58 protein-coding genes and 1 pseudogene (2 of these 59 cut by a window edge) are annotated in these 57,671 nt (G+C 37.2%); 32 read left to right on the forward strand and 27 right to left on the reverse strand.

All coding sequences use genetic code 11. The features are described 5' to 3' along the window. The 5 genes from PRO_RS02440 to PRO_RS02460 all read left to right on the forward strand — a co-directional run. Window positions 1-1,061, forward strand: the 3' portion of a protein-coding gene (locus PRO_RS02440; protein WP_036891726.1) for a phosphotransacetylase family protein. 25 nt of this gene lie to the left of the window's left edge; 1,061 of the gene's 1,086 nt are visible here — the last part of the coding sequence; the start codon falls outside the window, past its left edge; the stop codon is at window positions 1,059-1,061. A 51-nt stretch (window positions 1,062-1,112) separates the two neighbouring features. Then, on the forward strand, window positions 1,113-1,631 hold the full coding sequence (locus PRO_RS02445) for a hypothetical protein (RefSeq protein ID WP_011124632.1): 519 nt from the start codon (window positions 1,113-1,115) through the stop codon (window positions 1,629-1,631). Window positions 1,632-1,749: 118 nt separating this feature from the next. Beyond that, on the forward strand, window positions 1,750-2,247 hold the full coding sequence (locus PRO_RS02450) for a YajQ family cyclic di-GMP-binding protein (RefSeq protein WP_011124633.1): 498 nt from the start codon (window positions 1,750-1,752) through the stop codon (window positions 2,245-2,247). Window positions 2,248-2,304: 57 nt separating this feature from the next. Then, complete coding sequence (locus PRO_RS02455) at window positions 2,305-2,517, forward strand: hypothetical protein (protein ID WP_011124634.1); 213 nt, start codon at window positions 2,305-2,307, stop codon at window positions 2,515-2,517. A gap of 86 nt (window positions 2,518-2,603) precedes the next feature. Further along, window positions 2,604-3,413 (forward strand): prohibitin family protein, encoded by an 810-nt coding sequence (locus tag PRO_RS02460; RefSeq protein ID WP_011124635.1) that lies wholly within the window; start codon window positions 2,604-2,606, stop codon window positions 3,411-3,413. A gap of 103 nt (window positions 3,414-3,516) precedes the next feature. Here PRO_RS02460 and hemL read toward each other — a convergent pair whose 3' ends face one another. Together hemL and xth are read right to left on the reverse strand one after the other, a co-directional pair. Next, the gene (hemL, locus tag PRO_RS02465) at window positions 3,517-4,818 is read right to left on the reverse strand and encodes a glutamate-1-semialdehyde 2,1-aminomutase (RefSeq protein ID WP_011124636.1); all 1,302 of its coding nucleotides are present in this window, start codon (window positions 4,816-4,818) and stop codon (window positions 3,517-3,519) included. Window positions 4,819-5,136: 318 nt separating this feature from the next. After that, window positions 5,137-5,967: an exodeoxyribonuclease III gene (gene xth, locus PRO_RS02470; RefSeq protein ID WP_011124637.1), complete on the reverse strand. Its 831-nt coding sequence runs from the start codon at window positions 5,965-5,967 to the stop codon at window positions 5,137-5,139. A gap of 143 nt (window positions 5,968-6,110) precedes the next feature. On the opposite strand from xth, the gene PRO_RS02475 reads away from it, so the two are divergent. The 4 genes from PRO_RS02475 to PRO_RS02490 all read left to right on the forward strand — a co-directional run bounded on the left by PRO_RS02475 (window position 6,111) and on the right by PRO_RS02490 (window position 9,364). Next, entirely contained in the window at window positions 6,111-6,356 is a 246-nt protein-coding gene (locus PRO_RS02475; protein ID WP_052040941.1) for a hypothetical protein, read from the forward strand. A gap of 56 nt (window positions 6,357-6,412) precedes the next feature. After that, on the forward strand, window positions 6,413-7,036 hold the full coding sequence (locus PRO_RS02480) for a hypothetical protein (RefSeq protein ID WP_011124639.1): 624 nt from the start codon (window positions 6,413-6,415) through the stop codon (window positions 7,034-7,036). Between the two features lie 124 nt (window positions 7,037-7,160). Further along, the gene (gene larC, locus PRO_RS02485) at window positions 7,161-8,387 is read left to right on the forward strand and encodes a nickel pincer cofactor biosynthesis protein LarC (RefSeq protein ID WP_011124640.1); all 1,227 of its coding nucleotides are present in this window, start codon (window positions 7,161-7,163) and stop codon (window positions 8,385-8,387) included. A gap of 275 nt (window positions 8,388-8,662) precedes the next feature. Continuing rightward, a complete protein-coding gene (locus PRO_RS02490; RefSeq protein WP_164923206.1) occupies window positions 8,663-9,364 on the forward strand; it encodes a hypothetical protein in 702 nt (233 codons plus the stop codon). A gap of 60 nt (window positions 9,365-9,424) precedes the next feature. On the opposite strand, the gene PRO_RS02495 is transcribed toward PRO_RS02490, so the two are convergent. From PRO_RS02495 to PRO_RS02510, 4 genes are read right to left on the reverse strand one after another with little or no spacing between them, the layout of a single operon-like run. Next, window positions 9,425-11,005, reverse strand: coding sequence for an ABC transporter permease (locus tag PRO_RS02495; protein WP_164923207.1), 1,581 nt, complete (start codon window positions 11,003-11,005; stop codon window positions 9,425-9,427). After that, window positions 10,950-12,026: a CobW family GTP-binding protein gene (locus PRO_RS02500; protein WP_011124643.1), complete on the reverse strand. Its 1,077-nt coding sequence runs from the start codon at window positions 12,024-12,026 to the stop codon at window positions 10,950-10,952. Before PRO_RS02500 ends, PRO_RS02495 begins: the two co-directional genes overlap by 56 nt. A gap of 36 nt (window positions 12,027-12,062) precedes the next feature. Continuing rightward, window positions 12,063-12,353, reverse strand: coding sequence for a 4a-hydroxytetrahydrobiopterin dehydratase (locus PRO_RS02505; RefSeq protein ID WP_011124644.1), 291 nt, complete (start codon window positions 12,351-12,353; stop codon window positions 12,063-12,065). A gap of 57 nt (window positions 12,354-12,410) precedes the next feature. Further along, a complete protein-coding gene (locus PRO_RS02510; protein WP_011124645.1) occupies window positions 12,411-12,971 on the reverse strand; it encodes a secondary thiamine-phosphate synthase enzyme YjbQ in 561 nt (186 codons plus the stop codon). A gap of 363 nt (window positions 12,972-13,334) precedes the next feature. Between PRO_RS02510 and PRO_RS02515 the strand changes: the two genes are divergently transcribed. Continuing rightward, window positions 13,335-14,876, forward strand: coding sequence for a carboxypeptidase M32 (locus PRO_RS02515; RefSeq protein ID WP_011124646.1), 1,542 nt, complete (start codon window positions 13,335-13,337; stop codon window positions 14,874-14,876). A 26-nt stretch (window positions 14,877-14,902) separates the two neighbouring features. Then, a complete protein-coding gene (locus tag PRO_RS02520; protein WP_011124647.1) occupies window positions 14,903-15,490 on the forward strand; it encodes an inorganic diphosphatase in 588 nt (195 codons plus the stop codon). Between the two features lie 22 nt (window positions 15,491-15,512). Here PRO_RS02520 and hemC read toward each other — a convergent pair whose 3' ends face one another. Together hemC and rpoD are read right to left on the reverse strand one after the other, a co-directional pair. Continuing rightward, on the reverse strand, window positions 15,513-16,460 hold the full coding sequence (gene hemC, locus PRO_RS02525) for a hydroxymethylbilane synthase (RefSeq protein ID WP_011124648.1): 948 nt from the start codon (window positions 16,458-16,460) through the stop codon (window positions 15,513-15,515). Window positions 16,461-16,613: 153 nt separating this feature from the next. Then, the gene (gene rpoD / locus PRO_RS02530; protein ID WP_011124649.1) at window positions 16,614-17,930 is read right to left on the reverse strand and encodes an RNA polymerase sigma factor RpoD; all 1,317 of its coding nucleotides are present in this window, start codon (window positions 17,928-17,930) and stop codon (window positions 16,614-16,616) included. Between the two features lie 364 nt (window positions 17,931-18,294). Here rpoD and priA point away from each other — a divergent pair, with 364 nt between their 5' ends. Next, window positions 18,295-20,553, forward strand: coding sequence for a replication restart helicase PriA (gene priA, locus PRO_RS02535; protein WP_011124651.1), 2,259 nt, complete (start codon window positions 18,295-18,297; stop codon window positions 20,551-20,553). Window positions 20,554-20,577: 24 nt separating this feature from the next. Here priA and PRO_RS02540 read toward each other — a convergent pair whose 3' ends face one another. From PRO_RS02540 to PRO_RS02550, 3 genes are read right to left on the reverse strand one after another with little or no spacing between them, the layout of a single operon-like run. After that, the gene (locus PRO_RS02540) at window positions 20,578-21,678 is read right to left on the reverse strand and encodes a DUF3153 domain-containing protein (protein WP_011124652.1); all 1,101 of its coding nucleotides are present in this window, start codon (window positions 21,676-21,678) and stop codon (window positions 20,578-20,580) included. Between the two features lie 3 nt (window positions 21,679-21,681). Then, window positions 21,682-22,596 (reverse strand): acetylglutamate kinase, encoded by a 915-nt coding sequence (gene argB, locus PRO_RS02545; RefSeq protein WP_011124653.1) that lies wholly within the window; start codon window positions 22,594-22,596, stop codon window positions 21,682-21,684. A 3-nt stretch (window positions 22,597-22,599) separates the two neighbouring features. Beyond that, window positions 22,600-23,151 (reverse strand): DUF2854 domain-containing protein, encoded by a 552-nt coding sequence (locus tag PRO_RS02550; protein ID WP_011124654.1) that lies wholly within the window; start codon window positions 23,149-23,151, stop codon window positions 22,600-22,602. A 51-nt stretch (window positions 23,152-23,202) separates the two neighbouring features. Between PRO_RS02550 and PRO_RS02555 the strand changes: the two genes are divergently transcribed. After that, a complete protein-coding gene (locus PRO_RS02555; RefSeq protein WP_011124655.1) occupies window positions 23,203-23,388 on the forward strand; it encodes a hypothetical protein in 186 nt (61 codons plus the stop codon). Window positions 23,389-23,406: 18 nt separating this feature from the next. Here the strand turns inward: PRO_RS02555 and PRO_RS02560 are convergent, their stop codons facing one another. Continuing rightward, window positions 23,407-23,865 carry a single-stranded DNA-binding protein gene (locus tag PRO_RS02560; protein ID WP_011124656.1) on the reverse strand — a complete coding sequence of 153 codons (459 nt, stop codon included), beginning with the start codon at window positions 23,863-23,865 and terminating at the stop codon, window positions 23,407-23,409. A 34-nt stretch (window positions 23,866-23,899) separates the two neighbouring features. On the opposite strand from PRO_RS02560, the gene PRO_RS02565 reads away from it, so the two are divergent. Together PRO_RS02565 and cutA are read left to right on the forward strand one after the other, a co-directional pair. Beyond that, window positions 23,900-24,688: a precorrin-6A/cobalt-precorrin-6A reductase gene (locus PRO_RS02565; protein WP_164923208.1), complete on the forward strand. Its 789-nt coding sequence runs from the start codon at window positions 23,900-23,902 to the stop codon at window positions 24,686-24,688. A 47-nt stretch (window positions 24,689-24,735) separates the two neighbouring features. Next, window positions 24,736-25,065: a divalent-cation tolerance protein CutA gene (gene cutA, locus PRO_RS02570; RefSeq protein WP_011124658.1), complete on the forward strand. Its 330-nt coding sequence runs from the start codon at window positions 24,736-24,738 to the stop codon at window positions 25,063-25,065. Here cutA and PRO_RS02575 read toward each other — a convergent pair. The 4 genes from PRO_RS02575 to PRO_RS02590 form a co-directional block, all read right to left on the reverse strand. Then, window positions 25,062-26,063 (reverse strand): adenosine kinase, encoded by a 1,002-nt coding sequence (locus PRO_RS02575; protein WP_011124659.1) that lies wholly within the window; start codon window positions 26,061-26,063, stop codon window positions 25,062-25,064. The two genes, cutA and PRO_RS02575, sit on opposite strands and share 4 nt — an antisense overlap. A gap of 10 nt (window positions 26,064-26,073) precedes the next feature. After that, complete coding sequence (locus PRO_RS02580) at window positions 26,074-27,387, reverse strand: adenylosuccinate synthase (RefSeq protein ID WP_011124660.1); 1,314 nt, start codon at window positions 27,385-27,387, stop codon at window positions 26,074-26,076. A gap of 89 nt (window positions 27,388-27,476) precedes the next feature. Beyond that, complete coding sequence (psb27, locus tag PRO_RS02585; protein ID WP_011124661.1) at window positions 27,477-27,911, reverse strand: photosystem II protein Psb27; 435 nt, start codon at window positions 27,909-27,911, stop codon at window positions 27,477-27,479. Between the two features lie 24 nt (window positions 27,912-27,935). After that, a complete protein-coding gene (locus PRO_RS02590) occupies window positions 27,936-29,747 on the reverse strand; it encodes a proline--tRNA ligase (RefSeq protein ID WP_011124662.1) in 1,812 nt (603 codons plus the stop codon). A gap of 200 nt (window positions 29,748-29,947) precedes the next feature. Between PRO_RS02590 and PRO_RS02595 the strand changes: the two genes are divergently transcribed. From PRO_RS02595 to PRO_RS02605, 3 genes are all read left to right on the forward strand, one after another. Further along, window positions 29,948-30,316 carry a resolvase gene (locus tag PRO_RS02595; protein ID WP_225866414.1) on the forward strand — a complete coding sequence of 123 codons (369 nt, stop codon included), beginning with the start codon at window positions 29,948-29,950 and terminating at the stop codon, window positions 30,314-30,316. 341 nt (window positions 30,317-30,657) lie between these two features. Continuing rightward, window positions 30,658-31,188: an inorganic diphosphatase gene (locus PRO_RS02600; protein ID WP_011124664.1), complete on the forward strand. Its 531-nt coding sequence runs from the start codon at window positions 30,658-30,660 to the stop codon at window positions 31,186-31,188. Window positions 31,189-31,236: 48 nt separating this feature from the next. Further along, window positions 31,237-31,605 (forward strand): arsenate reductase family protein, encoded by a 369-nt coding sequence (locus tag PRO_RS02605; protein ID WP_011124665.1) that lies wholly within the window; start codon window positions 31,237-31,239, stop codon window positions 31,603-31,605. On the opposite strand, the gene PRO_RS02610 is transcribed toward PRO_RS02605, so the two are convergent. Continuing rightward, window positions 31,571-33,064, reverse strand: a complete 1,494-nt coding sequence (locus PRO_RS02610) for a hypothetical protein (RefSeq protein ID WP_011124666.1) — start codon at window positions 33,062-33,064, stop codon at window positions 31,571-31,573. The genes PRO_RS02605 and PRO_RS02610 overlap by 35 nt on opposite strands. A 136-nt stretch (window positions 33,065-33,200) precedes the next feature. Here PRO_RS02610 and lepB point away from each other — a divergent pair, with 136 nt between their 5' ends. Continuing rightward, window positions 33,201-33,869 carry a signal peptidase I gene (gene lepB, locus PRO_RS02615; protein WP_011124667.1) on the forward strand — a complete coding sequence of 223 codons (669 nt, stop codon included), beginning with the start codon at window positions 33,201-33,203 and terminating at the stop codon, window positions 33,867-33,869. On the opposite strand, the gene PRO_RS02620 is transcribed toward lepB, so the two are convergent. Then, window positions 33,862-35,121, reverse strand: coding sequence for a dihydroorotase (locus PRO_RS02620; protein WP_011124668.1), 1,260 nt, complete (start codon window positions 35,119-35,121; stop codon window positions 33,862-33,864). The two genes, lepB and PRO_RS02620, sit on opposite strands and share 8 nt — an antisense overlap. A gap of 5 nt (window positions 35,122-35,126) precedes the next feature. Further along, window positions 35,127-36,455: a histidine phosphatase family protein gene (locus tag PRO_RS02625; RefSeq protein WP_011124669.1), complete on the reverse strand. Its 1,329-nt coding sequence runs from the start codon at window positions 36,453-36,455 to the stop codon at window positions 35,127-35,129. A gap of 106 nt (window positions 36,456-36,561) precedes the next feature. Between PRO_RS02625 and PRO_RS02630 the strand changes: the two genes are divergently transcribed. The 4 genes from PRO_RS02630 to PRO_RS02645 all read left to right on the forward strand — a co-directional run bounded on the left by PRO_RS02630 (window position 36,562) and on the right by PRO_RS02645 (window position 41,367). After that, entirely contained in the window at window positions 36,562-37,920 is a 1,359-nt protein-coding gene (locus PRO_RS02630; protein WP_011124670.1) for a CPBP family intramembrane glutamic endopeptidase, read from the forward strand. Between the two features lie 117 nt (window positions 37,921-38,037). After that, window positions 38,038-38,472, forward strand: coding sequence for a hypothetical protein (locus tag PRO_RS02635; protein ID WP_036891783.1), 435 nt, complete (start codon window positions 38,038-38,040; stop codon window positions 38,470-38,472). A gap of 5 nt (window positions 38,473-38,477) precedes the next feature. Further along, window positions 38,478-40,280, forward strand: coding sequence for a peptidoglycan D,D-transpeptidase FtsI family protein (locus PRO_RS02640; protein ID WP_011124672.1), 1,803 nt, complete (start codon window positions 38,478-38,480; stop codon window positions 40,278-40,280). 79 nt (window positions 40,281-40,359) lie between these two features. Further along, on the forward strand, window positions 40,360-41,367 hold the full coding sequence (locus PRO_RS02645; RefSeq protein ID WP_011124673.1) for a transaldolase: 1,008 nt from the start codon (window positions 40,360-40,362) through the stop codon (window positions 41,365-41,367). Window positions 41,368-41,435: 68 nt separating this feature from the next. Here PRO_RS02645 and PRO_RS02650 read toward each other — a convergent pair whose 3' ends face one another. From PRO_RS02650 to PRO_RS02670, 5 genes are all read right to left on the reverse strand, one after another. After that, window positions 41,436-42,563 (reverse strand): NAD(P)/FAD-dependent oxidoreductase, encoded by a 1,128-nt coding sequence (locus PRO_RS02650; RefSeq protein ID WP_011124674.1) that lies wholly within the window; start codon window positions 42,561-42,563, stop codon window positions 41,436-41,438. Continuing rightward, window positions 42,560-43,108, reverse strand: a complete 549-nt coding sequence (gene frr / locus PRO_RS02655; protein WP_011124675.1) for a ribosome recycling factor — start codon at window positions 43,106-43,108, stop codon at window positions 42,560-42,562. Before frr ends, PRO_RS02650 begins: the two co-directional genes overlap by 4 nt. Before the next feature lie 50 nt (window positions 43,109-43,158). Next, the gene (pyrH, locus tag PRO_RS02660) at window positions 43,159-43,872 is read right to left on the reverse strand and encodes a UMP kinase (RefSeq protein ID WP_011124676.1); all 714 of its coding nucleotides are present in this window, start codon (window positions 43,870-43,872) and stop codon (window positions 43,159-43,161) included. A gap of 224 nt (window positions 43,873-44,096) precedes the next feature. Continuing rightward, window positions 44,097-44,789 carry a cob(I)yrinic acid a,c-diamide adenosyltransferase gene (cobO, locus tag PRO_RS02665; RefSeq protein ID WP_011124677.1) on the reverse strand — a complete coding sequence of 231 codons (693 nt, stop codon included), beginning with the start codon at window positions 44,787-44,789 and terminating at the stop codon, window positions 44,097-44,099. A 69-nt stretch (window positions 44,790-44,858) separates the two neighbouring features. Continuing rightward, a complete protein-coding gene (locus PRO_RS02670; protein ID WP_011124678.1) occupies window positions 44,859-46,019 on the reverse strand; it encodes a site-specific integrase in 1,161 nt (386 codons plus the stop codon). A 70-nt stretch (window positions 46,020-46,089) separates the two neighbouring features. Between PRO_RS02670 and hemH the strand changes: the two genes are divergently transcribed. The 3 genes from hemH (at window position 46,090) to PRO_RS02685 (ending at window position 49,563) form a co-directional block, all read left to right on the forward strand. Beyond that, entirely contained in the window at window positions 46,090-47,265 is a 1,176-nt protein-coding gene (gene hemH / locus PRO_RS02675) for a ferrochelatase (RefSeq protein ID WP_011124679.1), read from the forward strand. Window positions 47,266-47,402: 137 nt separating this feature from the next. Then, window positions 47,403-49,157 carry a biosynthetic-type acetolactate synthase large subunit gene (ilvB, locus tag PRO_RS02680; RefSeq protein ID WP_011124680.1) on the forward strand — a complete coding sequence of 585 codons (1,755 nt, stop codon included), beginning with the start codon at window positions 47,403-47,405 and terminating at the stop codon, window positions 49,155-49,157. A gap of 40 nt (window positions 49,158-49,197) precedes the next feature. Next, window positions 49,198-49,563, forward strand: coding sequence for a thermonuclease-like protein (locus PRO_RS02685; protein WP_011124681.1), 366 nt, complete (start codon window positions 49,198-49,200; stop codon window positions 49,561-49,563). 23 nt (window positions 49,564-49,586) lie between these two features. Here the strand turns inward: PRO_RS02685 and pgeF are convergent, their stop codons facing one another. Genes pgeF through PRO_RS02700 form a run of 3 tightly spaced genes read right to left on the reverse strand, consistent with a single transcriptional unit; the run spans window position 49,587 to window position 52,536 of the window. Further along, window positions 49,587-50,375, reverse strand: coding sequence for a peptidoglycan editing factor PgeF (pgeF, locus tag PRO_RS02690; protein ID WP_011124682.1), 789 nt, complete (start codon window positions 50,373-50,375; stop codon window positions 49,587-49,589). Between the two features lie 14 nt (window positions 50,376-50,389). Continuing rightward, complete coding sequence (locus PRO_RS02695; RefSeq protein ID WP_011124683.1) at window positions 50,390-51,283, reverse strand: Tab2/Atab2 family RNA-binding protein; 894 nt, start codon at window positions 51,281-51,283, stop codon at window positions 50,390-50,392. After that, entirely contained in the window at window positions 51,283-52,536 is a 1,254-nt protein-coding gene (locus PRO_RS02700; RefSeq protein WP_011124684.1) for a S1 RNA-binding domain-containing protein, read from the reverse strand. The genes PRO_RS02695 and PRO_RS02700 overlap by 1 nt, the downstream gene beginning before the upstream one ends. 61 nt (window positions 52,537-52,597) lie before the next feature. Here PRO_RS02700 and PRO_RS02705 point away from each other — a divergent pair, with 61 nt between their 5' ends. From PRO_RS02705 to folE, 6 genes and pseudogenes are all read left to right on the forward strand, one after another. Continuing rightward, on the forward strand, window positions 52,598-53,431 hold the full coding sequence (locus tag PRO_RS02705; protein WP_011124685.1) for a creatininase family protein: 834 nt from the start codon (window positions 52,598-52,600) through the stop codon (window positions 53,429-53,431). An 87-nt stretch (window positions 53,432-53,518) separates the two neighbouring features. Next, window positions 53,519-54,232: an aldehyde oxygenase (deformylating) gene (locus PRO_RS02710; protein WP_011124686.1), complete on the forward strand. Its 714-nt coding sequence runs from the start codon at window positions 53,519-53,521 to the stop codon at window positions 54,230-54,232. A gap of 144 nt (window positions 54,233-54,376) precedes the next feature. Beyond that, on the forward strand, window positions 54,377-55,420 hold the full coding sequence (locus tag PRO_RS02715; RefSeq protein ID WP_011124687.1) for a long-chain acyl-[acyl-carrier-protein] reductase: 1,044 nt from the start codon (window positions 54,377-54,379) through the stop codon (window positions 55,418-55,420). A gap of 31 nt (window positions 55,421-55,451) precedes the next feature. Beyond that, entirely contained in the window at window positions 55,452-56,441 is a 990-nt protein-coding gene (locus tag PRO_RS02720) for an acetyl-CoA carboxylase carboxyltransferase subunit alpha (protein WP_011124688.1), read from the forward strand. Between the two features lie 26 nt (window positions 56,442-56,467). Continuing rightward, the gene (locus PRO_RS02725) at window positions 56,468-57,175 is read left to right on the forward strand and encodes an SDR family oxidoreductase (protein ID WP_011124689.1); all 708 of its coding nucleotides are present in this window, start codon (window positions 56,468-56,470) and stop codon (window positions 57,173-57,175) included. Window positions 57,176-57,234: 59 nt separating this feature from the next. Further along, window positions 57,235-57,671, forward strand: a pseudogene (folE, locus tag PRO_RS02730) (GTP cyclohydrolase I); it runs 268 nt beyond the window's last position.

Here is a 57,671-nt window from a genome sequence, read left to right on the forward strand (position 1 = left end):
CTTGTGAGCCTTTTAGTGGGAAGTCAGCTTTAGTATTAGGAATTGCTCGATACCTTAGGGCCATAAATGTATCAGTACGTATTGGTAAGCCTCTTGCTACTAGTATTGAGTTAGTTGATGGTGAAAGGGCATCACAGTCTCATTTAATTGACGATGATGTTAAATTCATTGGCTCAATTATCGGTTTATCGGAAGAGTTGTTAATCCCTTCAGTAGATCTCTTGGCATCAGATACTGCAGAGAAGCGTTTACTTGAATCGGTTCTTGAACCAGGAGAAGGTTTCGAAGGATTAAAAGAAAAATTAGATGATTCTTTTGAGGGCTTAAATCTTCTTGAGGCTGCAGGGAGTATTCACGAAGGATTGCTTTATGGTTTAAGCCTGGAAAAATTGGCTAAGAATTTTGGCTCGAAAGTTTTGTTGGTTCATTTATGGAAGGATAGTCGAAGCATCGATGAGTTGTTAGCAGCAAAGGAGCAGCTTGGGGATAGTCTTTTAGGAGTCGTTTTGAATGCTGTTACACCTGATGAGCTAAAGGAACTTAAAGATAATGTGGTTCCTGCTTTGAAAAAGCTTGAAATTGATGTTTTTGGTGTAATGCCACGTTCACCTCTTCTTAGAAGTGTCACTGTTGAAGAATTAGTTAGACGACTTAAAGCTCGGGTTATATGTTGCTCAGACAAGCTTGAATTAATGGTTGAGACATTAAGTATTGGAGCAATGAATGTCAATTCAGCGATGGAATTTTTTCGTAAGCGAAGGAATATGGCAGTAGTTACTGGTGCTGATAGGACGGATATTCAGTTAGCTGCCCTAGAAGCTTCTACTCAATGCTTGATTCTTACAGGTGCTGGAGAACCATTGCCGCAACTAATCAATAGAGCTGAGGAATTGGAAGTACCGTTGTTAAAAGTTGATAAGGATACTCTCTCCACAGTCGAAGTTATAGAACAAGCTTTTGGACATGTTCGATTACATGAAGCTGTAAAGGCAACTTATGCATTCCGGTTGGTTGAGGAACATTGTGATCTGCAAAGATTATTTAGGTTTCTAGGCATGTAGCCCAATTCCCATGATCATTGCTAGTTTCAAATTAATAACAAGAGAGTATCTTTGAGCCGTAGTCAGTCGCTAGATCTACCCCAAGTCGGTCGTATTGATACTTTGGCCCAAGAATTGGCCTTGTTACAAGATAAGGGTAAGAGGAGAATAGCTTTTTTAGGTAGTAGGCATGTTCCTGTAGTGACAATACACCTCATTGAATTGATTGCGCGTTCATTAGCCCAAGAAGGGCATTCAATCATTACTTCAGGGTCACAGGGGGTTAATGCTGCTGTTATTAGAGGAGTTTTAGAAGTAGAACCTTCCCTGTTAACAGTGTTACTTCCCCAGAGCTTAAATCGTCAACCATTAGAGATTTGCAATTTGCTTGATCAGGTATTGCATTTGATAGAAAAGCCAGATAATGATGATCTTTCTTTGCCCATGGCTAGTAGTTTATGTAATCAAGAAATAATCAGTCGTTGTGATCAACTTATTTGCTTTGCATTTCACGATAGTGAGACTTTGTTAAGCAGTTGCCATAGTGCAGAAGATATGGGCAAGGTTGTAAGCTTATTGTTTTTTGATTAGTTGATCTTTTGCTTAAGATGATTTTTTATAAATACAAGTGGCGTCTTTTACTAGGCTGATCAATTAAATATTGTCGAAATGTTTTCTAGAATTATTATGTGCTTCTTTGGTAATTTTTATGCCAGCTTCTTATTCATTTGACGTAGTTTCTGATTTTGACCGTCAGGAGCTTGTTAATACGATTGATCAAGTACAAAGAGAAGTTTCTCAACGCTATGACCTTAAAGATTCAAATACAGAGCTTAATCTTGTAGACGAAGAGATTATTATTCACACTGCCAGTGATATGACTTTGAAAGCTGTTGTAGACATTGTTTTGCAAAAGGCTACTAAGAGGAATCTTTCTCTAAAGATTTTTGACTTTCAAGATCCTGAAGCCTCATCTGGTAACAGATTGAAGCAAGTTGTTCTTTTAAAGAAAGGTCTTGCTCAAGATGTTGCAAAGAAGCTAAGTAAATCAATTAGGGATCAACTAAAGAAAGTAAATGTCGCAATTCAAGGAAATAGTTTAAGAGTTACAGGAAAGAGTAAAGATGACTTGCAGCTTGCAATAGAAATACTCAGGAAACAAGAGGATGGCCTTGAAATCCCATTGCAGTTTGAGAATTACAGGTGAATATCTGTATCTAATCTCTTATTACTTCTTATGTTTAATTGATAAATTTAAATAAAAATGGATTCTAGCGATTCTGTCTTAATTAATATGTTGGCCTCAAAGTCGTTTGAGATTTTAGATAAATCTAATGAAGACGTAGAAAAGGTTTGTTGGATGGTCGTGCATGAACACCATCATGGCCTAAAGCCTTTTGAATATGACATCAGGGAGATAGATGAGACTCTTTATCTTGAAGTTCTTAAAACAACTAAAGAGAGAATGAAGCAATAATTTTATTTTGATTACATAATTAAAATAATTGAATTAATCACAAAACCAACTATATAAAGATATGCTTTATGAGTTAAGAGAATTCTATGACTAATCCAATTCGCAATGTAACCCCTGGAGGATCAGGTGGTGGTGCTGCAACTTTAGCTCTAATAGTGTCATTTACAGGGATATTATTACTTACACAAGCTTTGTTTATTGTTCCTGCTGGTCAAGTGGCCGTTGTGACTACCTTGGGAAAAGTAAGTGGAGGTGCTAGGCGACCAGGCTTGAACTTTAAAGTTCCTTTTGTACAATCTACTTTTCCGTTCAACGTACAAACTCAAGTTAGGCCAGAGGAATTTGAGTCTTTAACTAAAGATTTGCAGGTAATATCAGCTACCGCAACAGTCAAATATGCTCTTAAGCCAAGTGAGGCTGGGCGGGTTTTTAGAACTATCTCTTACAACGATAGAGAAATCTATAATCGGATAATTAAACCTTCTTTACTAAAGGCACTTAAATCTGTTTTCTCTAAATATGAATTGGTAACTATTGCAAGTTCATGGAGTGATATTTCTTCAATAGTTGAGAAAACTGTTGCAGAAGAAATAAGCCAGTTTGATTATGTAGACATACAAGGGCTTGATCTTACAGGATTAGAAATAGCAGAGGAATATAGAGCAGCGATTGAGCAAAAACAGATTGCTGAGCAGCAACTTTTAAGAGCACAAACTGAAGTTAAAATTGCTGAGCAGGAGGCAATACGTTATGACACACTTAATAGAAGTCTTGATGATCAGGTTTTGTTTAAATTATTCTTAGATAAGTGGGATGGCAAAACCCAGGTTGTTCCTGCATTGCCAGGAACAAATGGTTCGAATACTCCTGTAATAGTGGGCGGTAGAAGAAATTAGATTGATGATTTTAAAATATAAGAAAAGATTTAATTTTTAGATTTATATTATTTTTAATCGATAACAGTCTCTTACTGTTTATAAACTAAGTATTGTATTTGATCTATTGACTTAGTTCGTTAAAACACTCGTTAAATGCCTTTAAAGTTGAGTCAATATCTTCTTCTGAGTGTGCTAATGATGTAAAGCCCGCTTCAAATGCACTTGGAGCAAGATAAACTCCTTTTGCAAGCATTGCTCTATGAAGCTTTCCAAAATAATCAGAGTTTGTTTGTTTAGCTTCTTCAAAATTCCTCACAGGGCCTTCACATAAATAGAAGCCAAACATCCCACTAATACTGCTTCCAGTGATTGGTATGCCAGCTTGTTTAGCAGATTCACATATTCCATTTATGAGCCTGTTCGTAATACTTGCTAAGCGTTCATAGGTACCTTCTTGTTGAAGAATTTCCAATGTTTTAATTCCTGCTGTCATAGCAAGTGGATTTCCACTCAATGTCCCTGCTTGATACATAGGCCCAGCTGGAGCGACCATAGACATGATGTCTTTTCTTCCTCCATAAGCACCCACTGGAAGGCCTCCTCCAATGACTTTCCCCATAGTCGTAAGATCAGGGGTTACTCCAAAGCGGCCTTGAGCTCCTCCATAGCTGATTCTGAATCCAGTCATTACTTCATCAAATACAAGCAGTGAGCCATTTTCTTTTGTTAGTTCTCTGAGTCCTTCTAAGAAACCTGGTTCGGGTTGGATGAAACCTGCATTCCCAACGATTGGCTCCAGAATCACTCCAGCAATTGCATCAGGGTTTTCTGCGAAGAGGTTTTTAACAGCTTCTAGATCGTTATAGGGCGCAGTTAGAGTATTGGAAGTTGTACTTCTTGGAACGCCAGGAGAATCTGGCAGCCCAAGCGTTGCTACCCCTGAGCCTGCTTTGACCAGGAACATATCAGCATGCCCGTGATAGCACCCTTCAAATTTAATTAGCTTATCTCTTCCTGTAAAAGCTCTCATAAGGCGAAGTACCGCCATACAGGCTTCTGTGCCGCTATTAACGAAACGAACCATCTCAACACTAGGAACAGCTTCAATAACCATTTCCGCAAGCTTGTTTTCAAGCTCACAAGGCGCTCCAAAACTTGTTCCTTTTTCTAACGCTTCTTGCAGTGACGCAATAACCTCAGGGTGAGAATGCCCACATATTGCAGGCCCCCAACTTCCTACATAGTCGATAAAGCGATTCCCATCTAAATCCCACGCATATGCTCCCTTAACCCGATCAAAGACGATTGGATCACCATTGACAGACTTAAAAGCACGAACGGGAGAGCTCACGCCGCCAGGCATCAACTCTTGAGCCGCATGAAATACGGCTTGGGAATTACTTGTGTTGAAGGCGTTTGTCACGGCACCTATTTAAATCAGCTGATGACACAGTTGGCCATAATGGCCTAAAAGAGTCGATTAAGTCTAAAACTTCTGTTTTTTTCTTTACTTCAATTGTGGATCTAGGGAGGCTTCCTGGGGAATTATTTTCTGAGCCTTAAAGCCCAAAGGACTTGTAAATAAAGGCTTTTGTGAGTTGAGGCTCATCAAAATTTGCTAGGATTAACACCCTAAAAACCAGTGTGAAATACTGTGATGATTTGATAATAGATCTTAATAATTGCTTTGAAAAACTGATTGGAGAGGTGATTTTTTTTCTCTTAGAGAAATGTTCAAATTTTAATAGAACAGAGAATTTTCGTTATCCTCTTGCGGCGGCCAATTGATATCTACCAAGACAGGCGCATGGTCACTTGGTTGAATGTTTCCACGTGCTTTTTTATGTATTACGCAGCTTCTTGCATTATTAATCAACTCTTCACTTAGATAAATGTGGTCTATCCTCCAACCTTGGTCTTTTTGCCAAGCTCCACTTCGATAGTCCCACCAGCTCCAATGGCCAGTATCTGCCTCGAAAAGTCTGAACACGTCTTCTAGTCGAGTACCTAATACATTTTGGAGAGCCTCTCGCTCGGAAAGACTAGCCATAATGCCATTGTTAAATCGTTTTGGATTATGAATATCCTTTTCTTCAAGAACAATATTAAAATCTCCCATGAGACATAAAGGCTCAGATCTTTCTTCTTGAGATTCAAAGTATTTCTTTAAATGATCTAACCACTTAAGCTTGTATATATATTTTTCAGAATCCAAGGAAGACCCGTTGGGAACATATACATTTACAACTCTTATTCCATTAATCAAAGCACTTATAATTCTTTTTTGTTCATCTAAAAAAGTAGATACTTGATTATTAACAAGCTCGCCGCTTATCCCTAGCCTAATATCATCTAACTTTTGATTGCTAATTAAGGCAACCCCATTATAGGCTTTTTGTCCATAAAAACTAACTTGATAGCCTCTTTTTTCTATGCTTTCCCGTGGAAATAACTTGTCTTCCACTTTTGTCTCTTGAAGGCATAACAAGTCTGGCTGTGTTTCGTCTAGAAATTCTTCTACTTGGCTAAGCCTAGTGCGAATTGAGTTTACATTCCAAGTTGCAAATAACACAGTTCTATCTTTTAGGTTGTTGTTGGTCTAGAATAGGGTTGATTTAATCTTTAGCATAGACGATGAATCGATGTTTTACCTCCGTAAAATATATATTTTGCATAATACTTTTTAGTCCAATTTTCTTTTTCATTGAATATTCTTTGCTTAAAAGAGATAGTTTCCTTATTGCAGGTACAAATGACCTACAACAAGAAAAAGATATCCATTCTTCTTTTGAAGAGTCCAATGATTTATATTTCCCTTCTAATCCCATGGAGTTAATGAATGTTTTAAGGAGCATGGAATCGATGAAAGATGGAACTTCTCCCTCAGATGCAATTGATGATGCCTTAAAGGCTTTTGAAGATGAAAACAAAGAAGATTCTTCTCTTGATATTGATTTTTAATGAGTATTACCAAAAAAAGGGCTAGATTTTATTCTTATTAGGAGTGTCTTTTCTAAATGCGAGACCATCCAATCCCTCCAGTTACCGAACTATTGCAATACAGAGCAATAGGAGTTGTTAGAGGTAGGTATTTACCTGAGGCACCTGAGTGTTTTTCTCGTGGATTGATAGTGGATGAGAATGGCGAAGAAATAGAGGCTGTTGTACTTGGGAGGGCGATTAGTCTCATAAAAAGGCGCTTAAAAGCAGATGCCCCACATTTGTGGGTTGTTTACCCTAGATGCAGAGATGAGGAACATTTACATTTGCAAATTAGTGGCATTTGGGAACCAAGTACGCTTACCAATGTAAGCAATACGAAAAAAACTAATAAGAAAGCTGATGAGAATGAAGACAAATTAATTGAGAGTGTTTCAGATCAAGTTAAAGAAGGCGATGATTATTTTTCTATTCGTGGTGAATTGATATATACGAAGCCAGAAACTAAAGATTTAGTTTTAAGGATTCGACAGAAGCCAAAGAAAAATGGTAAAAAAACTTTTCCATTTAAACTCCATTTGAAAGGTGAATTATCACTTGACTTCCTAAGACATTTTGTAAGCTTAGATGTAAGGAGAATGGGACAAAAGCTATATTTAGAAGATAATGAAGTAATTGGCCCTGTAAAAGCTAAAAAGTAATTAATATGTTTTGAGCTTTAGAAATATGAATACTCACAAACTGTAAAAACACTTTTTAACTCATAATTATAAAAGTCCCAATAAAATTTTAATTGCCAGCCTCTTTTTCCTTCTTTCCAATTAGATGAAATCTCTTTTTATTGATTCCTCGACTGGAATTTCAGGAGATATGCTATTGGCTGCCTTCCTTGACTTGGGCGTGCCTTTTGATGCCATAAATGCCCCTTTAAAATTGTTGGGACTTGATCATTCCTATTCTCTGCGAGCTGAAGAAGCAAAAAGTTTTGATTTAAGAGGCTTGAAGGTTTTTGTAGAAGATAAAGAGTTAAACCACCCCAATCGTCATTGGGTGGACATTCGTACATTGATTGAAAGCTCTTCCTTAAAAAAACTACTTAAAGAAAAAGTTTTAAAAGTTTTTAAACTTTTAGCAGAAGCAGAAGCTTCTGTTCATGGGATTGATGCTGACCAAGTTCATTTTCATGAACTCGGTTCTATCGATTCATTGGTAGACATAATAGGAGTATGTGCAGCAGTAGACTATTTAGAACCCAGGAATATTTTTTGTTCTTTTCCACCAGCTGGTTCAGGTTTAGTTCAGGCTGCTCATGGTTACTTACCAGTACCAGTTCCGGCAGTTTTACAACTTGCCAAGGCTCATAAGATTAAACTTGTCTCTGATGAAGCCTCTTGCGGTGAAGTAACTACTCCTACAGGACTTGCTTTGTTGATTGTTTTAGCAGATTCATTTTTAAGACCTAAAGTTTTGAATATTAATTCCATTGGAATTGGATTAGGTCATAGGAAGCTGCAGAGGCCAAATCTACTAAGAATTTGTTTATTAGAAAGTGATAGTTTTACTTCTTCTAGACTTATTGAAGAAGAGCTTTGCTGGGAAGAAGTAATAATTCAAGAGACATGGATAGACGACTCTTCTCCAGAAGACGTGTCGCTTCTTATTGATGATTTAAAGAGAGCTGGTGCGATTGATGTGAGCTCTCAATCAATACAAATGAAGAAAGGGAGGACAGGAGTATGTCTCACTGCAATTGTTAAACCGGAACTTGCAGCAAAAGTCCGATTGATTTGGTTTTCTTTTGGTACAACAATAGGATTGAGAGAAAAAACTGAAGGACGATGGGTTGCAAAAAGGCGAGCGGGCACTTGTGAAACTGTTTTTGGGAAGGTATTAGTTAAGCAAGTTCGTCGCCCTCATGGGAAAGTAACTATAAAGGTTGAGCATGATGAGTTGATACGAATAAGTACTGAAAAAAAACTGCATATCGATGAGATTAGAAAGGAAGTTTTATTATCTTTAGATACTTTCTCACCACTAGAAGACTGGAGGTGAGGAGTATTCTTTTTAAGAAACTTTTGCTAACGATATTTTCGATTTTTAGAAGTACAACCTTTAAAGGTTGGATCAAGTTGCTTTTAACCTCTTTAAGCTTTGGTTTTGTGGCGATTACAATTTTTAAGAACTTTGAAAAAATAACCCAAGAGTCATTACCTAAAGAATCAATTGTGCTTTTAATAATAGGATTTTCTTTTAGTGTACTGAGCTTGATTGTTAATAGCTTGGCTTGGAGCTCCCTTCTCACCTGGTTAGGCTTCAATCAGAAGAATATGAAAATCGAAAAATTATTTTTGAAAACAAATTTGCTTAAGTATTTGCCTGGTGGAATATGGCATTTTTTAGAGAGATTTCGTGTCTTAACTACTTATATTTCGCCAACGCAAGCTTTTTCTTCTGTATTGCTTGAACCTTTTTTAATGTTATCTGCATCATTATTTTTAGTCCCTATTGCTGGTCTGAAAAATATTATGTATGTGGCATTCTTCATTCCTTCATTTTTATTGGCTAGAAGATGGAGAGGGTCTTTGCTTATGCAATTGGGTGCATCTAAGCTCCTTGATTTTAAAAAGCTTGGAGCGAAATTCTCTTTTAATAGAAATGAAATTCAATCTTCCGAACCTATTTCCCCTTATCCCATTTTGGCATTTCTAATAGAAATATTGTTTGTTTTTCTACGATTTGCTTCTTTTTGGCTTTGTCTTAAAGCATTCTCAATTGAAACCTATCTTCCTATTGTGAATTGGATATCTTTATTTTCTTTTGCATGGTCTGTTGGCCTAATAGTTCCATCTGCTCCTGGCGGAGCAGGCATATTTGAATCCTTTATTTTGTTGTTTGCAAGAGAACCAATACCACAAGAATCCCTTATACTCGTATTATTGTCTTATAGGCTTTTGGTTAGTTTGGCAGATATATTAATAGCTTTAATTTTTTCATTTAAGAAGCTAAAAAAACTAAGACTTATTGTATGAAAAGTATTGATTTCTATTAAATATATCTTGTGATTTCTCGTTTATTTAGAATAAGCTAGTTTAGATAGATTTGTTTTTATAATCTAGGCTAGGCATCAATGCAATAGATGCAAGCAAACCTAATAAAAGTACAATTAGTCCCGGGATAATTGATTCTCCCATTCTTTCATCCCCTGCATATTGAAATATTCTGACGGAAAGAGTATCAAAGTCAAACGGTCTTAGGATAAACGTTAGAGGTAGTTCTTTAATTGTATCGACAAAAACTAAGAGAGAACCTACTACTAAAGGACCTTTAAGTAGAGGTAAATGTATGGTTTTTAAAACCCCTGTCCAATTTGCACCAAGGCTCATTGCTGCTTCATCAATATTAGGATTAATTCTTTCGAAAGCTGAATCTATACCACCTTTAGCTACAGCAAGAAATCTATCTGAATACCCCCAAAGAAGAAGTATTAAAGCAGGTAGGTTCCATACAGAGCCTGAGAATGAAAGAAGTGCAAGAGCTATCACTGCTCCTGGTATTGCATATCCAAGACCTGAAAGAAAAGAAATACTTTTCATCCACTTACTCTTATTCCATCGTGAACAAATGCTGAGAAAGATTGCGCCTAAAACTGTTAAGCCAGAAGCTATCAGCCCGAGCATTAAACTTCGAAATGTTAATTGAACAAGTTCTATATCAAACCCTTGTAAGAGTTGATCTGAATTGATAATTGCCCAATAAAAAGGTACCCCTAGAGTAAATAAAGGAGGCATGACAGAAAGTGCCTGAGCAATAGTGGCTCTAAAGCCTTTTAATACCCATGCAGGAGATTCTGCTCCAGTAATTCCTTCGGTCCACCTACGACTTCTTTTTCTTAGCCATTTTTCGTAAGCTACAAGGACAAGAACAACAAGTAATGCAATAAAAGCAAGTGCTATGGCTCCTGAGGGATTTCCTTTAATGATCCAGTTTTCAACAATTCCTGCAGAGAGACTTGGGATGTTGAGTAATTGAACAGCTCCAAGCTCATTTATTACTTCCATTCCCATAAGTGCTATTCCTGCACCTATCGCAGGTGTGGCCATGGGGAGAGCAATTCGACGAAAGCTATTCCATGGACCTATACCTAGGCTGCGACATGCTTCAAGTTGACGTTGCCCACATTTTGCAAAACTTTCTGCGCTTAAAAGAAAAACATAAGGATATGTAGTTAAAGACATAATTAAAATCCCCCAAAACATTCCATGAATCCTTATTCCATGAATGCTTCCAATATCTATTAATATTGCTGATAGAAGATATGCAGGTGTGGCTAATGGTAAAAGTTGAGCAAGCCTTAAGTATTTGCGTCCTTTGAATCGACAATTTGCTAAAAGCCATCCATTAACTGTTCCCAATGTTCCTCCAAACAATGAACTAAAAAGAACCAAAAAGAAAGTACCTTCTATTTGCTTCAATCCATCTGGGCCAAGTCCTATATCTCCTCCTCCTAAGCTGGTCAATCCTTCCCTGATTAAATTGATAATAGGCAACAAAAAAATAACACATAGAAGGATTGAAAAGATTTCTAGGAATATTCTTCTTTGTTGGGGAAATGTTTTAGACAATATTACTTTCTCCAAAACCTTGTCCTGAATCTTTGGAGACGCAGGCATTTAGTTGATGGTTTATTTTTTCATGATCGAGATCTTTACCAATGAGAACTAATTTGTTTGTTTTTTCACCATTCCATTCAGAATCATCAATTGAGAACCTTTTACCTGCAAGATGAAATATATAACGCTTATCACTCTCTGTAAACCAAAGTATTCCTTTTGCTCGAAAAACGGATGATGGTAATTGATTGTCTAGAAAATTTTGAAATTTTCTAAGAGAAAATGGCGCTTTTTCTTTAAATGAAAGTGATGTATAGCCTTCAATATTGCTTTGCTCTGAGGTTGTGTGATTATGCTCTTGATGAAGATCATCATGTTTACATAGTCCATGTTCATGGTCACATTTACTGTGATCTTCCATTGGCTCATTATGTAGTTTGTCTGACTCAAAAAGGCCTACACTTAGCAAGAGAGCAAGAGGAGCTTCTGCTTGTTTCGTTTTTAAGATTCTAGGATCATTTTTTATAGTAAAAAGTTCTTTTTCTATGTAAGATAATTTTTCTTCATTTACAAGATCACATTTATTTATAAGTAAGATGTCTCCATGGATTAGTTGGGATCTTGCAATTTCACTTCCTAATAGGCCATCATTGAAGTTTTCTGCATCTATAAGTGTAATAATTGAATCAAGACGAGTGGCTTCTCTTAATTCATTCCCAAGAAATGTCATAGCAACTGGCAGAGGATCTGCAAGCCCAGTTGTCTCAACAATAATGTAATCTATTGATTTATCTTGTGTAATTATTTTTTCAACTGCATTAACTAATTCTCCATTTATAGAGCAACAAATACAGCCATTGCTTAATTCAATCATTTCTTCACCAGTGCGTATAATAAGATCATTATCTATCCCTATTTCGCCAAACTCATTTACTAATACGGCTGTTTTTAGACCTTCCTGATTTTGTAAAATGTGGTTAAGTAGAGTTGTTTTGCCGGACCCTAGAAAACCCGTTAGAATTGTAACAGGTACAGTTGATGCTTCTTTGGAAATTTGAGTAACTTCTGAATCAATAGTCATTGTCTTAGATTTGTTTTTGGGTTAGTAGAATCAATCTTACTCATATTTAATGGCATCAATTGCTTTTGCAAGTTTATAATCAAGCATGGTTATACCTCCCATATCATGGGTACTTAAGCGTATGATTACTTCAGAATAAATATTAGTCCATTCTGGATGATGAGATAGAGACTCAGAAATAATTGCGATTTTAGTCATGAAGCCAAATGCTTCAATGAAATTTGTAAATTTGAATCTCTTGACTAGTTTACCTTCAGCTTCTTCCCAAGTAGGTAATGATTTTCTTAACTCTTGGATCTCCTGAGATGATAAAAGTTTGTTTTCCATGTAATTTGGTTGTAGGTTTCGTTACTGTTTTATTAAATAGTTAATTTGATCAAATAATTAATTGATTGAACTATAATTATTTAATGCAATTTTATTAATTTTGGAAGAGTGAGTATTAATTGAAGTTGTGTTTAAAGTTACATGAGAATCTGGTGGCTTGGGTTTAAGTGTCTCACATATTGAATGCAGGTTTATATTCCTAATATTGTCTGAATATCTATGCTCCCAGAGGTATACTGCTTGCCATACTCCAAGATCTAGCTTTGATTCGTTAATGCTAAGAGTTAGAGAGCTTGATGTAAGAGTTGTTCGAATATGAGCTGGCATATCATCAACTCCTTCTTCCGAATGAAGATACTTTTCTATTTTCCCATTATCAAGAATAGATTTGAATCCTATTTCCGGAACAATTGCTTTCATATAAGCTGAAAGATCTTCCAATACTCTTGGATCAGCATTCTCATTAATTATCAAGCTGCAACTAGTGTGCTTTGAAGTAATAATCAAAATTCCTTTTCTAATTTTCTTTTTTTTAATCCAGCTATTAATATCATTAGTAATGTCTGTAAACCCTTCACCATGGGTTTTAAGCGAAAGCTCTGATAGAAATTGTTCCACTTATACAATTTAAGAACTTATGGAACTAGAGATAGTACTCAATGACTCTAGTTCTTTAACGATAGCTATCAATTGTTTTAATTAATGAAATGCAGTGATTTCCTTAAACTACAAATTCAAAACAATCTTTACAGTTGCTTCAACGCAAGTTTCGTAAGCTTGTAAAACCTTTTATCTTTTGGGTTGAAAATGCATTAAGTAGAATTCAATCATCTTGAAGTGGATAGTCTTTGCTTTCAAGTTTGTTAAAAGTGATGATTCCAAATTAATTAGTTAATGGTAATCACTAATAAACTCTCATAGATACACCTTTTATTTTAAGATGACATTACCCTTACTAAAAATCAATAATCATCGAAATCATTGACTAATAACGCGTTAAACAAGCTGGGGAGATATCTTCGAGAGACTCAATTGCTTGGTTCTATTCACAGCACCCTTTATTGGGACCAAAACACAACTATGCCAGCTGGAGCGGCCTCATGGAGGGGAGAGCAATTAGGTTTGTTAGCCAAGGTTTTGCATGCTCGGCAAAGTAGTGATGAATTTGACGATTTAATTAAAGAAGCTAAAGAGGAATTGCAAATACAATCTGTGATTGATCAAAAAGATGCTCTCCAGAAAGGAAGGAATATAGAACTGTTAGAGATAGAGCTTAGTCGTCAGAAAAAGCTTGATTCTAAATTAGTTGTTGAAATAGCCACTGCCCAAACAGATGGATACGCTCTTTGGCAGGAAGCTAAAACTAAAAATGATTACAAAAGATTCGCGCCCGCGCTTAAAAAATTAATTACCTTGAGGCAGGAACAAGCTAAACAGCTTGATGAACCTCGAAGTTGTTGGGAAACTCTTGCTCAACCTTATGAGCCTGATTTAACAATTAAACGATTGAATGAATTGTTTGACCCACTTAGGACACGTTTGCCGGAATTAGTAAATAAAGCAAAGACTGCTTCTTCTAAAAATACAATTAATTGGGACTTAACTGAGAGATCCCAGCTTAAATTGTGCGAACGTTTGCTTAATAAATGGGGGCGGGATAAACATATTACTTGCCTGGGGAGATCTCCTCATCCTTTTTCAATCACACTTGGTCCGCAAGATTTTAGATTAACAACTCGTGTTGTACCAGAGCAACCTTTTTCTTGTTTTCTGGCTACTGCTCATGAGTGGGGGCATTCACTTTATGAACAGGGTCTCCCTTCTCAGAGTCATCAGTGGTTTGCATGGCCATTAGGACAAGCCACCTCTATGGCGGTTCATGAGAGCCAATCCCTTTTTTGGGAAAATAGAGTTGCTCGAAGTAGAGCTTTCTCAGATAGTTTTTGGGTCAATTTCTCTAATGAAGGAGCTCCTGTGCAAAGTGGCTTAGATCTATGGAGATCAATTAATCCATTAGTCCCAGGTTTAAATCGTGTTGAAGCCGATGAAGTTAGTTATGGGATCCATATCCTTATTCGTACTGATCTGGAAATTGCATTACTTCAAGATGGATTAGAAGTTTGGGATCTTCCTAATGAATGGAATAAGCGATATAAGGAATTACTAGGGGTTATCCCTAAAAATGATTCTGAAGGATGTTTACAAGATGTTCATTGGAGCGAAGGCGCTTTTGGATATTTTCCGTCTTATCTTCTTGGTCATTTGATTAGCGCTCAGCTCTCAGAAGCTATGTCGATTGCTCTTAAAGAAGAAGGTTATCGAAGCGACGATCCTCTGGGCGAATGCATCTTAGAGGGATCTGAACACAAGCTTCTCAATTGGTTGAGAAAAGAAGTTCATCATCATGGCCGTCAGGTGAATGCTGAACAATTGGTTGAGAAGGTCACCGGAAGAAGATTAGCTAGTAATGCATTTTTGAATTATTTAGAGAATAAGTTAGAGATGCTTACTAGTAGCTCTTAAGATGCTTGTTATAAATATTGTTATCTATGGCCAATCTTGACAAAGCACCTAGTCGAAGCATGCCAAATTTGCTGCATGTTCTACCTGCTTTTGCTGATGAAGGAAGCTTGCGAGTTAACACTATTGTTGAGCTGAACTCCAATACAATCAACAAATACGAATTAATTACTGAAACTGGGCACTTGAAGCTTGATCGAGTTGGATATTCTTCATTGGCTTATCCATTTGCGTATGGATGCATTCCTCGTACTTGGGATGAGGATGGAGATCCTTTAGATATTGAGATTGTTGGAGTTACTGAACCTTTGATACCAGGATCAATTGTTGAAGCACGAATAATTGGTATTATGACCTTTGATGATGGAGGGGAAGTTGACGATAAGGTTATTGCAGTGATTGCAGATGATAAACGATTAGATCATATAACTAGTTATGAATTGCTAGGGGAGCACTGGATTAATGAGACTACTTATTATTGGGAGCATTATAAAGATTTAAAAAAGCCAGGAACTTGTACCGTCAATGGTTTTTTTGGAATTGAAAAAGCCGTGGAAATCATAAAAACTTGTGAGAGACGTTATCTTTCTGAAATTGAGCCACAGTTAGTTGATTGAGAATGGTTTTATTAGGTTGAATTCACGCTCGTGCTTCTTTGAAAATCACTTCTAGTATTTCCATTGCTCCTTGCGATTTAAGAGTATTTGCTAGCTCTATCCCTATTGTTTCCGGGTGCATACTAGAACCTGTTTTTGTATCTCTTATTAGCTGTTTACCATCAAGGCTTGCAACCATGCCAGTAAGGATGAGCTCTTGTCCCTGAATTTTACTGTTGACTCCAATAGGGACTTGACACCCCCCTTCTAGTTCCTTTAGAAATGCTCTCTCTGCAAGGCATCTTAAAGAAGATTCTTTATGTTCTAGAACTTTTATGATTTGGAGTATTTCTTCTTTGTCTTTTACGCACTCTATTCCTAAAGCTCCTTGCCCTACGGCATGAAGTGATATTTCACTAGGAATTAGTTGATGAATTCTGTTACCAAAACCAAGTCTTGTTAACCCTGCAGCTGCCAAAATTAAACAATCGTATTCGCCTGAATCTAGCTTCTCTAAGCGTGTAATTACATTTCCACGGACATCTTTGAAAATAAGGCCTGGATAATGGTGTCGGAGTTGTGCTAAGCGTCTTAAAGAACTTGTCCCAACAACGGATCCTTCAGGAAGATCGTTGAGTTGGTAATTCTTATATTTTTTATTTACAACTAGAGCATCTGCAGGATCTTCCCTTTTAGTTATGCACCCAAGCATTAACCCTTCAGGAAGGTTGGTTGGAAGATCTTTTAAAGAATGAACTGCGATATCTGCACGACCAATCAGCATTTGAGCCTCAAGCTCTTTGGTGAAAAGACCTTTGTCTCCAATTTTGGCAAGTGCTACATCAAGAATTTTGTCTCCTTGAGTTGCCATCGCTTCTATGGAAATGTCAATGCTGGGGCAGGCTTTTTCAAGCTCTTCCTTTACCCAGTTTGTCTGAACCATGGCTAGTTGGCTGCGTCGTGAAGCAATACGCACTTGGTCTAGAGCCATTAGCAATTCTTGTTACTTGATTACCTTACTCAAGTGGCCTGACCTTATGTAATGGTCTTAGACATACGTTTACTTTATCTGATCCTTTTAAAAAGATTTTTGTGGATTTCTTTTAATGTTTATTTTGAATAGGGTTTATAAAAAACAGAAGCTTTACTTAATGTATTCCTTAAGTACACCATTGCGGTTGGGATGACGCAGTTTCCTCAGTGCCTTTGCCTCAATTTGACGAATTCGTTCTCTAGTGACATCAAAGATTTGACCTATTTCTTCGAGGGTTTTCATTCGACCATCATCAAGGCCATATCGCAATCTGAGCACATCTCTTTCTCGAGGGCTAAGAGTAGCAAGTACCCCTTCCAGGTCTTCTCTTAGAAGTGTTTTGGCAACGTCTAATTCAGGATTTTCCGAATCTGATTCGATGAAATCACCTAAACGAGAATCTTCTTCTTTCCCTATAGGCGTCTCTAATGAGATGGGCAATTGAGCACTTTTGGCGATAAAACGTAATTTTTCAATGGTCATCTCCATGCTTTCGGCAATTTCTTCTTCACTTGGTTTCCTGCCAAATTCTTGACTTAGAACTTTTGTTGTTTTTTTGATTCTTGAAATAGTTTCATAGAGATGAACAGGGAGCCTAATCGTACGACTTTGGTCTGCAATTGCTCTGGTGATTGCCTGCCTGATCCACCAAGTTGCATAGGTTGAAAACTTATAACCTTTCTCATGATCAAATTTCTCTGCAGCGCGAATTAATCCAAGACTCCCTTCTTGAATTAGATCTTGGAAAGAAAGTCCTCTGTTCATATATTTCTTTGCAATTGAAACTACTAATCGAAGGTTTGATTGGACCATCTTTTCTTTTGCGCGTCTGGCAAGCATTAACCTGCGGCGGAATCTTGCCATTGGCATGTTTACTAAGGCAGCCCATTCTTTTTTAGTTGGGTAATTGCCATGCTCACTTTCAAATTGAATAGCAAGTTCTTCTAAATGAAGGAGGTCTGCAATCTTTCTTGCAAGCTCTATCTCTTCATCAGGCCTAAGGAGCCTTATTCGACCAATCTCTTGTAAATAAACCCTTATTGAGTCTTCTGTATAAACTCCTTTTGGGCCAAGTTTGATGCTTGCAAGAGCTTTTTCTCTTGCTTCTGCGTCTGTCAAATCACCAATAAGTGAATCATTGTTTTGTATATCTAAAGACGCACTCTCTTCATTTTTCATTTCAGTTGCATTTAGTAGTTGATCAGCTGCAATTTCAAGGTTTTCATCTGAAAGAATTGGCTCGGTAGGATTATTTTTTTTAGTGATTGAAGTAACAGCTTTTTTCTTGGAAGTTGATTTCTTTTCAGACAAGTTCTTGCTGTGTTGATTTTTCTGACTACCTTCTTTCAGTAAAGATTTAGTTTTTTTAGATTTAGTTACATTGGATTTCTGCTTTGTAACAGATTTTGAGGAGGTAGCAGAGGTCATTTTAAAAAAAACTCAAAAAGGACAATAGATATTTTGAAAATATGTTTATTAATTAGTTTCAATCACAGCCTAATAAAGGTTGACGTTCGTTCATTCCACAAAGAAAAATCAAATAACCTCTAATTGGTAAATGGTTTTATTGGGAATAAAAAAATTGAACCTTTATGAGATTGAAAAAGGGTTGGTGCTTACGACAGAACTGTTAGGGGCTTTCTCAGGCAGGCTAGGCTTTTGCGGGGACTACCTCGCTGGCCGAGCTTCTTGCCTTCCCTCTGAACAGAATTCTGTATTGTTCAGATAACAGCGTTATGCTGCAACTCTTTAAGTTTATGAAAATTTGCTGAAGTAGGCAACTGTTTTTTTTATGAGCACTCGCGAAATAGATGTATGGCTTGATGTAGGGAGGGAAGGACGTTGTTTTACTTATAAAGATGGGAAGCATTTAGGAGTTGCAGCTGGCGATATCGTTCTTGTGCGATTGAAGGGGAGATCTATGCATGGACTTGTTGTTACAATTAATGAGAGACGGTCGTTCCAAGAAAACAGTATTGATAGTGATAATAAAAAGATTATTCTGACGAATATTGAGGCTGTTTTGCAAAAGGCAGCAGTTGAACCTACTTGGAAAGAATGGCTAGATGCAACAGCTGCCAAGTGTCATATTAGTTCTTTTAAAATGTTAAAAACTGCTTTGCCTCCAGGTTGGCTTGGCCAAAAGAAAAATAGTAATGCTGTTCAAAAAAACTTATGGTGGATTACTTTAAAAAATTTAGACTCTCCAGTAAATGTTCTCTCAACTAGACAACAAGATTTGCAATCAGCTCTTCTGAAATATGGAGGAGGAGCTTGGCAGAAGACTCTTCTATTGGATGGATTCTCATTAGGATTCATAAAAGGTTGTCTTCAAAATGGTCTTATAACACGACAGAAGCGTCTTGCGACTCTTGACAAGAATAAAGATTCCATAAAAGTCTCCAAGTCTTTTGTTGAAAAAGAATCAGTAGGTTGCCTTACTGATGAACAAGAAAAAGCATTAAAGTTATTTGGTGAAATACCTCCAGGTTCAGCTTTACTTTTGTGGGGAGTAACTGGGTCAGGGAAAACAGAGGTCTATTTGCAGATGGCAGCAAATGTGTTGTCTGAGGGTAGGCATTGTTTAATCCTTGCTCCTGAAATTGGTTTGATACCACAACTTGTAGATCGTTGTTCAAGACGCTTTGGCGCAAATGTCTTGGAATATCATAGTGGCTGTTCTGAAAAGCAAAGAGTTAGTGTTTGGCGAGATTCTTTGATGGCTGATAAGCCAGTTGTTGTTGTTGGGACACGCTCATCTATCTTTTTACCTTTGTTCCCTTTGGGCTTAATTGTTCTCGATGAAGAACATGATAGCTCCTATAAGCAAGAATCACCTATGCCTTGTTATCACACAAAAGATTTGGCTTTAGATCGTGCACGAAGAACAGGGGCGAAAGTTGTGTTAGGCAGTGCAACACCAGCATTATCTACTTGGAAGGATCTAAAGCCTGAAGGCCCTATTCACTTGGCAAGATTAACAAGCCGTATAGCACATAAACCTTTGCCTGCAGTAGTCGTTGTCGATATGCGTCAAGAGTTGGCTGATGGACATAGGCAACTTTTAAGTAGGCCATTGATTGATCGGCTTGCTTTGTTGCCAGAAAAAAATGAACAAGCAGTTATTTTGGTCCCTCGAAGAGGATACAGCAGTTTTTTAAGTTGTCGTAGTTGTGGAGATGTAGTGCAATGTCCAAATTGTGATGTTTCTTTAACGGTTCATCAAGGACGTGATGGACAGAAATGGCTGCGTTGTCATTGGTGTGATTATCGAGCAAGTGTTCAAATGAGATGCAAAGAATGTGGTTCAGATGCTTTTAAACCATTTGGTGCTGGGACTCAACGTGTGATGGAGAATTTGGAGGCTGAGCTCAAAGGACTTAGATTATTGCGATTTGATAGAGATACGACGCGCGGGCGTGACGGTCACCGTCGTCTTCTTGAAAAATTTGCAGCTGGCGAGGCAGATGTTCTCATCGGAACTCAAATGCTTGCTAAAGGTATGGACTTGCCAAAAGTGACTCTGGCAGTAGTTCTTGCTGCTGATGGCTTATTGCATCGACCTGATTTGTTTGCTGAAGAGCAATCTTTGCAGCTTTTTATGCAATTGGCAGGTCGTGCTGGACGAGGAGAAAAACCCGGAAAAGTTCTTATACAGACTTATTCCCCAGAACATCCAGTGATTCTTCATCTTGTTGATGGAAGTTATGAAAGCTTCCTCAAAAAAGAATCTGACTTGAGAAAAGATGCAGGCTTAGTCCCTTATAGCAGAGCATGCCTGCTGCGTTTGTCTGGGGAATCCGCTGCCTTGACAGCGACTTCCGCTACTGCAGTAGCGGAAATTATAAGACCTTTATGTGAAAAGACTGGATGGTCCCTTTTAGGCCCTTCCCCTGCATTGATAGAGAAAGTTGCTGGCAAAAGTCGTTGGCAACTTTTGCTTCATGGTCCAGCCTTAAGTCCGTTGCCATTACCTAGTGGTAATCAACTGTGGAGGTGTATACCAAAAGATGTCAACTTGTCGATTGATCCCGACCCTATTCAGCTTTGAAAATCAGATATTTCTCTTCACTTTTTATGGAGGCAATTCAGGAAACCCAAAACCCATTTTGAGCTTTAGGGTTTGTAAAATCATGCTAAACCCCATGATTAATATGATTAGAAGGGTTCCTAGCCCTAGACGACTCCATTGCCATCTGTGGAGGAACAATTTATTTATTTCTCCATTTTGGAGTTCCCATTTTAAATTATTGTCTAATAAAATTGGCTTGACAGGATTACCTTTTGGATTATTTTTACTAGAGGCAGGATCTAGGAATATTGCAAGATTTAAATTTGGTATATCAGGAAAATCTCTAAGATCAATGTTTAAGTCAAGTTGTTGATCTATACCAATTAATAAATTCCTTTCTGTTAAATGAATGCTAGAAGATGGTGCTTCAAAACCAGCGGCATTGGCAGCAATTGAAATTATATTTTGTAGGAGAATATCTGCATCATTAGAACTTAGAGAAGGTACTTCAAATAATTGCTTCCCGTTTTTATTAGATGATATATTTGCCTGAGGTGATATACCTCTAAAGCCTTCTTGTAACTTTTCTTGCCATGGTAATAACTGATTTGAATTACTCGATATCTCCCATGATAGTTTTATACGGTCTGGACCTATTATCTTTATATTAGTCTTAAATTGAACACATCCACTCAGGAGAATAGTTAACAGGAAAAGAATAATTGTCGTGAAGAATGTGAACCCTAGTCCTGGGTTTTTAGTTATACCCGTTGCTGGAATGTCAGGATGTTTTTGATGGTCAATATTTTTATTATTACTTTTTATAGATTTTGTAATTTCATTATCTAAATCTAAGACTGGTATATTTATTGACCACTCTGAAGGCCTCTCTAGCTTCGGTGAATTTAATATAGAGATAAGGTACTTAGCATGTTGACGAATTGAATCATCTTTATGTTTTAAAAGAGTTTCACAGATAGAAATGGCTTTTTGACTGTCTCCTTGACCAATAAATGCTGTAGTCATTAATATCCCAATCTGCCCACCTTTCTTACTGGTCAAAGGATCATCTTTCAAACACGACTCTAGAATTAACAAGCATTCTCTATATTGACCACTGGCTAAAGCATCTTCAGCCGTTTTTAGAGTCGCTTTCCGACTCATCCTTTAACTCCGACTAACAATCATTGTCCCTATCCCTTTGTCAGTAAATACTTCTAGGAGAAGAGCATGTGGGATGCGACCATCAATGATATGTGCTGCATTAACACCTTGTGCCAAAGCTCTTATACAGCATTCAGCCTTTGGTGTCATGCCACCGTTAACCACTTCTTTGTCAATGAGTTCACGCATATCTGATAGGCGTATATTCTGGATTAGCGATAAAGGATCGCTTTTATTTTTTAAGATGCCGGAAGTATCGGTTAATAAAATCAGTTTTTCTGCTCCTATGGCTGCTGCAATCTCTCCAGCTACTGTATCTGCATTGATGTTGTAATTAATTCCCTCAACTGAAGAAGCAACGCTAGAGATAACAGGTATATAACCATTTGCGATCAGAGGTTCAATCACATCAGCATTAACACGAGCAACTTCTCCAACAAGGCCATAGCTACCATCACCCCATGGACGGGCTTCTATAAGCTTGCCATCAATTCCACATAAGCCGACAGCAGAGGCTCCCACTTTATTAATCCCATTGACGATTTGCTTGTTAACTCTTCCTATTAGGACCATTTCCACTATATCCATTGTGTTTGAATCAGTGATTCTTAAGCCATCACGGAATTCACTTTTTATTTCAAGCTTTGTTAACCAGTGATTGATTTCAGGTCCTCCTCCATGAATAATCACTGGCTGTGCGCCAACGCTTGAAAGTAATGCAATATCACGAAAAACAGCTTCTTTCAGACTTTCTTTTGACATTGCAGAGCCACCATACTTAATAACAATTCGGCGACCAGCAAATTTTTGGATATATGGGAGGGCCTCGCTAAGAACAGATACCCTTATTGCATCATTTTCTCCATGGTCTAGTGGGAGTGAATTAATCCCTTCTGTTGCTAGGTTATTAGATTTCATTTTTTATTTTTCTGTGTTACTAGCCTTGGGAAGAAGCTCTAAGAAAAGTTCTCCTTGATCGTTTGAAGAAATTTCTGCAATTAAATCTTTGGCAAAGAATCGTCCAAGACGATCTTTTTTTTCTTGCCATTTTTGCAAGGGAACTCCGCAAAAATCAAATTTCATTCGCACACCAAAATTCTTTTCTATTTGAATTAATTCAATTTCGCGAAGCTGTGGAGGCTTGTTTTCATCCCAGAGCTTCAATGCTTGAAGAGATGATTCAAGGTGAGCTCTTTGCCCATAACGAAATCTTGTGACGTCTCCTATGAGGTTTGAAAGTTCTTTGGGGCCTTTCGATTTTAGTTCTTCTAATTCTGATGATGAAATTGTACTTTCAGCTGGATTCAATTCGGAGTTTTTCATTGCTAGTCCTATAAGAAGAATAGGAACTCCATAGAAAAAAGTAGGAACGCTTAAGTTGGTAGCGTCGTTGAAAAAAGAGATTAAACCTGTAACGGCAAGAATTGCTCCTGCTAGAGAAACGATACTTGCGGGTGAAAATTGTTGTTTCATGTTTGTAATTTTGCTTACCAGGGCTTACTTTTGAGTTTGGGAAAGGATTTCATGGCTTCAATAGATAAAAAATCAATTGATCTTAAAGAGCTGGTGGCTCTTTTGAATGAAGATCGGGCTCTGATTTTAGAAAGGATTGATCAAGGCTGCTGGCCTGAGCTGAGACATGATTTAGCTGCATTGGAAAGAGAACTTGGCCAGTTTTTAGCACTAGCTTCTGAGAAACTTGAGGTTTAAAAAGTTGAACATATTTGGTTAAAAGGGGATGTCATCAGTATCAGGGATAAGAGGCGAGCTGTTCCATGTAACAGGGTCCTCAGAATTATTAATGGTTGACGGGGCTGAAGGAGTTTGTGTTGACGTATTTTGAAATTCTAAATTGTTGGAGGTTGTTGCTGATTCGGCTTGGCTGGAAGGCGCTGCATGGAGTCTAGAAAGAGTGAATTCTGCTTTCTTTTCTTTAGTTCCATCTTGTCGTGGAACTGTATTCATTCTTAAGCGACCCTCCAAGATCACTTTTTGACCAACTTGAACACGATTTGGTAGTTCTTGAGCTAAGTTTCCCCATCCAACAACTTTGATAGAACCTTGTGGGTCATCTTCACGAAGTCCATCAAAAACCACATCCATTTCTGCAATTGCAGTTTTGTTGTCTTGGGTGTAACGAATTGTTGGCGCTACTTTGACCGTAACTTCTAGTAAACAGTGATTCATTTTCTTTCAGGCAGTGAGGGCTATCTTGATGCATATGAGAAGAAATTACCACCGTCACATATGGATATTATCCGGAACTGGAGATGGACCCCCACTTGTAAGGATTTTGCTACAAAATGGATGGAAGGTAAGCGTCAGTGTAGTTTCTTCTCAGGCTGCTCTTGCATATGGTGATTTGCCTTTGGAATCTTTGTGGATTGGCCCTTTAGAAGGGACTCAGGCCATTGCCAATGTCATTGAAAAGGCGCGAGCTACTCATAAAGGCTTTGATTGGATTATTGATGCTACTCATCCCTTTGCTCAAGTAATAAGTTCAAATCTCAATGTGGTCAGTCGCAAGCACAAACAGCCTTTGCTGCGTTTTGATCGCTGCTGTAAAAAAAGTCAAAATGCATCATTGATTAAAAATTATTGTGAACTATTGAAATTGAATTTGAGCGAAGAGAGGATCCTTTTCGCTATTGGTTCAAGGCATTTGCCAGAAGCATTGAGTTGTGGGCGTAAGGCCGGTGCAACTGTTTTTGCAAGAGTTATGCCAACTGTTGAAGGGTTGCGAAAAGCCTTGATGTGTGAGATACCTCAATCCCATTTAGCAGTGTTCAAGCCTTTAGCCTCAGATGAGATTGGTGAAATAGAATCTGCGCTTTGCCGAAGATGGAAAATTACAGGAGTTGTTGCAAGAGAATCTGGTGGCTCTACTCAAAAGATTTGGCAAAACATTTCTCTACAACAAGGACTTAAGTTATGGTTAATTGCTCGCCCAGCTTTATCTAAGAATATTAAGGTCGTAAATACTTTTGCTGAATTATTAGCTGAGATTTAGATTAGTTAGTCTAGAAAAATAATAGAATCTTTCAACAAAAGGTCAAAATGAATTCAAATTCTCTTGAGAATGGTTTGTTGTTAATGATGACAACTGAAAGTAATTTTTCTAATGCTAAGAAACTTGCAAATAAAATTCTTTCTATGAAATTAGCTTCTTGCATCAACTTTACTAGATGCGAATCTATGTATTGGTGGGAAGATGAGCTGAAAGAAGATTTCGAAATTCAATTGCTGATTAAGACAAAAGAAGATTTAGTTGATGAACTTTTTAATGTTATAAAAAATAATCATAGCTATAAAGTTCCCGAATTAATTTGCTTTAAAGCAATGGCTGGCAAAGATTATATTAGATGGGTTTTTGGTGCTACTAATTAAGCAGGGAGACCTAATCTTTCTATAACTATGTCCTTTAGCGATACTTTTGACCTTGAACCAAGTTGAGAAACAATATACCCAGCACAAGTTGATCCAATATTTCCACAGGTTTGTAGATCAAGACCATTTACATAACCATGAAGAAAACCACTTGCATATAAGTCACCAGCACCTGTTGTATCTATAACTTTTCCAAAATTGTATGGCTTAATCAAATACTTCTCATCACCTGAAATGATAATAGAGCCTTTCCCTCCTATCGTTATAACTGCAATCTCACATTTTGGCTTAATGTTTTCTATAGCATCATCAAGACTCGATGAATTGTACAAAGAAATAATTTCATTTTCGTTTGCAAAAAGAATATCAATATTTTTTTCTAATAACTCTTGGAAACTTTCTCTATGACGCTCAATGCAGAAAGAGTCAGATAGTGACAATGCAATTTTGCCTCCAAGCTTTTTGCATTCTTCTGCAGAAGCTTTTAAGGCGCTTTTTGCTTTCTCTAGATCCCAAAGATATCCTTCTAAATATAATATCTTTGTTTCCCCAAGTATAGAAAAATCTATATCTTTTGTTTCCAGTAAAACAGAAGCCCCAAGATAAGTACACATTGTCCTTTCTGCATCTGGGGTTACATAAATAAAGCACCTTGCTGTTGATGGACCATATTTAATTGGTGGCGTATTAAATACAGCTCCGGTTGAACAGATGTCATCCTTAAAAGTATTTCCTAGAGCATCCTTTTTTACTCGGCCGATGAATTCTGCATTACTACCTAGCTCAGATAAGCCTGCAATAGTGTTAGCAGCAGAGCCTCCTGAAGTTTCTAAAGAAGGGTCGCTTTTTGAATAAAGCTCTTCTGCTTTTTCTTGAGTTATTAATGTCATATTTCCTTTAGCTAGAGAGTGTTCTCTAAGGAAAGACTCTTCTGTATTGATAAGTACGTCAACTATTGCATTACCAATAGCAACTACATCTAATTTCTCTGGATTCATGGCACTCCTTTTACGAACTAAGTAGAGCTCTCTTTGGCCCATGTATTGGGTCTTCTACAACAATAGTTTGATCTCTACTTGCTCCTAAAGAAACAATTGCAATTGGTACTTCCATTAGTTCTGCGAGGAACCTTAAGTAAGCCATTGCTGGGGGGGGGAGATCTTCTAAATGTCTGCAATTTGCAGTAGAAGATTTCCATCCTGGCAAAGTTTTGAAAATCGGAGTGCATTTACCGAAATCCTCTGCGCTGCTAGGGAAATAATCGATTTTCTCACCATTCAGTTCATATGAAGTACAGACTTTAATTTCTTCTAATTCATCAAGAACATCTAGTTTCGTAATTGCAAGACAATCAAGTCCATTTACCTCTACAGCATATTTACCAATTACACCATCAAACCAACCGCAACGCCTTCTCCTGCCAGTAGTTGTACCATATTCACCACCTCTATCACATAGTTGATCATTAATTTTGCCTTTAAGTTCAGTAGGGAAGGGCCCCTCTCCCACACGAGTTGTATATGCCTTTGCAACGCCGATTACTCTGTCAATCAGTGTTGGCCCAACTCCTGCTCCAATACAGGCGCCACCAGAAACAGGATTGGAAGAGGTGACAAATGGATAGGTGCCATGGTCTAGATCTAAAAGAGTACCTTGAGCACCTTCAAAAAGAATATTTTTTTTGTTTCTTGATGCTTTATGAATGATTCTTGTGCAGTCAACAACATGGGGCTTGATAAGTCTGCCGAACTCAAGATATTCTTCAATGATTTTTTCCTTATCAATAGCTTCTTTACCATAAATTTTCTCTAGCAATTCATTCTTTTCTGCCAGAGGGATTTCAAGTGCTTCTCTAAGCTTTCTTTCATCTAATAAATCTATTACCCTGATGCCATTTCTTTGCGATTTGTCTGCATAAGTCGGCCCAATACCTCTGCCCGTAGTGCCTATTTTTTTTAACCCTCTTCGTTCTTCCATTGCAGCATCTATTACGCAATGGTATGGCATCGTTACATGAGCGGTTGATGCTAGTTGAAGACCAGAAATATCAATGTCATTATCCTTAAGCATTTTTATTTCCTTAAGCATTACTTTTGGATCGACCACTGTCCCAGAGCCAATCAGACAAATGGTTTCAGGATAAAGTATTCCAGATGGGATTAGATGAAGCTTAAGTACTTTCTCATCAACAACAATCGTGTGGCCAGCATTTACGCCACCCTGATATCTGACTACAACATCGGCTGAGCGACTGAGTAAATCGGTGATTTTACCTTTTCCCTCATCACCCCATTGAGCTCCTATGACGACAACGTTTGCCAATGAAACTGCGGTACGAAACCGCTTAAAAGCAGAATTAAAACAATCTCAGATTTCTTTGTTTAAGTCAAACAAATCAAACAAAAGTTATATTAAATTTCTTTGGCAACAACTTTTTCTGCTCTTGTAAGCTCTTTGTTTAAACGTTCCTTTAGGTTTTCAGGTAAAGGTCTATTAGAGAAAGTTTTATAATGTCCGGCCATTGCATTAAGTGCTGTTTGCATTGTAGTAAAAGAAGATGTGCCGTTTACCTGAGGACGATTCCTATATCTTGAAATGTATGCTGTGATTAGAGCTAGAGCTTCATCTTTAGACTCAGAAAGTTGACCATCATCATCTGATAATGCAATTGTTTCTTTAAGGCTTTGAGCAACTGAAACTGTATCTTTGGCGAAATCACCAGACATAAATGGCTTTGCAGCAGCTAGAGATTGACCGAAGGGATGAAATATAAGCAATAGCCCTAGGAATAGAGGCAGAGAAGCTTTTATTGTTTTTTTAATGAGGTGATGAAAGTCCCAAGCCATTTTGTATAAGTAATTTTCCCAACTCTATAAGGATTCTTGCAAAATTGATTTTTTATAATTAGATATTTCTTCTAGAAGCTCTTTTATGGCTTCTTCTGCTTTAAGGGACTTGGAAATTCCTGTTGATCGCTCGACTAATTCGACTATCCCTGTAGCTGAATCTCTTCCTGAAATTATTTTCCAAGGGATACCTATTAAATCTGCGTCTTTGAACTTTACCCCTGCCCTTTCTTTCCTGTCATCTATGAGGACATCAACACCTTCATCCTTAAGTTGGGAATATAGCTTTTCACCGAGTTCACGTTGCAAGTCATCTTTCATATTTGCGACAATTACAATCACTTCAAAAGGTGCAATTCCTAATGGCCATATGATCCCTGATTGATCATAGTTTTGTTCAACAGAAGCCTGCGCAAGTCTAGAGATCCCTATTCCATAGCAGCCCATCCAGAAAGGTTCTTCTAATCCCATTTCATTGGTAAAACTAGCTTGTAAACATGATGAGTATTTACGACCTAATTGGAAAATATGGCCTACTTCAATGCCTCTTTTTGCAATAAGTTTTTGCTTGGGATCATGAATGGAAATGTCTCCAGGCATTGCATTCCTAATATCAACTATTTCTGGCAATCCACCAACTTTGCTCCAATTTACAAAAGCGCGATGTTGATCAATAGTATTAGCTCCACATATAAAAGAATCAAGATTAGAAGCAGTAATATCTGTAAACCTGATGAACTTTTTATTCCAATTAGCAGCTTTGTTTAGGTAAGAGTCTTTGAGGTCAGGGCCAACAAAGCCCAAAGGTATGTCTAATAGTTTTTGAGAATCTAATTGCTCTTTAGTTATTGTTTTTATGCTTATTACAGACTTCTTTAAATATTTGCTTACAGCATTAATAAGTTTAACTTCATTTAACTCTTGATCGCCTCGAATACTTACAAGTATTGGTTGTAAATCATTCTTTTCTAATACAGCTAAAAGAATAATTACTTTTAATATCTGACTGGGGTGAAATCCTTGGTTATCGCATAGCTCTTTTATAGTCCTCTGGCCATTAGTTTGTATTATGCAAGGCTCTTTTTTGTCAAGAAAAATTGGGTCTGCAAATTTAGAGATAGCTTTTTCCTGATTTGCAGCATATTTTTTATCAGGACTTAATAAGATTAAATCTTCTCCTGCTTCTGCGGTGACCATAAACTCTCTAGACTCAGCTCCGCCAATTGCACCACTGTCAGCATCTACAGCAACTGTTTCAAGGCCACATCTTTTGAATATCTTTTCATATGCATCATTCATTTCAAGATAAGTTTCCTTTAGATTTGTCTCATCTGCATGAAAAGAATATGCATCTTTCATAATGAATTCTCGACTGCGCATTAACCCAAATCTGGGCCTAATTTCATCTCTAAATTTGGTTTGAATTTGGTATAAATTTACTGGAAGCTGCTTATAAGATTGCAAGAATTCATTAGCTATCTTAGTTATAACTTCTTCATGGGTAGGGCCTAATCCTAATTCTCTTCCTTGTCGGTCGCTTAGATGGAACATGATACCTTCTCCTGCTGTATATCCATCCCATCGGCCGCTCTCCTTCCATAACTCTGCTGGATGAAGTTGTGGTAGTAACGTTTCAAGACATCCCTTTGAGTCAAGCTCTTCTTGAACAATAGAAGTGATTTTTTTGATAACTTTCCACATCAAAGGCATGTATGCGTATATACCTGAGGTGACGCGCTTAATAAAGCCTCCTCTGATAAGTAATTGATGGGAAACTATTTCTGCTTCAGCGGGGACATCTCTAAGCGTCACCAGCATTAGGCGGGAGACGCGCATAGAACTTTCTCCTTGTATTGATCATTCAGGATAATATCCCTATCAATTTGCCAATTGCAAAAGTGTCCAATTCAGGTAATTCTCTATAGAACTATTTAGTTTGATCTGCTAATTTTTGACAAGTTTTTGCCGGCAGTAAAAAGGTGTTTAATGCGTCGGCGTTAGATTCTTCTATTTACGAGTCATCCTCCAAATCAAGCTTGGAAGAAGATGTGAATTCTTCCTTTAAGCTCGATTCAGAGACTCTTGTAGGTATAGATGATGTTCAAAAGTCATTAAACAGGTCTAGGGCTTCTGTTTATAGGTATACAAATACTGATTCAAGAAATTTAAACCCACCTTTTAACCCTAGGAAACTAAATCCAGAATTTAGAAGCGATCAGAAAGACCCTCTTTTGTTTCATTCCAATGAAGTGGCAAGATTTGCAAAAGATATTTTAAGGATTAAAGAAGTAACTGTAGAGGTTCTTAATTCACCTTCTACTGCGACTCAAAATGTCTTGGTCTCCATTCTTGAAGAATTGAAAGGTATACGAAATCGCCTTGATGAAATGAATAATAAGTCTTAATACGCACCTTTAGAAAGTTAAATAGAAGCGGAATGTTTTTTCATATATATAAATTATTCTTGTTAAGTAATAATAATCCTATTAACTATTCAATATTGTTATTTATCTCTTAAAAGTTGATTGGCTTAAACTGCTTGTCAAAAATTTTTGGAAAAGGTCATTGATTTCTAGTTTATAAAATTGCAGGTTTTTACAGCTAATAGTCTTATAGTTTTGTAGGTACATCAAACTTGTGATTGGATTGAGTCTTAGCAGTGGTATCACTTTGCCATTCCTATTTTGATGTTCTTAAAGAATAAGACATAGGTCAATTTTTAATTGTTCCTCCTGCCATAGTTAAAATGGATCTAACTCCTCTTTCCCCATCACCATCTTTAGGTTTAGTCAATTTAGTAGTAGAGATACCAGCAGGTAGTAGGAACAAATACGAGTATTTTGCAGAGGCTGGGACAATGGCTCTTGATAGAGTTCTTCATTCTTCTGTGAGATATCCCTTTGACTATGGTTTTATACCTAATACTCTCGCAGAAGATGGAGCCCCTTTAGATGCAATGGTGATCATGGAGGAACCAACATTTGCAGGTTGTCTTATAAAGGCTAGACCTATTGGTGTTTTGGATATGCATGATTCAGGCGCTTATGATGGAAAATTGTTATGTGTTCCTGTGGCAGACCCGCGCCAGAAAGGTATAACTAGCATTCGACAAATTGCTCCAAACCAACTTGAAGATGTGGCAGAGTTTTTTAGAACTTATAAAAGCTTAGAAGGTAGAGTTGTTGTTATTGATGGTTGGCGTGATCATGATGTCGTTGATGATTTGTTGCAAACTTGTATTGATGCAAGGAAGATGGACTCAAGAAAAAGTATTTGATTAAAATTAAATATTATTTCTACGTAACCTCTTCATAAGTATTTAAAGATGACAGCTTCTCTTAAAATCTTTAGTTATGCTCGTTGCAGTACCTGCAGGAAAGCACTTGCCTGGTTGAATCTTCAAAATATAAAATATAAATTATTTGATATAATTGATTCTCCTCCATCAAAGGAAATGATTTCTGATGCAATAAATCAATTAGGAGATAGAAAATATCTTTTCAATACAAGTGGTAAAATTTATCGCTCAATAGGAGCATCTGCAATAAAAATAATGAATGATGAAAATGTTGTTGATTTACTTAATTCTGAAGGTGGGTTGATAAAAAGACCTTTTGTAATGCATCCTAATGGGAGATTTTTAATAGGTTTTAATCAATCTATTTGGGAAGACTTTTTTCTGAATCAAGATTAAGAATATCTAACTCTTCAATAATTTCTGCAGCACTAGATTGACTTTTTAACTCATTAAGGCTCGATAACTTTAACCCTTCTAAGATAGAAAGCAAAAGGATCTGGGTACTTTTTAATGTAGAATCGTTTTCTAGCGCTATAGCCAACTCCTCCCAGAATCTATCTATTGTTTTTACTGTTAATTCTTCTAATAAAATATCTTTCTTGGCGAGTTGTGAACCGGCATTTTTCGATAAGTCAAGTATAGCATCAATCATTCCAGAAGCTAATTGCGAACTTAATGCACTTTCAGCTTTTTCTAGGACTAAATTATTTTTTAATACATCTGGCATTGGATTTGCTTTTAAGCTTTTTTGAAGTGCATGTTCAAATAAGTCTATAAGTTGAGGACGCATATTTGGACCTACCTTTTTAAGTAATAAAGGTATCCAAATTCTTAGAAATTCTGAAATCTCATTTTTTTCATTATTTTTTATTGATTGATAACTGCATAAACTTCTTATTCGATCAGGCAACATAGGTGACTTGACAATGTTCTGCACTGAATCAATAGCTCGTATAGTTAGTATTTCAAAAATTTCTATAGCAAGAAGAGAGACAATCCATTGACTAGCCTTTGCCCTAATAGGTTCAGTTGGTATTAATTTAGAAGAGCAGACTCTTTCTAAAACAGGAAGAATTCTAAGTAACCTTGAAAATGGTAGTAAAAGAGGAATATCTATTAATCTTTTTAAAAATGCATGTCTTAACTTTATACCATTTAAACGATATCTAACCATCCTGACTTTTAATAATATATCTAATAAAAAGATAATTTGAAAAGGTATATCTATTTTCCATGAGTGGCTAATGTTATTTCCATCTTTATTAATAATTTTAATGTGATCTGAATTTAGTTTTGGTATTAACTTCCTTTCCCAGAATTTCTTTTCGTTTTCCCATCCAGATTCGGCAATATATGCTTTGTTAAGCAACTTATTATATGCCGATTTATAATCGGACTCTCCAGACCTAAGCCTAAGCATAATTTTTATTGTTTCGACTCTATCAAGATCTTTTTGGGAAATTAATGTTAATTCGTTAAAGGTTGCGTTAAGTGTAGTTTTATATTCAGCTAGCAATCTATTAGCTTGAATACTATTTACCCCATTATTTGAAATTTCTTGATTAAGCTTATTAAAGATTGATTGAACTTCTTTAGAAGATTTACTTGACTTAATTCCTCTTATTTTGTCATATGAAGGAGTTATATTTGGAATCCATCTAAGTGATATTGACGTTGATGAATTGGGTATATCAATACTTCTATTTATCCAAAAACTTCTAAGCGGGATATAGCTTAGGTCAAAAATTATCCAGCCAAGATTGATCATTGCTACAAAGGCAATTAGTTTTTCCCAGCGAACCCATAATTTGCTTTCAGGCTTTTCTCTCTTTTTTTGCCATCGAGGAAGAGCCATAATTATTTAATCTTTACTTTGATTTAGTTATATATAAAGTATTTGAATATGGTAGGTAATTAAATTGATTGAGGAGATTTGTGACTAAATTATCTTATGACAGTTACCGAAAAGAAGCTTTTTCATTTGAAATGCTATGAAAACATCTAGATTAGCTGCTTTTTGGGATTATTGGGGTCCCGTTTTTGTTACCTTTGCACTCTATGCTGGGATTAAATCTTTTATTGCTGAGGCCAGGTACATTCCATCAGGCTCTATGCTACCTACTCTTCAAATAAATGATCGACTTGTTATAGAGAAGCTTTCATATAGAACAAGGTCTCCCAAAAGAGGCGAGGTGGTTGTCTTCAATTCACCTTATTCATTTAACAAGATCTTAATAGCTAAACGTTTAAATCCCCTCCCATCAACTTTAAAATGTGTAGTAGTTAGCTTTCCTTTGATTAATTCTCTTTTAGGTGTAGTTGATCCAGCATGTAACGCATATATTAAGCGTGTTGTAGCTGTTGGTGGGGATAGTGTTTTTGTTAATTCAGAGGGAAAACTTTTTGTTAACAAAGAATCAATTAATGAATCATATGTGAGCAATTTCTGCCCTTTATTACAAGGCTCCTTTAATAGTTGCAGATCCATAAATACCGTAGTGCCCCCTAAGCATGTTTTAGTACTAGGAGATAACAGAGCTAATAGTTGGGATGGGCGATTTTGGCCTGGCAATAGATTTTTACCAGAAAAAGAAATCCTTGGTAGAGCTGTATGGAGGTTTTGGCCATTTACGCGGATAGGTAATATTTCCTCTAACTAAGTCCGCAATCTATGATTTTCCCAATCATTTCAATTCCTTCCCAGGGTTGGTTTGAATTAGTCTCCCAACCTTTTTCTTGATATTTTCTGGTTTGAATCCATTTTTGATCTGGGTCAAATAATAACCATCGGTTGCTACCAACTTTTAATTCTTCAGGAGGTAAACTTAGTATTTTAGAAGGACCAAAACTAATTGCTTCCCATAATTGCTCAACTGACCATTTTGATTTTTTTATTAGTTCTTGCCATAAAGAAGGAAGCACCAAGTGATAACCACTTATGCCTGGAATGATTTCACTGAAAGGTTTTTTAGTTTCAGCATCATCTAACGAAATATTATGTACGGCAACACCTGTAAGAATTCTTTCTTGAAGGGCTTTTTTTAAGCTTTCTCTATCATTTGAACTGCCAAGAGAAGGCGATACACGTATACCTATATCGGTAGAGGTAACAGTTGATTGATCTGCAACAAGATGCCACCAGAACACACTTGCCATTGGCTTGGGAGAGCTTTTCTTTAACATATTTACTCCTTCAGCAGTTGATAAATTCATTAATCTAATTTTTGAGGAAGGATGTTGTTTTTGTAATTCAAGAAGTGTTCCTAGAGGAATAGTCTCACTTGCGACAGGGTCTTGATGCCACCCTGCTCGGAGGGCTTCAACACTTTCCCGGACAAGGCCATGTCCTTGAATTGCAAGGTCTCGCGGGGCTAAAAGAATTGGCTTTTCTTTTGTTTCATTTAAGATGAGTCCTTTCTTTAGCAATTCAATAGGAATCATCCAATCATCGTCTGCTAATCCAACTGCTCCATGGTCTATTAAATCTTTATGAGAAGTAAGTTTTTCTCCTGCTCCTTTTTGGCTGAAGCCTCCCCAAAGGTGTATTAGAACATCTTGGCCAAGGTTTTTTATTGAATATAAGTACTCAGGTTTGTCTCTCCAAGGTGATGCTTTTGGAAGTAAAGCGATTTGACCATATCCCGCATTTGCGGCTTTTTTCATCAAAGTCCAAAGTGTTTCAGCTTTACCATTAAGGTAATCTTCAAGCACTGAATGTGGATCTACTAGACAAGGTGCGAAAAAAAGCTTTTCCGCTGAAGTCTTGTCGATTTTAAGCTCGTAGGCCAAGTCTCTAGCTCTTTGTCCAAAGGCCTTAATATGCCTATTGACAATCAAGACGGCGTCAGAAGTTACAGTTTGATTTGGTCCACGTAGAATTTGAATTGGGTCAAGTAGGTATGATTTATTCATTAGAATTAGAGAGCCCCCTGCGCCGTTCTATCTACAACATCTCCTAAATGAGAGGTGATGTTTAGACAGGTGATTATATCTGGTTCCTGCTCTTCAGTCAGGTCTATAATGGTAATGCCACCATTGCCTTGTTTGACTTTCCAAATATCTGCATTAGTAAGTCCTAGAAGATTGCATAAGATGGTTTTATTTACTGCATCATGAGCAACGATAAGGGCTGTGTCATTGGGTGATAGCCTTTGAGCAATGTGTCTAAAGCAGTTCATTGCGCGCGATGATACGTCTCCTATTGTTTCTCCTTCAGGCATTTGAACTGTTTCTGGTGACTTTTTCCACCTTTTTAGCAAGTCGCCCCATTCAGAACTGATTTCTGCTTCGAGTTTCCCTTCCCACAATCCATGACCTATCTCTACAAGTTCATCTTGTTGCTTAATTTCTATGGTTGGATGATTTCTTAAAATAATTTTTGCCGTTTCCATAGGTCTAGACATTGAGCTGCTAAAGGCCTGATTGAATTTCACGTTTTTTAAGAAGTTACTTGCTGCAAGAGCTTGTTTTTGCCCATTCTCATTTAGAGGGATGTCTATTTGCCCTTGAAACCTACCTTCTTTGTTCCAATTGGTTTCTCCGTGGCGAACAAGGAAAATGCGAGCGAAACTACCTTTCGGAGGTATTTGAGGTGTTAAATGGGATGTGCTGTTAAGAGATTCAACTTGAAACTCAGCTTTGTTTTCTATATCAGTATTTATGTTGAATACTGATATAGATGAATTGTCTAATTTGATCCTCCTAAAGCCTTCAGCTGGTTCTTTAAACATTTTCAAAATGAGGCAACGAAGTATTGCGTTATGACCTACAACTAATACAGTTTCATTCTTGTCTGGGTGATGAGTAGAAATTATTTTCTTTAAGAATCTTTCTGCTTGATCCATTAATTCTTTGATTGGCTTATAGCTATTACCATTTTTTCTATGAAGAATGAGTTCTTTTGGATGGTGTTTCCAGGTCGAATATAAGTCAGAGAATTTGTTTTTTACTTCATCAATGGTAAGACCGCTCCATGGTTCCAAGTCAACTTCTAGAAGATCATTGTCTAAAATTGGAATTAGTTCTCCATTACGATTCTTTATCAATTCCTTTGCCGTATCTGCTGCTCTTTGTAATGGAGAAGTGTAGACCGCATGGATATGTAACGATCTAAGAGATTCACCAGCTTTTGAGGCTTGAAGGGTTCCTTTAGTAGTAAGTGTTGAAAGATCATTCCGACCTTGTATGCGATGCTCAAGGTTGTAGCTGCTTAAACCATGACGTATTAATAGAAGGCGTAAAGTCATTGGCAGAGGTTTTTTACGAATTCATCCGATGGATACACTGTCAACCTAATCTTGATTAGGGAATGAGGGTTGCTTTTTGCTCATTTCGTTTCTTTGAGTGTATTTCATGCAGAAAAAAAACATGCCTAGATGGAAAGTCTTCTTAGCCATTCTCTCTCTTCTTCTAACCATCCTAATCTGGCAACGCGGTCTTCAAGAAAGCTTTGACAGGCCTTCTGTTACCCCCAAGCTTGCACTTAATCAAAGAGAGATAGCTCTTCTTGCCTATCCATCTTTGCCAAATTCCATCAGTCCTTTGTTGGTTGGAGAAGATCCGGAATTAGGATTGAAAAATACTTTACGCGAGTTAGATCAAGGCCAAACAGGCAATAGAGAAAGGCTTTTACTGGCTACTTTAGCAATTTCAGAAGATGAAAAGCGGTCTTTACTTGCCGACACCTTTCAGGAAAAAGATTTAAATACTGTTAGGGAAACCTTATTAGATAGTCTTGACCAGAAAGATAACTTCCAAATATTAATTGACAGGATTCAAGATCAACAAAGCGACCCTTTGTTATACAGAATGTCTTGTCTTGCAATCGGCGGAGAACCTGATATTTGTGTTGACGAAAGAGTGTCAAGAAATATGGCTTTTAGATTACTTTTCAGTCAGCTATTGCCTTTATTGGCAATTTTGATGGGACTTCTTTTATTTCTGAGACAAGGTTGGCTCTATTTAAGGAATGCAAACTCCCCTTGGCCAGAGATAAATTTTTTACCTTTGTCTACTGTTGACATGGTTCTTCTGATTGCAGGAGGCTTTGTTGTCTTAGGTGAGCTTGTTTCACCTTTGATTGCAATGCCTTTTAGCGATTTGATAACCAGAGAAATTGCTAGTCCCGTTAAGGAGTCTTTAAAAGTATTAATTGGATATGCTGCAATGACTGTTCCCCCATTGATAATTCTTCGACAACAAATTAGTCATTTGAGAATCAAAGTTTTATCTATGGAGTGGTTGCAATGGGGGGGTAGGTCTTTTGCAAAATCAGCAGTAGATGCTTTGAAAGGATGGTTAATGGTAATGCCATTTGTTTTATTAGTCAGTTGGCTGACGACCCTGTTCTTTGGAGATCCTGGTGGTAGTAACCCTTTGCTTGACATGGTTTTAAGCAGTAAGAATTACTCTGCTCTATCAATTCTTTTAATTACTACTGTTGTCATGGCACCTTTGTTTGAAGAACTGATTTTTCGAGGGGTACTGCTTCCTGCATTAGTTAAAAAGCAGGGACGAGTTTTATCTGTATTAGTTAGTGCATTGATTTTTGCTTTGGCTCATTTAAGTGTTGGAGAAATGCCTCCTTTATTTGTATTAGGGATTGGCCTTGCTTTATTACGTTTAAGTTCAGGACGTCTTTTACCATGTGTATTAATGCATTCTTTATGGAACGGAGTAACATTTGCTAATTTATTGATATTAAGTGCTTAATAGTAAGTTTATTTAAATAGCTTTGATATTTAGCTTGCATGGCTATGAAGATAATGTTTGACTTAAATACATTACAAAGTATGGGTGGTGGCCTACTTAAATCATTCAAGTTCAAGAATGATCTCTAAGAGAAGTGTAGTAAAAAAAGTTTTACCTTTTTTTAGAGGACCTTTTTCTACTCCGAATGTCTTAAGAAAGTACCCTTTACTTGCAAGTTTGCATAGAGGTATTGATGGAGCGCTGGTAGGAGTACTTCTTTCCGGTACGGTAATGACAAGTCTGACACTACATTCACAGCATCTTTGGACATTAAATTTTTCCAGATTGCATCTTACTCGAGATTTGAGCCATAGGCTTGAAGAGTCAACAGCTACCTTAGAGAGACATTTTTTAGAGAGAGTAGTTATACCAAATTCTATGGTTGCCACTAAGTCATCACATTTGCTTTATGTGGATCTGCCAAAATATAAAAAAACTCCTTTTAAAGATTTTGTTGCAACTATTAAGGATCAATTAACTCCTGCTTCTTACCCAATTACGAACGGTTATTAATACTAATGCCTATTAGAAGAAATCAACGTTCAAAAATCCCTATAAAGAAGCGACAGCGTGTTGCTTCGCTTTCTCCAATTCCACCTTATAGATTAAAACTTACATTCTCAATACTCTGCTTGACTCTTATTGGGTTGATGGGAAGGTTTGCGCATCTTCAACTTGTTCAGGGGCTTGCTTTAGAAGCACGAGCACGCGGTTATCAAACAAAAAAGGTAGAACCCATTGGGAAAAGGCGCTCTATCGTTGATCGTCGCGGGAGGTTATTGGCACTTGATGAAAAAAGATTCAGAATTTATGCACATCCTTCAAAGTTTAAATTTTCAGGAGACCCTAAAAGCGTTTTTCGTAAGCCAAAGGAGGTGGCTGTAAAGCTAGAAGAGTTGCTACCTATATCGCAAAAGAAAATGGTTGAAATGTTTTATGGTAAAAAATCTGGAGTGAAATTAATCGAAGGCTTAAATTCTGACCTTGCAGCAAAGGTACAAGATCTCCGAATCAATGGATTGGACTTAGAAGCTTATCCTCAAAGGGTTTATCCGCAAAATGATTTGTTCTCAAATGTAGTGGGTTTTCTTGATTATGATCGTGTACCTCAGGCTGGGCTCGAGTTAAGTTTAAATAAAGAGCTTTCTCGAAGAGAAAAATCCAGAAGTTATAGATTCGGTAGAGATGGAACACCTTTCCCTAATGATATCGAATCCGGAGTGTTTTCTGTAGATGATATGCACTTGCAGTTAACTCTTGATGCACGGCTTCAAGAAGTTGCTCTTAGTGCTTTGCGCGAACAGATTATTCATTGGAAAGCTAAAAAGGGAGTAGCAATTGTGATGAATGTCAATAATGGCGAGCTATTAGCTTTAGCATCAACTCCAACTTATGACCCTAATAAATATTGGAATTATTCTTCTTCTTTATATAAAGAATGGTCAGTTCAAGAACTATTTGAACCTGGCTCGACATTTAAGCCTATAAACCTTGCTTTAGCGCTTGAGGAGGGGGTAATCGAACCTAATGGGACTGTTTATGACGCTGGGGTGGTCAAAATAGGGGGATGGCCTTTGAAGAATTGGGACAAAAAGCCTAATGGACTTCTTGGTTTTGGAAAAGTTCTTCAGGTTTCAAGCAATGTTGGAATGGTAAATATCATTCAAAAACTCGGCCCATCTCAATATTGGGAGTGGTTAAATAAATTGGGACTTAACAAAATACCAGAGACAGATCTCCCTGGAGCTGTCTCTGGGCATATGAAAGATAAAGAATTATTTGTTAAGCAGCCTATTCATCAAGCAGTTGCTTCTTATGGACAAGGATTTTCTATTTCACCTCTGAAATTAGTACAATTACATGCCCTAATTGCTAATGGAGGTAAATTAGTAACCCCTCATATTAAAAAGGACTTTTCTTCAGAAGACTTGACGCACAAGAACTTATCTTTAAAGAATAAAACACTTTTAAGCCCTGAAGTTACAAAAACGGTTCTTGGATGGATGGAATCTGTGGTTGAAGAAGGTAGTGGGAAGGGAGTGAAAATTAAGAATTACCGAATAGGTGGAAAAACAGGGACTGCAGATCAAACAGAAGATGGTATTAATTACAACTCGAAGATTTGTAGCTTTGTTGCTGTTTTGCCAATAGAAGCTCCTAAATTTGTAGTCGTCGTTGCTGTAGATGGACCACAGAGACCTCATGCCTATGGCTCTACGGTTGCAGTCCCTGTGGCTAAAAAAATCATTGAAAGCTTGATTGTTATTGAGAGGATCCCTCCGCGAAATCAGCAGGTAGATTTCTTGTCAGCAAAAAGCTAAGACTCTTGAAAGGAATATATAAGGATGAAATCATAATGAAATATCGCTAACTTAAATGAGAATGTGAATAGTAGAAATCATGACCAGTCTTCTTGATCAACTTTCTTCAATGACTGTTGTTGTTGCAGATACGGGTGACTTGGAAGCGATTCGAACATTTAAACCACAAGATGCAACTACTAATCCTTCGCTAATTCTTGCGGCAGCTCAGATACCTGCATATCAAAATTTAATTGATAAATCTCTTCAGGCTTCAAGGCAAAGAGTTGGATCATTTGCATCAGCAAAAGAAGTAGTTGATGAAGCATTAGATGAGGTATGTGTAACCTTTGGAAAAGAAATTCTTAAAATTATTCCTGGGAGAGTATCTACTGAAGTTGATGCAAGATTGAGTTTTAATACGCAGGCAACTATTAATAAAGCAAGAAAGATCATTGATCTTTACAAAAAAGTTGATATTTCTAAAGAAAGAGTGTTGATTAAGGTTGCATCAACTTGGGAAGGGATTAAGGCTGCTGAAGTTCTTGAAAGTGAGGGTATTCATTGTAATTTAACGTTGTTATTTGGCTTTTCTCAGGCAGTTGCATGTGCAGAGGCAGGTGTGACACTTATTTCACCTTTTGTAGGTCGTATACTTGATTGGTATAAAGCAGAAACAGGGAAGGACTCTTATGCTGGAGAAGAAGATCCAGGTGTAGTTTCTGTAACTAAGATCTTTAATTATTATAAGTCAAATAATTATAAGACTGAAGTAATGGGAGCAAGTTTTAGAAATATAGATGAAATCTTAGAATTAGCAGGCTGTGATTTGCTTACGATTGCACCAAAATTTTTAGAACAATTGGAAAACTCTGATTCAAAATTAACAAGAAAATTAGACTCATTAAAGCCATTGCCTTCAGAAACTAAAATCCATCTTGAAGAATACGATTTTAGAAATATGCTTAAGTTAGATCGTATGGCAACAGAAAAGCTTGAAGAAGGAATTATTAATTTCAGCAAGGCAATTGAACAATTGGAGCAGCTTTTGAGTAAAAGGCTTTCTTATATTGAGAGCGGTTCAAATGCTGAGCTTTCTATCGCTTAGAACTTATATTTTTTTAGATCAACTGACTTCTAAATTTTTAGATAAATTAAACTTTAATTTAAGACTTTTTAGCTCTTTAGGATTAGTCTTTTGATTACTCGTTGTGCAATATCTCCATACCCCATTTCCCCAGATAGGATTTGTGCGATTCTTTGAGGTGCAGTTGGTCTTTTGATTCCCAGTTGATACCCTATTTTTGGAAATCGGTAGAAAACTTGGGAGATTCTTCTTCCCCAGGCCATTGAGTCACCCCATTTTTTTTTCATTGACTTTGTGTAAGAACTTAATTCGGTTGTGTTGCCTTTTAACCAATTGATTATGCATTTGGCAGCTTCACAGCCACTTAATAAGGCAGGCCTTAGACCTTCAGCAAGAAATGGATCGCAAAGTGATGCTGCATCACCAATTACTAAAATCCCATCACCATGAAGATTACTGTGTCCATTCCAAACTCTTAAACGAGAATCATTCCTTATCCCTGCTTTTGGATCAAACCCTAGACTTGGCATTAATTCGTTAAGGATTTTTTCGCTTTCCACAGCATGATTACCAATAAAAGTTCCTACCCCAATGTTGACTGAGTCTTTCAAAGGAAATGCCCAAGCAAATCCATGATGAACCAAACCAAATTCAAATCTTGAGGTGCCTTCTTTCAGCAATCCTTTACCATTGACCCTTATGGAAGTTGTTGAGGCATAATGAAGATTTTTAGGACCTAGATTAAATTCCCTTGCCCAAGGTGAGCTTGATCCGTCTGCAATTACAACGCATTTTGATTTAAGTTGTTGTCCATCTTTAGAAGTGATAATCCATTGCCCTTCTATTTTAAATATTTTTACTACTTCAAATGACTGAAGAAGTGTTGCTCCTTGCTCAATAGCTTTTTGGGTTATGAGTTCATCAAGTTTTTCTCTTCTAGTAATCCAAAAAGGGGATGAACCTGGTAATTGTGCTATTACGTGGTCAGATAAGCACCAAGTAAATTCAACTTTTTGAATTACTTCTTCAATTATTGGTTCAAGAGAAAATGGGAACCACTTTTGAACTGATGCAGCCATTCCACCTCCACATGGCTTTAAAAGAAAGCCATGTTTTTTGTCGACGATAGTTACTTGAACTCCAGAATTGGCTAAATGAAACGCTGCTGAAGAACCTGCTGCTCCAGCTCCAATAATTAATACTTCAATAGAATTCAAACCTTTAGAATTTCCTCTTCTTTCCCTGAAAGATTTTTTTCAATTTCATTTATATATTTGTTTGTAATTTTCTGGATTGAGTCTTGCTGGTCTCGACTTTGATCCTCAGAAAACTCACCATCTTTTTCTGAACCTTTAATTTTTTCTATTGCATCTCTGCGTATATTTCGAAGTGATATTTTTGCTTCTTCTGCATATTTTGATGCTAATTTACAAAATTGTTTTCGACGCTCTTCTGTTAAAGGGGGGATGTTGATACGAATTATTTTTCCATCATTATTTGGTGTAAATCCAAGATCACTTATAGAGATTGCTTTTTCTATTAAACCTAGAGAGCCTAAATCAAAGGGTTGTATTGCAAGAGTTTGGGAGTCTGGAGTTGAAATGGTTGCTAGTGATTTAAGAGGGGTATCAGCACCGTAATACTCAACGGTTAATCGATCCAACAGAGATGTATTCGCGCGACCAGTTCTAATTGTATTGAAGTTGCGTTGACAAGCTTCAACTGATTTTTGCATGTTTAATTCGACTTCTTGAGTAAGCATTTGAATTTATATGAAATAGGATTGTGGATAATTAGAAATCAAGTGAAAGGTTAACCTGAATTAGAAATGCGGGAGCCTATCTTTTCTCCTGCTACCGCTTTATTAATATTGCCAGGTTGAAAAATGTTAAAGACAACTATAGGGATCTTGTTGTCTTTGCATAGAGCTATAGCTGTACTATCCATAACTGCTATTTCTTTACTAAGGACTTCTTGAAAAGTTAATGATTCATATTTAATAGCTTCAGGGTATTCTTTAGGATCTTGGTTGTAAACACCATCGACTTTAGTTGCTTTAAAAATTACATCAGCATTTATTTCTGCTGCACGTAATGCTGATGTTGTATCAGTAGTAAAGAAAGGGTTTCCGCATCCTCCACCAAAAACTACAACTCGACCTTTTTCAAGATGTCTAATTGCTCGACGGCGAATGTAAGGCTCAGCGATTTGTTGCATCTCAATAGCAGTTTGCACTCTGGTCTCTACTCCTGCTCTTTCTAGACCATCTTGCAGAGTTATTGCATTCATTACTGTGGCTAACATTCCTACATAATCTGCTGTAGCACGATCCATTCCAGCAGAAGATCCCTTAAGACCTCGGAAAATATTCCCTCCTCCCACAACAATTGCAAGTTGTGTTCCTTCCTGTACCACTTTTGATACATCTTGAGCAATAGATTGAACTATTTCTGGATCTATACCATATGGCTTGCTTCCCATGAGAGCTTCGCCACTAAGCTTGAGGAGGACACGTGAGTAAGACATTAATTATCAATATCTCAATGACAGTAGCAAGGGATCTTTGTTTCGCTGGGCTCTTTATGGATTTGTTCGTGAGAACGAACAAATCGTGTTTGATTAAAAACCTTTCATAGGCTACAAACTTTCTGCAGAATGATTTTTTTAGTGTTTATTAAGTAATTAAAATATTAATACTTTGGCAAAGCAAAAACTATAAAGTAATTTGAACAAATCTTGAAAAATTTTAGTTAAAATTCAATTCCTTTCTGAGCCTTAACTCCTTTTTCTCTAAAGGGGTGCTTTAATAAATTCATTTCAGTTACAAGGTCTGCTTGTTGTATTAACTCTTCCTTAGCACTTCGACCTGTTAAGACAACATGAGTCAATGCAGGACGTTTTTTTATCCCTTCGATGACTTCATTTAAAGAAAGATATCCTAGTTTGATAGCTATATTTATTTCATCAAGAATAACTAATTTATGACTACGACTACATAGGTATAAAAGTGCTTGCTCCCAAGCTTTTTGGCTAAGTTTTTTATCTTGCATCCTGTCTTGTGTTTCCCAAGTAAATCCTTCTCCAAAAGCATGCCAGTCTAAGGAATCTCCATATACTTTTAATGCTTTAGCTTCCCCTGGTTGCCATCCTCCTTTGATAAATTGAACAATCGCTACATTATCTCCGTGACCCAATGTTCTTAATGCCATGCCTAATGCAGCTGTAGTTTTTCCTTTCCCTTGACCCGTAAAAACAATAATCAGCCCTTTCTCTAGATTTCTTTCCTCTATTCTTTTGCTTTGGATTTCTTTTCTTCTTTGCATTCTTAGCTTATATTTTTCTTCATCCGCCTCTTTAGTTGTAAAGCCTCCCATACCCAATTGACTTGACTCTCTATCTAATTCATCTAGAGACTCATCACTCTTGGCCATTTTCTTTTGCATAAGAAAGAGTTAATAACTTAAATCTCTTGTAAATACAAATCAGTATTTTAAAAATTATATCTAAGAAATTTAAAGATTTTTGCCACCTAAAGCTTTGTCAACAGCTTGTTGCTGATCTCTTCGAGTAATCCAATGGTGATAAGTGCGCGTATGTATTGCAACCGAATGACCCATCATGCGTGCGGCAACACTATCAGGGAGACCTATGTGAATAGTGCGAACAGCCCATGCATGTCTTAAGTCATATGGGGTTAAAGGAAGATTATATCTTCGGAATTGTTCGGAAACTCTTCTACCTACATTTTGGAGAGTGGTTTTATTGAGATCAGTGTTTATCTCTGGAAGTAAATTTGTTTCATAAGAAAGTGCATTTAATTTAAATCGGTTGATCCATTCGGGTTGAAATGGCCATACTTGATGTTCCCCAGTTTTTGTATTAGGAAATACTCTTAATATTTTGTCTTCACCTTCGCTGAGACATGAAAGATCACAAAAGAACACCTCATGATTTCTAAGACCGTAAGTTGCCATGAGGCCATAAACTAATCTCCATCTTGGATTTGGGATCATGAAAAATGTTTTTTCAATAAGGCTGTCGCTTGGTAACTTTCTAAATCTTGCTTGATGCAATCCATATCCATATGCCAAGTCTCTCCAGTTTTCTGGCAATTGAATATCTGAATATTTGGCAAGTGCTTTTAAAGTCGTACCACATTGCTGCCTGCTACGACTATTTTCTGAATAACTAGATAATGTCTTAAGGAATAAATTCTTATTTAAACTCTCATTATTACTTTGAGCTATAATACTAAGTCTTCGAAGATATGGTAAGTAAGCACATTTCCAATTGGTACGACTGCCAGCCTTTGATTTGTTTCTAATAGGATCATTAAAGAAAAATAATTCAAAATCTTTTATAGCTTCTTCAACATCTAAAAACTTTTTGTTAGTAGATATTTTTGATTTACTTGTAGACCAGTGCTTCCAATCAAATTGATTGTGTTGAATTTGTAAATATAAAAAATGAAGAGTTTTTTCAGCTTGTTGAAGTTCTTTTATATTTGCGTCTAAACCTAAACTTATTCGTTGGTCTTTAGTTTTATTTGGATTTTTTTGACATGGTAGGGGCCCGCGTAAGCAAAGTCGTTTGCCACGCTGCTCAATCCGAAGCTTTATCCCTTTAGAGGCAATCTTTTGATTAACAATCAAAAGTTCACTTGTAAAGTTCATTGGTCTCAATGGTTACAGCTACATTGACGTCGTTACGCGTTAAGCTCAACCCCTAAGTAAAAGTATTTTAATGACTCGTGTTGGCGTCCTTTTAATGAATCTGGGAGGGCCCGAGCGAATTAAAGATGTTGGCCCATTTTTATATAACCTTTTTTCAGACCCTGAGATAATTAGATTACCCCTCCCAATTTTTCAAAAACCTTTAGCTTGGTTTATAAGTACTCTTAGAAGTTCAAAATCTCAAAAAGCTTATCAAGCAATTGGTGGCGGCTCTCCTCTAAGAAGAATTACTGAACAACAAGCAAGGGAATTACAGAGCGCGCTGCGTAATAGGGGAATTAATGCAACTAGTTATGTTGCTATGAGATATTGGCATCCTTTTACTGAGTCTGCTGTTGAGGATATTAAGGCAGATAATATTAATGAAGTTGTTGTACTTCCCCTTTATCCTCATTTCTCAATAAGTACAAGTGGGTCAAGTTTCAGAGAGTTGCGACGTTTGCGTGAGGTAGATAAAGAGTTTCAAAAACTATCTATAAGATGTATTCGAAGTTGGTTTGACAACACTGGATATATAGCTTCCATGGCAGAATTAATCGAACAAGAAATCTCTTCCTGCGAGTCTCCAAATGCAGCACATATTTGCTTTACAGCACATGGAGTCCCAAAAAGTTATGTGGAAGAAGCAGGTGATCCTTATAAAGATGAAATACAAGATTGCGCTCTGTTGATTATCGATAAGGTTGAAAAATCCCTTGGATTTAGTAATTCTTATACTCTTTCTTATCAAAGTAGAGTAGGCCCTGAGGAGTGGCTAAAGCCATATACAGAAGAAGTGTTAGAAGAGCTTGGAGCTAATGGAGTAAAGGAGTTGATAGTAGTGCCAATAAGCTTTGTCAGTGAACATATAGAAACCCTTCAGGAAATTGATATTGAGTATAAAAAGATAGCCCTTAACAATGGAATAATTAATTTTCGTAGAGTTAAGGCTTTAGATACATACCCTTTATTTATTAATGGGCTTGCTGATTTAGTTGCCTCTTGTCTTAGCGGTCCAGAAATAAGCCTAGACGAAGCTGCTAAATTACCTGAAAAAGTTAAGCTTTACCCTCAAGAAAAATGGCAATGGGGTTGGAATAATAGTGCTGAAGTATGGAATGGAAGGGTTGCAATGTTTGTTTTTATTATTTGTTTCTTTGAGTTGGTGATTGGCAATGGCCCTTTACATTACATTGGTCTTCTTTGAAGGATGCTTTTTAAAGATATATCAATTAATTAATCACTAAAATAGCCAATAAGAATTTAATTTTTGAATCGATATAGCTTTTTATAGGCAAAACAACCTTTGTCCATATAACATTTATCTAAGATTATTTCTTTGCCGTGACTCTGTCGTCTTCACCTTTTGGTATAGGTGATTCAACAAAAAAGGAGCAAAATCAGATTCTAGGGGCAGATGCCCTTATGGAATCTCTTAAAAATCACGGTGTCGATACTATTTTTGGGTACCCTGGAGGAGCTATCCTTCCTATCTATGATGCGGTTTATAAAGCAGAAAAAGCAGGTTGGGTAAAACATATTTTAGTTAGACATGAGCAAGGTGGTGCTCATGCAGCTGATGGATATGCAAGGTCCACAGGAAAAGTTGGTGTATGTTTTGGCACCTCAGGACCAGGAGCAACAAATTTGGTTACAGGAATTGCCACAGCTCAAATGGACTCTGTTCCATTGGTTGTTATTACTGGACAAGTCCCAAGACCAGCTATTGGAACTGACGCCTTTCAAGAAACAGATATTTTTGGTATTACTCTCCCAATTGTTAAGCATTCTTGGGTTGTAAGAGATCCTTCTGAAATAGCATCTGTTATTGCCCAAGCTTTTTTTATTGCTTCTTCTGGGCGCCCAGGACCAGTCCTAGTTGACATTCCAAAAGATGTTGGCCAAGAACTTTTTGATTATCAACCTGTTCAGCCAGGTTCTTTAATCCCTGCAGGCTTTACTCCTCCTCAAAAGCCAGACCCAGTGGCTATATCTAAAGCGCTGGATTTAATTGAAAGAGCTAAAAAGCCACTTTTATATGTAGGAGGAGGAGTTATTTCTGCAAGTGCTCATGACACTTTATTTGCTATTGCCAAGCGATATCACTTGCCTGTTACGACAACATTGATGGGTAAAGGTGCATTTGATGAACGTGAATCTCTTTCTGTGGGGATGTTAGGGATGCATGGCACTGCATATGCCAATTTCGCAGTAACTGAATGCGATTTATTAGTAGCTATAGGAGCACGTTTTGACGACCGAGTGACTGGAAGACTTGATTCATTTGCAGCAAATGCAAAAGTTGTTCATTTTGAAGTAGACCCTGCAGAAATTAACAAAAACAGAGTTGCAGATGTTGCGGTTTTAGGAGATTTAGCAATTAGTCTTTCTGATTTACATGAACTTAGCAAAAGAAGAACTGTTAAACCAAATACTCAAGAATGGTTGGCTCAAATAGAAGAGTGGAAGATTAAATATCCACTTTTAATACCTTCAAAAGAAGGGGAAATATATCCACAAGAAGTATTGATTGAAATTAGAGATTTAGCACCAGATGCTTATATAACAACTGATGTGGGCCAACATCAAATGTGGGCAGCTCAATATTTAAGAAATAGTCCACGTCATTGGATTAGCAGTGCAGGATTGGGAACAATGGGTTTCGGAGTACCTGCTGCCTTAGGAGTGCAAGTTGCTTTGCCAAAACAACAAGTGATTTGCATTGCAGGTGATGCAAGCATTTTGATGAATATTCAAGAATTAGGGACTATCTCGCAATATCAATTAAATACAAAAATAATTATCATTAATAATCATTGGCAAGGTATGGTGCGACAATGGCAGCAAAGTTTTTATGATGAAAGGTATTCAGCAACTAATATGTTAAACGGGGAGCCGAATTTTGTTGCTTTAGCTAATGCTTTTGGAGTTGGAGGCGTGATTATTAAAGAGCGTAATTCATTGAAAGAAAAGTTAAAAGAAGCTCTTAATTCCGAAGGACCAATGCTCATTGATGTTCATGTCCGTAGAGATGAGAATTGTTATCCAATGGTTCCACCAGGTAAAAGCAATGCTGAAATGGTTGGTTTGCCTGATTAGAATCTAGGCAAAGTTTAATTCCTAGCTTTTATTATTATTTATGATTGGTTTATTTCTTAGAAGACTGAAGGCCTTTATATGTATTTCTATTTTTATTTTCATAATACCTTTTAAGGCTTTGCCTGCAGAAGTATTACAGGTTTCAAGCCCTTCTATTATACAAATAGGAGATAATAATAGAAATTATAAGGTTAAGCTTGCTTGCATCAATATTGAACCTTCAAAAGAGAGCGAAGCTCTAAATTGGATGAAATCCACACTACCAAGACACTCAAAAGTTAACTTATTGCCACAACGATCTGAAGATGGTATTTTACTTGCTGAATTAATCAAATTGCGCTCAAATCAAGATATTGCAAAGTCGATGTCAGAGATGGGTTTTGGAGAGTATTACTGTAGAGATTAATTAAAAATATCAGCTATTTAATATTAATTGGATGAGATAAAGCTCCATTGCCTTGATTTGATCTTTTCTCTACGCCAAGATTGGAAATAACTTGACTCTGAATATGTACAATTAGAATTTATGCTAATCTGATTTTCTTTTATTCCTTCATTCTTCAACTGAATTTTTGCAGTTAATCTAATATCTAATAGAAACTCTTCTGGAGTATTTGTGATTTTAATACAACCAGTGCTAATCATGTATTTAATAAAATCATTGAATTGATAGTTTTTGTTCTTGTTAAAGTCTAAGTAGATACTATTAATTGTACTTTTACTTACTATATAATTATTAATACTTATTGCTGGACCTAGCGCTATTAACAAGTTTTGTTTATCAAACCCCCACTCCTTTATGGTTTCTATAGTGTTTCGTAGTATGCCTTTTGCTAACCCTCTCCAGCCAGAATGTACAGCAGCAACATATCTATTTTTCATGTCACCTATTAAAATAGGGATGCAATCAGCTGTATATATCCATAAACCTTGATTGTCTTGATCACTAAAAATACCATCGGCCTTTTTTAATTTATTAGAACTTAGTTCCGAAGTTTTTATTATTTCACTTCCATGCACTTGATGTAAAGAATAAATGCATGTACCAGGAGAAAATAGTTTGCTTAGGCTTTTGTTTTTATTATCACCTGATACTTTTGTAAAGAATCCATGATTGAATCCATTATCTAAGAGAAGTTTGGATTGTAAGTAGATAATTCCATTGTCTTTTATGGTAATCCAATCTTTATTTCTTATTAGTACTTTTTTCTTACTCAATTTAATTTTAACTTTCAGATTAGGTCTATATCTTTAAGCATCCAAAAGCCAGTAAAGCTTTCTTCTTCGGGTGAAGTTTGAATTGCTATAAATTGAATTCCGTCAGCATTTGCTTTGCCATTAATTAAACTATCCTTTACCTTTTCAGCGTAGTCTTTGCTCATATCTGTAACAAGCCATAGAGACTCTTGACCTGACTCTAAAAGCAACTGGTTATTTTCAACTAATAATCTTACTGGTTCTAAACCGCTCAGCCATGCTGATAGAGGGAGTGCTCTTGTTTTGCTAAACATACGAAGTCCCGGTATTTCAATGTTTCCTTCTAATGATTTTTTAATTGGCAGGAGTGCGTTGAATTCCATTGGCCATTCACGGGCTCCCCTAATTGCCTCAATAGATAGTGAAGAAAAGCTCCAAGCATCTCCTCTAAGTGCTTCAGGAAGAGGTTCTGGTTGAGTAAAGTCTATGGAGGGATTTGGTGGTATTGGTGCAGATATATAGCCTTCTTCATTGGGATAAACATCTTTGTCTCTTTGTAATAACCATTCGTGAAGAGAAAAAGTCCTTCGGCTTTCAATAACTTCTATCCCAACTTTTTCTGATGCTTTTGTGATCATTGTTTTCATAGATGTCCGCCAACAGCGCAATCTTTTAGGAAAGGCCCACCCTTGTTTTGAAGAATCTTCTAAGGCTTCTTTTAATGCTTCACTGAGCCAAATGGAATTGACTTCATTTGCCGGACATTTTTTTTCCCAACGGAAAGTCTCTGCACCTGAAAAATCTTGAGTGCTTGAGATTAGTAATTCCCATCTTTTTTTTCCATCAATCTCTATTACTGGTCGCGAATAAAAGTCAACTTCCCAATCTGCCTTGTTAAGGGGTTTTCCTACGTTGTTAGGGTCTTCCATTATTTGACCTCTTCTTCTTTTGGCTTAAAAAGACCTTGAGCTTTTTTGGCGCGATCTTCTGCTTCAGCTAAAACTTTTTCTTTGTCTATGAGCAACTCTCCTGGGAGACCTTCGAGCAGTGCAGTATTTAATCCAATTCTCCCTCTGGCTGGGTCCAGATCAGTTATTAGCGCTTTGACATTATCGCCTTGATTAAATACCTCTCTCAGTGATCTGAGACTTCCATTTGTGATCATTGATTGATGCAAAAGACCGCTAATCCCTCCTAAGTCAACAAAAAATCCATATGGTTTAACCGATATAACCTTTCCTTCTATAAGTTGTCCCACTTCAAGTTCAGCAAATTTAGCTGCAGTAGCGGCTTTTTTTTCTGAGAGGATAAGCTTTCTATTGTCTGGGCTGACTTCAATAAAAGCTACATTAATTGTTTTACCAACAAGAGATTCATGGTCATCTCCTTGATTAAGTTGTGATCTAGGAATAAAACCCCTAAGACCTTCAAGGTCACATGTTACTCCTCCCCGATTAAATCCATTTAGTTTCACTTCAACAACTTTTGCTTCTTTTGCAAGCTGAATGACCTTGTCCCAGCTTTTGCGAAGGGCCAATGCTCTGCAGCTAATGGTAACCATCCCATCTGCATTTTGTTCTCGTGTTACAAGTACTTCTACCTCTAAGCCTTTAGGGAAGCGCTCTTTGAGATTAGTGATAACACCAAGCCCGCATTCACTTTTAGGCATGAAGCCAGGAGCTTTGCCCCCAATATCGACATATACGCCGTCACTCTCTACACCTATTACTGAGCCTTTAGCTGTTTCACCTGTATTCCCTACAGGTTCATTTTCATCAAGAGCAGCTAGGAATTCTCCTTCATCAAAATCAAAATCATCAACGCTTCTTTCAAGGAAACCATCACTTTCAAAAGGTGTTGAATTATTTTTTGAGGAATCTCTTTCTTGAGCAAGAAGATCTCCCATTGAAAGTCCTTCTTCATACTCTTGATCAAATGCGGTTTGATTATTTTGGGCAATATTTTCAGAAGGCTTGCTGGTGTTGGGAGAAAGTGGCTGTTTAGCGCCTTTTGAGATTGTTGAAGACTTTTGCCTGGATTCTTCAACTTTTTTTAGATTGTCAATATCTTGACGTTCTTCTTTACGGCTAATATGCATTACCTGCAAGGGCTTACGCAGATCGCTCTGCTCTTGCCTAGGAGGGTTAGGTCTTTTAGGTTGGGGGTTTCCTGAACCGGCCATTGGACCTTAATGTGGGTTGTCAATAAACCATTGTTGCAGGAAAAGTTAAATTATTTCATGTTTGGAGGTTATTTCTATCACTTCTAATTCACGTAATTTAGCTTTCCTTTCTTGGCCAGAAGCTTCTGAAGCTGCATCGAAAGAGGGTTCTACATTGGTTTGGCCTTTCGGTGCATGCGAACAACATGGGCCTCATTTGCCTTTGATTACAGATACTTTGTTTGCAGAAAGTATTTTGAAAGAGGTTTTTGATTGTTTGCCTAATGATTTGCCAATTTGGTCGTTGCCTTCTCAATCAATAGGGTTTTCACCTGAGCATCTTAGTTTTCCGGGAACACTTTCTTTGTCAGGGGATTTGATGCTCAAAATGATTAGCGAAGTTGGAAAACAGTTGTCAGAGATGGGGTTTCAAAGACTTGTTTTTTTTAATGCTCATGGAGGACAAATAGGCCTTTTACAAGCAATTGCAAGAGAACTTAGAGTTCAATGTCCTTCTATGGCTGTGTTGCCATGCTTCTTATGGAGTGGAATTGATTCTTTAAAAGATTTAATTCCTCATAAAGAAGTTGAGCAAGGATTGCATGCAGCTTTAGCAGAGACAAGCTTAATGCTTTCTTTAAATTCTGATTTAGTAGGAGAAGCAAGACCTTTTGATGGTGATATGGATGTGTTCGATAAAAAAAGGATTTTGCCTCCTGAAGGTTGGAGCCTAGAAGGGGCTGCCCCTTGCGCATGGCTTACGCAAGATCTAAGCAAGACAGGCGTTGTGGGCGATAGTCGAGGGTCAACACCTGAGCTGGGGAATCAGTTAAGAAAAAAATTAGTTGAGCATTGGATTAAGTTGTTTTTGAATCTTTTGGACAGCAACTGGCCACCAATTGATCATCAAAAATAAATTAAATACCAATAAAACCTCTTAAGAAACAAACTATTTTGCACTTTATTCGGTACACTTCCCCATATTGTGAATCAAAAAGGACTTATGCAGACCTTAACTAATCAGGTTGCTAGTGCTGATGAATTGGATAATTTGCCAGACTTTTCATCTTCTCAGTACAAAGATGCTTATAGCAGAATCAATGCAATTGTTATTGAGGGAGAGAAGGAGGCTCATGATAATTACATGTCTATCGGCACTCTCATACCAGACAAGGCAGATGAATTAAAGAAGCTTGCAGTTATGGAGTTAAAGCATATGAGAGGTTTTACTGCTTGCGGTAAAAATCTTGGAGTAAAAGCTGATATTCCTTTTGCAGAGAAATTCTTTTCTCCTTTACATGGTAATTTTCAAAAGGCTTTTAAAGAAGAAAATTTAACTACTTGCTTTCTTATTCAAGCCATTCTTATCGAAGCTTTCGCAATATCTGCTTATCACGTTTATATAAGAGTTGCAGATCCTTTTGCCAAAAAGATCACAGAAAATGTTGTGAAGGATGAATATCTTCATCTGAACTATGGTCAGCAATGGTTAAAAGCAAACCTAGACACTTGTAAAGAAGAGTTGATGAAGGCCAACAAGGAAAACTTGCCTCTTATTAAGTCAATGCTTGATCAAGTTGCTGATGATGCATGTTCACTTTCAATGGATAAGGAAGAGTTGATGGAAGAATTTATGATTGCCTATCAAGATTCTCTTTTAGAGATTGGCCTTGATTCTAGGGAAATTGCTCGTATGGCTTTAGCTGCGCTTGTCTAATTGGATCCAGAATTAGTACAAACTACTAATTTAAAAGTTTTTTACCGTTAAAAAACTGCTAATAGTAATTTCTTTGGTGTTTCATCGTTTAATCTATGAAATTCCATTTAAGAGTTACTTCATGAATGAAGTATCAGTTAGGCAATGTTTGGATTGATCGGCCACTCAACAAGTTTTAAAGATGCCAGGCAAAAGGCTATGGATTTAGGATATGACCATATTGCTGAAGGTGATCTGGATGTTTGGTGTAGTGCTCCGCCTCAGCTTGTTGAGCATGTAAAAGTTGTTAGTGCAATTGGTAAAACTATTGAGGGAGCATATATCGATTCATGTTTTGTTCCAGAAATGTTATCTCGATTTAAAACTGCTCGAAGAAAAGTGCTTAATGCAATGGAACTAGCCCAAAAAAAAGGAATAAACATTACTGCTCTAGGCGGGTTTACTTCGATTATTTTCGAGAATTTTAATCTTCTTGAGAACAAGCAGGTCCGAAATACTACTCTCGATTGGGAACGCTTCACTACCGGCAATACACATACTGCTTGGGTTATATGCCGCCAATTAGAGATTAATGCTCCTTTGCTTGGGATTGATCTTCAGAAGGCTCGTGTAGCAGTTGTTGGAGCTACTGGGGATATCGGCAGTGCAGTTTGTAGATGGCTTTCTCAAAGGACAGGCGTAAGTGAGCTTCTTTTGGTCGCAAGACAACAGCAACCTCTTAAAGATTTGCAGAAAGACCTTGGAGGAGGAAGAGTGCTTAGATTGGAGGAGGCTCTCCCTGAAGCGGATGCTGTGATATGGGTTGCCAGCTTGCCTAAAAATCTTCAAATTGATAAGTCTAAACTTCGTAAGCCTTGCCTAATGATTGACGGCGGGTACCCCAAAAACCTTGATGAGAAATTTTCTGGGTCAGGGATTCATGTATTGAAGGGAGGAATTGTTGAGTTCTTTGAAGATATTGGTTGGAATATGATGGAAATAGCAGAGATGGATGTTCCTCAAAGGCAAATGTTTGCTTGTTTTGCTGAGGCAATGCTTTTGGAATTTGAGAATTGCCATACCAATTTTAGCTGGGGTAGGAATAACATTACTTTGGAAAAAATGGATTTTATAGGTGAAGCTTCTTTAAGGCATGGGTTTTCAGTGCTTAGGCTTCAACCTAATAATCTTCAGGCAGCTTTTGCTTGACTTTTAGTAATTAATTAATTCTTTATTTGCTATGGCCCGTCGTTATTTGTTGGAGTTTGAGAAGCCATTAGTAGAGCTAGAAAAGCAAATTGAACAGATTAGAGAGTTGGCTAGGGACTCTGAGGTTGATGTAAGTCAACAATTACTTCAATTGGAAACTCTTGCGGCAAGAAGGAGAGAGGAGATTTTCAGTGCATTAACACCAGCTGAAAAGATACAGGTTGCAAGGCACCCTCAACGACCAAGTACGCTTGATTTTATTCAGATGTTCTGCGAGGACTGGATAGAGTTGCATGGAGATAGGAATTGCAGTGACGATAGTGCTTTGATTGGCGGAATAGCTCGAATAGAAGATATTCCCGTGCTCTTAATTGGACAACAAAAGGGAAGAGATACAAAGGAAAATGTAGCTCGAAACTTTGGCATGGCGAAGCCAAGTGGATATAGAAAAGCTTTAAGGCTAATGAATCATGCCGATAAGTTCAATTTGCCTATTATTTCTTTTATTGACACTCCAGGTGCTTATGCAGGCTTGCTCGCTGAAGAACAAGGGCAAGGAGAAGCAATAGCAGTTAATTTGCGAGAAATGTTCCGAATTAAAGTACCTATTATTGCCACTGTTATTGGGGAAGGAGGCTCTGGCGGAGCCTTAGGTATTGGTGTTGCAGATAGATTGCTCATGTTTGAACATAGTGTTTACACGGTAGCTAGTCCAGAGGCATGCGCTTCGATCTTATGGAGAGATGCAGCAAAAGCACCTGATGCAGCAGCTGCATTAAAGATCACGGGATCAGATCTCTTGACTCTAGGGATTGTCGATGAAGTTATTAAAGAGCCAGCGGGAGGTAACAATTGGGCTCCTTTGCAGGCTGGAGAAGCATTAAAAACGTCAATACTTAGGCATTTGACAGAGTTATCAACTTTAAGTGAACACAAATTAAGGGATAATAGATATAAGAAATTTAGGCAAATAGGTAGTTTCTTGGAGCTAAGTTCGCAGGAAGAACAGCTCATTACATAGAATATTTGTCAATGAGAATTAATTAATTGGCAACTGCTCTTATTACAGGAGCCTCTAAAGGGATTGGTAAGGCTACAGCAAAAGCTTTTGCTCATGCTGGTTGGGATCTCTTGCTCGTGGCTCGTTCTAAAAATATTCTTCAATCCTTATCAGCGGAATTGGAAGATTCAGGGTCCAAGGTATTTTTTAGGTCTATTGATCTTTCTAATCCTGAAGAGATCTCTAGCGGCTTTCATGATTTGTTAGGGAATGGACTTTGCCCATCAGTTTTAATTAATAATGCTGGTGTTGCTTGGACAGGTGGATTGTTATCAATGCCAATCGATCGATGGAATTGGTTGATGCAGGTTAATCTAACAAGTGTTTTCCAAGTATGTGCTGCTGTTGTTCCCTCTATGAGGCAAGAAGGTGGTTTGATTATTAATGTTAGTAGCCATGCTGCAAGAAACGCTTTTCCTCAATGGGGAGCTTATTGTGTAACTAAGGCGGCATTAGAAAGTCTTACTAAATGCATCGCTAAAGAAGAGAATGAACATAACATTAGGGCTTGTACTCTTACCCTAGGTTCTGTTAATAGTAAGCTTTGGGATTCTGATACTGTAAAGAGTGATTTTGATCGAGAACAAATGCTTTCGGTTGATCAAGTTGCTGCCGAGCTTCTTCACTTGGGTGAACAGCCTCATTCACAAGTAATTGAAGATCTCACACTAATGCCTTCTGCAGGTGTGTTCTGATTCTATTTATGACTTCAACAACAGATTCTTCTTCCATTAATAAAAATGATAAAGAACCTATGAAAGGTTTTGATGATTGGTCATTAGTATCAGATCGCATTCGAGCGAGACTCAAAGAAAGGGATATCTCTTTCTTTGCTAATGACAACTTGGCTGAATGTATTTAGCCTGGAGAACTTGAAGAGTTGGAAAAAGAAGTCTCCGTCCGAATAAAAGACCTACTTAAGAGCTTGGTTATAGATATAGATAATGATCATAATACTAGAGAAACACCCGAAAGAGTTGCACGAATATATATCAATGAAGTTTTCAAAGGAAGATATCATAAACAACCAAAAGTCACTAGTTTCCCTAATGTCAAACATCTAGATGAAATCTATACAGTTGGACCTATTTGTGTTAGATCAGCTTGTTCTCATCACTTTGTCCCCATTATGGGAAATTGCTGGATAGGAATTAAGCCTGGAGCACGTGTGATTGGATTATCTAAATTCTC

This window comes from Prochlorococcus marinus subsp. marinus str. CCMP1375, assembly GCF_000007925.1.
GTDB classification, from domain to species: Bacteria; Cyanobacteriota; Cyanobacteriia; order PCC-6307; family Cyanobiaceae; genus Prochlorococcus_E; species Prochlorococcus_E marinus.

Coding starts and splice junctions, on each gene's coding strand:
- psb27 (WP_011124661.1), bottom strand. CDS start 27,911: ATGGCTTGGGACTTTCATCACCTCATTAAAAAAACAATAAAAGCTTCT.
- pyrH (WP_011124676.1), bottom strand. CDS start 43,872: ATGTCTTACTCACGTGTCCTCCTCAAGCTTAGTGGCGAAGCTCTCATG.
- hemH (WP_011124679.1), top strand. CDS start 46,090: ATGACTCGTGTTGGCGTCCTTTTAATGAATCTGGGAGGGCCCGAGCGA.
- PRO_RS02620 (WP_011124668.1), bottom strand. CDS start 35,121: ATGAATAAATCATACCTACTTGACCCAATTCAAATTCTACGTGGACCA.
- PRO_RS02450 (WP_011124633.1), top strand. CDS start 1,750: ATGCCAGCTTCTTATTCATTTGACGTAGTTTCTGATTTTGACCGTCAG.
- argB (WP_011124653.1), bottom strand. CDS start 22,596: ATGAAATCTAATAACCTAGCAACAGAAGGGATTAATTCACTCCCACTA.
- PRO_RS02480 (WP_011124639.1), top strand. CDS start 6,413: ATGCGAGACCATCCAATCCCTCCAGTTACCGAACTATTGCAATACAGA.
- PRO_RS02520 (WP_011124647.1), top strand. CDS start 14,903: ATGGCCAATCTTGACAAAGCACCTAGTCGAAGCATGCCAAATTTGCTG.
- cobO (WP_011124677.1), bottom strand. CDS start 44,789: ATGCAAAAGAAAATGGCCAAGAGTGATGAGTCTCTAGATGAATTAGAT.
- PRO_RS02625 (WP_011124669.1), bottom strand. CDS start 36,455: ATGACTTTACGCCTTCTATTAATACGTCATGGTTTAAGCAGCTACAAC.
- PRO_RS02610 (WP_011124666.1), bottom strand. CDS start 33,064: ATGGCTCTTCCTCGATGGCAAAAAAAGAGAGAAAAGCCTGAAAGCAAA.
- PRO_RS02645 (WP_011124673.1), top strand. CDS start 40,360: ATGACCAGTCTTCTTGATCAACTTTCTTCAATGACTGTTGTTGTTGCA.
- PRO_RS02550 (WP_011124654.1), bottom strand. CDS start 23,151: ATGAAACAACAATTTTCACCCGCAAGTATCGTTTCTCTAGCAGGAGCA.
- PRO_RS02670 (WP_011124678.1), bottom strand. CDS start 46,019: ATGAACTTTACAAGTGAACTTTTGATTGTTAATCAAAAGATTGCCTCT.
- rpoD (WP_011124649.1), bottom strand. CDS start 17,930: ATGACCTCTGCTACCTCCTCAAAATCTGTTACAAAGCAGAAATCCAAT.
- PRO_RS02635 (WP_036891783.1), top strand. CDS start 38,038: ATGATCTCTAAGAGAAGTGTAGTAAAAAAAGTTTTACCTTTTTTTAGA.
- PRO_RS02490 (WP_164923206.1), top strand. CDS start 8,663: ATGAAAATCGAAAAATTATTTTTGAAAACAAATTTGCTTAAGTATTTG.
- PRO_RS02505 (WP_011124644.1), bottom strand. CDS start 12,353: ATGGAAAACAAACTTTTATCATCTCAGGAGATCCAAGAGTTAAGAAAA.
- PRO_RS02565 (WP_164923208.1), top strand. CDS start 23,900: ATGAGAAGAAATTACCACCGTCACATATGGATATTATCCGGAACTGGA.
- PRO_RS02455 (WP_011124634.1), top strand. CDS start 2,305: ATGGATTCTAGCGATTCTGTCTTAATTAATATGTTGGCCTCAAAGTCG.
- PRO_RS02715 (WP_011124687.1), top strand. CDS start 54,377: ATGTTTGGATTGATCGGCCACTCAACAAGTTTTAAAGATGCCAGGCAA.
- PRO_RS02590 (WP_011124662.1), bottom strand. CDS start 29,747: ATGCGCGTCTCCCGCCTAATGCTGGTGACGCTTAGAGATGTCCCCGCT.
- PRO_RS02495 (WP_164923207.1), bottom strand. CDS start 11,005: ATGCCTGCGTCTCCAAAGATTCAGGACAAGGTTTTGGAGAAAGTAATA.
- PRO_RS02560 (WP_011124656.1), bottom strand. CDS start 23,865: ATGAATCACTGTTTACTAGAAGTTACGGTCAAAGTAGCGCCAACAATT.
- hemC (WP_011124648.1), bottom strand. CDS start 16,460: ATGGCTCTAGACCAAGTGCGTATTGCTTCACGACGCAGCCAACTAGCC.
- PRO_RS02540 (WP_011124652.1), bottom strand. CDS start 21,678: ATGAGTCGGAAAGCGACTCTAAAAACGGCTGAAGATGCTTTAGCCAGT.
- PRO_RS02605 (WP_011124665.1), top strand. CDS start 31,237: ATGACAGCTTCTCTTAAAATCTTTAGTTATGCTCGTTGCAGTACCTGC.
- PRO_RS02600 (WP_011124664.1), top strand. CDS start 30,658: ATGGATCTAACTCCTCTTTCCCCATCACCATCTTTAGGTTTAGTCAAT.
- frr (WP_011124675.1), bottom strand. CDS start 43,108: ATGCTTACTCAAGAAGTCGAATTAAACATGCAAAAATCAGTTGAAGCT.
- PRO_RS02695 (WP_011124683.1), bottom strand. CDS start 51,283: ATGGAAGACCCTAACAACGTAGGAAAACCCCTTAACAAGGCAGATTGG.
- PRO_RS02460 (WP_011124635.1), top strand. CDS start 2,604: ATGACTAATCCAATTCGCAATGTAACCCCTGGAGGATCAGGTGGTGGT.
- larC (WP_011124640.1), top strand. CDS start 7,161: ATGAAATCTCTTTTTATTGATTCCTCGACTGGAATTTCAGGAGATATG.
- PRO_RS02710 (WP_011124686.1), top strand. CDS start 53,519: ATGCAGACCTTAACTAATCAGGTTGCTAGTGCTGATGAATTGGATAAT.
- PRO_RS02640 (WP_011124672.1), top strand. CDS start 38,478: ATGCCTATTAGAAGAAATCAACGTTCAAAAATCCCTATAAAGAAGCGA.
- PRO_RS02685 (WP_011124681.1), top strand. CDS start 49,198: ATGATTGGTTTATTTCTTAGAAGACTGAAGGCCTTTATATGTATTTCT.
- PRO_RS02720 (WP_011124688.1), top strand. CDS start 55,452: ATGGCCCGTCGTTATTTGTTGGAGTTTGAGAAGCCATTAGTAGAGCTA.
- PRO_RS02700 (WP_011124684.1), bottom strand. CDS start 52,536: ATGGCCGGTTCAGGAAACCCCCAACCTAAAAGACCTAACCCTCCTAGG.
- PRO_RS02500 (WP_011124643.1), bottom strand. CDS start 12,026: ATGACTATTGATTCAGAAGTTACTCAAATTTCCAAAGAAGCATCAACT.
- PRO_RS02575 (WP_011124659.1), bottom strand. CDS start 26,063: ATGAATCCAGAGAAATTAGATGTAGTTGCTATTGGTAATGCAATAGTT.
- PRO_RS02555 (WP_011124655.1), top strand. CDS start 23,203: ATGGCTTCAATAGATAAAAAATCAATTGATCTTAAAGAGCTGGTGGCT.
- priA (WP_011124651.1), top strand. CDS start 18,295: ATGAGCACTCGCGAAATAGATGTATGGCTTGATGTAGGGAGGGAAGGA.
- PRO_RS02630 (WP_011124670.1), top strand. CDS start 36,562: ATGCAGAAAAAAAACATGCCTAGATGGAAAGTCTTCTTAGCCATTCTC.
- lepB (WP_011124667.1), top strand. CDS start 33,201: ATGAAAACATCTAGATTAGCTGCTTTTTGGGATTATTGGGGTCCCGTT.
- cutA (WP_011124658.1), top strand. CDS start 24,736: ATGAATTCAAATTCTCTTGAGAATGGTTTGTTGTTAATGATGACAACT.